The sequence below is a fragment of the Pectobacterium parmentieri genome (assembly GCF_001742145.1).
Classification (GTDB): Bacteria; Pseudomonadota; Gammaproteobacteria; order Enterobacterales; family Enterobacteriaceae; genus Pectobacterium; species Pectobacterium parmentieri.
This window is the reverse complement of record NZ_CP015749.1, coordinates 1,038,085-1,095,755: the sequence shown is the minus strand read 5'-3', so window position 1 is coordinate 1,095,755 and position 57,671 is coordinate 1,038,085. Positions and strand designations below refer to the sequence as shown.

Annotated in this window: 53 protein-coding genes, 1 other RNA gene and 1 pseudogene (2 of these 55 only partly in view); 18 read left to right on the top strand and 37 right to left on the bottom strand. The window is 52.3% G+C overall.

Annotated features, from left to right (window positions below):
- On the bottom strand, positions 1-198 hold the start of the coding sequence (ydiJ, locus tag A8F97_RS04860; RefSeq protein ID WP_033071662.1) for a D-2-hydroxyglutarate dehydrogenase YdiJ. 2,856 nt of this gene lie to the left of the window's left edge; 198 of the gene's 3,054 nt are visible here — the first part of the coding sequence; its start codon is at positions 196-198; its stop codon lies off the left edge, out of view.
- A 417-nt stretch (positions 199-615) separates the two neighbouring features.
- On the opposite strand from ydiJ, the gene ydiK reads away from it, so the two are divergent.
- The 3 genes from ydiK (at position 616) to apbE (ending at position 3,258) form a co-directional block, all read left to right on the top strand.
- A complete protein-coding gene (gene ydiK, locus A8F97_RS04855) occupies positions 616-1,725 on the top strand; it encodes an AI-2E family transporter YdiK (protein ID WP_015730711.1) in 1,110 nt (369 codons plus the stop codon).
- A gap of 283 nt (positions 1,726-2,008) precedes the next feature.
- An RNA gene (gene rprA, locus A8F97_RS04850) (antisense sRNA RprA) lies at positions 2,009-2,120 on the top strand.
- Between the two features lie 91 nt (positions 2,121-2,211).
- Positions 2,212-3,258 carry an FAD:protein FMN transferase ApbE gene (apbE, locus tag A8F97_RS04845; RefSeq protein ID WP_033071663.1) on the top strand — a complete coding sequence of 349 codons (1,047 nt, stop codon included), beginning with the start codon at positions 2,212-2,214 and terminating at the stop codon, positions 3,256-3,258.
- Between the two features lie 170 nt (positions 3,259-3,428).
- On the opposite strand, the gene ppsA is transcribed toward apbE, so the two are convergent.
- Positions 3,429-5,807 carry a phosphoenolpyruvate synthase gene (gene ppsA, locus A8F97_RS04840; protein ID WP_014700374.1) on the bottom strand — a complete coding sequence of 793 codons (2,379 nt, stop codon included), beginning with the start codon at positions 5,805-5,807 and terminating at the stop codon, positions 3,429-3,431.
- A gap of 300 nt (positions 5,808-6,107) precedes the next feature.
- Between ppsA and ppsR the strand changes: the two genes are divergently transcribed.
- From ppsR to A8F97_RS04810, 6 genes are all read left to right on the top strand, one after another.
- The gene (gene ppsR / locus A8F97_RS04835; protein WP_033071664.1) at positions 6,108-6,929 is read left to right on the top strand and encodes a posphoenolpyruvate synthetase regulatory kinase/phosphorylase PpsR; all 822 of its coding nucleotides are present in this window, start codon (positions 6,108-6,110) and stop codon (positions 6,927-6,929) included.
- A gap of 193 nt (positions 6,930-7,122) precedes the next feature.
- The gene (locus A8F97_RS04830; protein WP_033071665.1) at positions 7,123-8,169 is read left to right on the top strand and encodes a 3-deoxy-7-phosphoheptulonate synthase; all 1,047 of its coding nucleotides are present in this window, start codon (positions 7,123-7,125) and stop codon (positions 8,167-8,169) included.
- A gap of 209 nt (positions 8,170-8,378) precedes the next feature.
- Positions 8,379-9,428, top strand: coding sequence for a hemin-degrading factor (locus A8F97_RS04825; RefSeq protein ID WP_015730713.1), 1,050 nt, complete (start codon positions 8,379-8,381; stop codon positions 9,426-9,428).
- Positions 9,425-10,243, top strand: coding sequence for a heme/hemin ABC transporter substrate-binding protein (locus tag A8F97_RS04820; RefSeq protein ID WP_033071666.1), 819 nt, complete (start codon positions 9,425-9,427; stop codon positions 10,241-10,243). The genes A8F97_RS04825 and A8F97_RS04820 overlap by 4 nt, the downstream gene beginning before the upstream one ends.
- Positions 10,240-11,244 carry a FecCD family ABC transporter permease gene (locus A8F97_RS04815; protein ID WP_014700379.1) on the top strand — a complete coding sequence of 335 codons (1,005 nt, stop codon included), beginning with the start codon at positions 10,240-10,242 and terminating at the stop codon, positions 11,242-11,244. The genes A8F97_RS04820 and A8F97_RS04815 overlap by 4 nt, the downstream gene beginning before the upstream one ends.
- A complete protein-coding gene (locus A8F97_RS04810) occupies positions 11,237-12,034 on the top strand; it encodes a heme ABC transporter ATP-binding protein (RefSeq protein WP_014700380.1) in 798 nt (265 codons plus the stop codon). The genes A8F97_RS04815 and A8F97_RS04810 overlap by 8 nt, the downstream gene beginning before the upstream one ends.
- A 20-nt stretch (positions 12,035-12,054) precedes the next feature.
- Here the strand turns inward: A8F97_RS04810 and A8F97_RS04805 are convergent, their stop codons facing one another.
- The gene (locus A8F97_RS04805; protein WP_033071667.1) at positions 12,055-13,506 is read right to left on the bottom strand and encodes a protein adenylyltransferase SelO; all 1,452 of its coding nucleotides are present in this window, start codon (positions 13,504-13,506) and stop codon (positions 12,055-12,057) included.
- Between the two features lie 171 nt (positions 13,507-13,677).
- Entirely contained in the window at positions 13,678-14,403 is a 726-nt protein-coding gene (locus A8F97_RS04800; RefSeq protein WP_014700382.1) for an EAL domain-containing protein, read from the bottom strand.
- A gap of 183 nt (positions 14,404-14,586) precedes the next feature.
- Here A8F97_RS04800 and A8F97_RS22960 point away from each other — a divergent pair.
- Positions 14,587-14,715, top strand: a pseudogene (locus tag A8F97_RS22960) (IS3 family transposase); the annotation flags it as partial.
- 73 nt (positions 14,716-14,788) lie between these two features.
- On the opposite strand, the gene gntT reads toward A8F97_RS22960, so the two are convergent.
- Positions 14,789-16,123, bottom strand: coding sequence for a gluconate transporter (gene gntT, locus A8F97_RS04795; RefSeq protein WP_011093411.1), 1,335 nt, complete (start codon positions 16,121-16,123; stop codon positions 14,789-14,791).
- 296 nt (positions 16,124-16,419) lie between these two features.
- On the opposite strand from gntT, the gene A8F97_RS04790 reads away from it, so the two are divergent.
- A complete protein-coding gene (locus tag A8F97_RS04790) occupies positions 16,420-16,947 on the top strand; it encodes a gluconokinase (protein ID WP_014700383.1) in 528 nt (175 codons plus the stop codon).
- A gap of 3 nt (positions 16,948-16,950) precedes the next feature.
- Here the strand turns inward: A8F97_RS04790 and gntR are convergent, their stop codons facing one another.
- Entirely contained in the window at positions 16,951-17,946 is a 996-nt protein-coding gene (gene gntR / locus A8F97_RS04785) for a gluconate operon transcriptional repressor GntR (RefSeq protein WP_025918578.1), read from the bottom strand.
- Positions 17,947-18,974: 1,028 nt separating this feature from the next.
- On the opposite strand from gntR, the gene edd reads away from it, so the two are divergent.
- Positions 18,975-20,798 (top strand): phosphogluconate dehydratase, encoded by a 1,824-nt coding sequence (edd, locus tag A8F97_RS04780; RefSeq protein WP_033071668.1) that lies wholly within the window; start codon positions 18,975-18,977, stop codon positions 20,796-20,798.
- A 65-nt stretch (positions 20,799-20,863) separates the two neighbouring features.
- Here the strand turns inward: edd and A8F97_RS04775 are convergent, their stop codons facing one another.
- From A8F97_RS04775 to A8F97_RS04750, 6 genes are all read right to left on the bottom strand, one after another.
- The gene (locus A8F97_RS04775) at positions 20,864-21,376 is read right to left on the bottom strand and encodes a C40 family peptidase (RefSeq protein ID WP_082218632.1); all 513 of its coding nucleotides are present in this window, start codon (positions 21,374-21,376) and stop codon (positions 20,864-20,866) included.
- Between the two features lie 149 nt (positions 21,377-21,525).
- The gene (btuD, locus tag A8F97_RS04770) at positions 21,526-22,302 is read right to left on the bottom strand and encodes a vitamin B12 ABC transporter ATP-binding protein BtuD (RefSeq protein ID WP_033071669.1); all 777 of its coding nucleotides are present in this window, start codon (positions 22,300-22,302) and stop codon (positions 21,526-21,528) included.
- A complete protein-coding gene (locus A8F97_RS04765; protein ID WP_015730720.1) occupies positions 22,303-22,854 on the bottom strand; it encodes a glutathione peroxidase in 552 nt (183 codons plus the stop codon).
- A 66-nt stretch (positions 22,855-22,920) separates the two neighbouring features.
- On the bottom strand, positions 22,921-23,958 hold the full coding sequence (gene btuC, locus A8F97_RS04760; RefSeq protein WP_033071670.1) for a vitamin B12 ABC transporter permease BtuC: 1,038 nt from the start codon (positions 23,956-23,958) through the stop codon (positions 22,921-22,923).
- A gap of 174 nt (positions 23,959-24,132) precedes the next feature.
- Positions 24,133-24,897 (bottom strand): class I SAM-dependent methyltransferase, encoded by a 765-nt coding sequence (locus tag A8F97_RS04755; RefSeq protein WP_014700390.1) that lies wholly within the window; start codon positions 24,895-24,897, stop codon positions 24,133-24,135.
- Positions 24,898-24,935: 38 nt separating this feature from the next.
- The gene (locus tag A8F97_RS04750; RefSeq protein WP_015730722.1) at positions 24,936-25,277 is read right to left on the bottom strand and encodes a cupin domain-containing protein; all 342 of its coding nucleotides are present in this window, start codon (positions 25,275-25,277) and stop codon (positions 24,936-24,938) included.
- 116 nt (positions 25,278-25,393) lie between these two features.
- Here A8F97_RS04750 and A8F97_RS04745 point away from each other — a divergent pair, with 116 nt between their 5' ends.
- Positions 25,394-26,110 carry a Crp/Fnr family transcriptional regulator gene (locus A8F97_RS04745; RefSeq protein ID WP_014700392.1) on the top strand — a complete coding sequence of 239 codons (717 nt, stop codon included), beginning with the start codon at positions 25,394-25,396 and terminating at the stop codon, positions 26,108-26,110.
- Positions 26,111-26,433: 323 nt separating this feature from the next.
- A complete protein-coding gene (locus tag A8F97_RS22955; RefSeq protein WP_014700393.1) occupies positions 26,434-26,667 on the top strand; it encodes a hypothetical protein in 234 nt (77 codons plus the stop codon).
- Positions 26,668-26,689: 22 nt separating this feature from the next.
- Here A8F97_RS22955 and cobB read toward each other — a convergent pair whose 3' ends face one another.
- The 5 genes from cobB to lolC all read right to left on the bottom strand — a co-directional run bounded on the left by cobB (position 26,690) and on the right by lolC (position 31,674).
- Complete coding sequence (gene cobB, locus A8F97_RS04740; protein WP_015730724.1) at positions 26,690-27,520, bottom strand: Sir2 family NAD+-dependent deacetylase; 831 nt, start codon at positions 27,518-27,520, stop codon at positions 26,690-26,692.
- Between the two features lie 11 nt (positions 27,521-27,531).
- Entirely contained in the window at positions 27,532-28,443 is a 912-nt protein-coding gene (nagK, locus tag A8F97_RS04735) for an N-acetylglucosamine kinase (RefSeq protein WP_015730725.1), read from the bottom strand.
- 84 nt (positions 28,444-28,527) lie between these two features.
- Positions 28,528-29,775 carry a lipoprotein-releasing ABC transporter permease subunit LolE gene (gene lolE, locus A8F97_RS04730; protein WP_033071671.1) on the bottom strand — a complete coding sequence of 416 codons (1,248 nt, stop codon included), beginning with the start codon at positions 29,773-29,775 and terminating at the stop codon, positions 28,528-28,530.
- Positions 29,772-30,479, bottom strand: a complete 708-nt coding sequence (gene lolD / locus A8F97_RS04725) for a lipoprotein-releasing ABC transporter ATP-binding protein LolD (RefSeq protein ID WP_015730727.1) — start codon at positions 30,477-30,479, stop codon at positions 29,772-29,774. Before lolD ends, lolE begins: the two co-directional genes overlap by 4 nt.
- Complete coding sequence (gene lolC / locus A8F97_RS04720) at positions 30,472-31,674, bottom strand: lipoprotein-releasing ABC transporter permease subunit LolC (RefSeq protein ID WP_033071672.1); 1,203 nt, start codon at positions 31,672-31,674, stop codon at positions 30,472-30,474. Before lolC ends, lolD begins: the two co-directional genes overlap by 8 nt.
- A 136-nt stretch (positions 31,675-31,810) precedes the next feature.
- Between lolC and mfd the strand changes: the two genes are divergently transcribed.
- The gene (gene mfd, locus A8F97_RS04715; protein WP_014700398.1) at positions 31,811-35,263 is read left to right on the top strand and encodes a transcription-repair coupling factor; all 3,453 of its coding nucleotides are present in this window, start codon (positions 31,811-31,813) and stop codon (positions 35,261-35,263) included.
- Between the two features lie 278 nt (positions 35,264-35,541).
- A complete protein-coding gene (gene yegD, locus A8F97_RS04710; RefSeq protein WP_033071673.1) occupies positions 35,542-36,894 on the top strand; it encodes a molecular chaperone in 1,353 nt (450 codons plus the stop codon).
- A gap of 36 nt (positions 36,895-36,930) precedes the next feature.
- Here the strand turns inward: yegD and A8F97_RS04705 are convergent, their stop codons facing one another.
- The gene (locus A8F97_RS04705) at positions 36,931-37,536 is read right to left on the bottom strand and encodes a TetR/AcrR family transcriptional regulator (protein ID WP_033071674.1); all 606 of its coding nucleotides are present in this window, start codon (positions 37,534-37,536) and stop codon (positions 36,931-36,933) included.
- Between the two features lie 135 nt (positions 37,537-37,671).
- Here A8F97_RS04705 and A8F97_RS04700 point away from each other — a divergent pair, with 135 nt between their 5' ends.
- Positions 37,672-38,880 carry an MFS transporter gene (locus tag A8F97_RS04700; protein WP_014700401.1) on the top strand — a complete coding sequence of 403 codons (1,209 nt, stop codon included), beginning with the start codon at positions 37,672-37,674 and terminating at the stop codon, positions 38,878-38,880.
- A 37-nt stretch (positions 38,881-38,917) separates the two neighbouring features.
- Positions 38,918-40,114, top strand: coding sequence for an MFS transporter (locus tag A8F97_RS04695; protein WP_033071675.1), 1,197 nt, complete (start codon positions 38,918-38,920; stop codon positions 40,112-40,114).
- A gap of 81 nt (positions 40,115-40,195) precedes the next feature.
- Here the strand turns inward: A8F97_RS04695 and A8F97_RS04690 are convergent, their stop codons facing one another.
- The 19 genes from A8F97_RS04690 to fabD all read right to left on the bottom strand — a co-directional run.
- Positions 40,196-40,735 (bottom strand): glycine zipper 2TM domain-containing protein, encoded by a 540-nt coding sequence (locus tag A8F97_RS04690; protein WP_005970476.1) that lies wholly within the window; start codon positions 40,733-40,735, stop codon positions 40,196-40,198.
- 467 nt (positions 40,736-41,202) lie between these two features.
- On the bottom strand, positions 41,203-42,507 hold the full coding sequence (locus A8F97_RS04685; protein ID WP_014700403.1) for an NAD(P)/FAD-dependent oxidoreductase: 1,305 nt from the start codon (positions 42,505-42,507) through the stop codon (positions 41,203-41,205).
- Between the two features lie 364 nt (positions 42,508-42,871).
- Positions 42,872-43,414 (bottom strand): alpha/beta hydrolase YcfP, encoded by a 543-nt coding sequence (gene ycfP / locus A8F97_RS04680; RefSeq protein WP_014700404.1) that lies wholly within the window; start codon positions 43,412-43,414, stop codon positions 42,872-42,874.
- A 28-nt stretch (positions 43,415-43,442) separates the two neighbouring features.
- Positions 43,443-44,471 carry a beta-N-acetylhexosaminidase gene (nagZ, locus tag A8F97_RS04675; protein WP_015730733.1) on the bottom strand — a complete coding sequence of 343 codons (1,029 nt, stop codon included), beginning with the start codon at positions 44,469-44,471 and terminating at the stop codon, positions 43,443-43,445.
- A gap of 53 nt (positions 44,472-44,524) precedes the next feature.
- The gene (gene thiK / locus A8F97_RS04670; protein ID WP_015730734.1) at positions 44,525-45,418 is read right to left on the bottom strand and encodes a thiamine kinase; all 894 of its coding nucleotides are present in this window, start codon (positions 45,416-45,418) and stop codon (positions 44,525-44,527) included.
- Complete coding sequence (lpoB, locus tag A8F97_RS04665) at positions 45,399-45,980, bottom strand: penicillin-binding protein activator LpoB (protein ID WP_015730735.1); 582 nt, start codon at positions 45,978-45,980, stop codon at positions 45,399-45,401. Before lpoB ends, thiK begins: the two co-directional genes overlap by 20 nt.
- A 21-nt stretch (positions 45,981-46,001) precedes the next feature.
- A complete protein-coding gene (locus A8F97_RS04660) occupies positions 46,002-46,382 on the bottom strand; it encodes a YcfL family putative periplasmic lipoprotein (protein WP_025918593.1) in 381 nt (126 codons plus the stop codon).
- A 40-nt stretch (positions 46,383-46,422) separates the two neighbouring features.
- Positions 46,423-46,773 carry a purine nucleoside phosphoramidase gene (gene hinT / locus A8F97_RS04655; protein WP_014700409.1) on the bottom strand — a complete coding sequence of 117 codons (351 nt, stop codon included), beginning with the start codon at positions 46,771-46,773 and terminating at the stop codon, positions 46,423-46,425.
- A 223-nt stretch (positions 46,774-46,996) separates the two neighbouring features.
- The gene (gene ptsG, locus A8F97_RS04650; RefSeq protein ID WP_014700410.1) at positions 46,997-48,430 is read right to left on the bottom strand and encodes a PTS glucose transporter subunit IIBC; all 1,434 of its coding nucleotides are present in this window, start codon (positions 48,428-48,430) and stop codon (positions 46,997-46,999) included.
- Positions 48,431-48,748: 318 nt separating this feature from the next.
- Positions 48,749-49,543 carry a metal-dependent hydrolase gene (locus A8F97_RS04645; protein WP_014700411.1) on the bottom strand — a complete coding sequence of 265 codons (795 nt, stop codon included), beginning with the start codon at positions 49,541-49,543 and terminating at the stop codon, positions 48,749-48,751.
- A 23-nt stretch (positions 49,544-49,566) separates the two neighbouring features.
- On the bottom strand, positions 49,567-50,577 hold the full coding sequence (gene holB, locus A8F97_RS04640; RefSeq protein ID WP_033071677.1) for a DNA polymerase III subunit delta': 1,011 nt from the start codon (positions 50,575-50,577) through the stop codon (positions 49,567-49,569).
- Positions 50,577-51,236 carry a dTMP kinase gene (gene tmk, locus A8F97_RS04635; RefSeq protein WP_033071678.1) on the bottom strand — a complete coding sequence of 220 codons (660 nt, stop codon included), beginning with the start codon at positions 51,234-51,236 and terminating at the stop codon, positions 50,577-50,579. The genes holB and tmk overlap by 1 nt, the downstream gene beginning before the upstream one ends.
- Positions 51,226-52,245, bottom strand: a complete 1,020-nt coding sequence (gene mltG, locus A8F97_RS04630; protein ID WP_033071679.1) for an endolytic transglycosylase MltG — start codon at positions 52,243-52,245, stop codon at positions 51,226-51,228. The genes tmk and mltG overlap by 11 nt, the downstream gene beginning before the upstream one ends.
- 14 nt (positions 52,246-52,259) lie before the next feature.
- Positions 52,260-53,057, bottom strand: a complete 798-nt coding sequence (gene pabC / locus A8F97_RS04625) for an aminodeoxychorismate lyase (RefSeq protein WP_033071680.1) — start codon at positions 53,055-53,057, stop codon at positions 52,260-52,262.
- 485 nt (positions 53,058-53,542) lie between these two features.
- Entirely contained in the window at positions 53,543-54,577 is a 1,035-nt protein-coding gene (locus A8F97_RS04620) for an ABC transporter substrate-binding protein (RefSeq protein WP_033071681.1), read from the bottom strand.
- Between the two features lie 239 nt (positions 54,578-54,816).
- Complete coding sequence (gene fabF / locus A8F97_RS04615) at positions 54,817-56,058, bottom strand: beta-ketoacyl-ACP synthase II (RefSeq protein WP_014700417.1); 1,242 nt, start codon at positions 56,056-56,058, stop codon at positions 54,817-54,819.
- Between the two features lie 81 nt (positions 56,059-56,139).
- On the bottom strand, positions 56,140-56,376 hold the full coding sequence (gene acpP, locus A8F97_RS04610; protein WP_005970506.1) for an acyl carrier protein: 237 nt from the start codon (positions 56,374-56,376) through the stop codon (positions 56,140-56,142).
- Positions 56,377-56,529: 153 nt separating this feature from the next.
- Positions 56,530-57,264: a 3-oxoacyl-ACP reductase FabG gene (gene fabG, locus A8F97_RS04605; protein ID WP_010276180.1), complete on the bottom strand. Its 735-nt coding sequence runs from the start codon at positions 57,262-57,264 to the stop codon at positions 56,530-56,532.
- Between the two features lie 14 nt (positions 57,265-57,278).
- Positions 57,279-57,671, bottom strand: partial view of an ACP S-malonyltransferase gene (gene fabD / locus A8F97_RS04600; RefSeq protein ID WP_014700418.1) — the 3' portion only. Its footprint extends 537 nt past the window's final position; the window shows 393 of its 930 coding nt (coding positions 538-930); the start codon falls outside the window, past its right edge; the stop codon is at positions 57,279-57,281.

Genomic DNA, 57,671 nt, shown 5'->3' with positions numbered 1-57,671 from the left:
GATCGCTACATCGGCGGTTGAACGGGGGAAAACCACCGCATCCGGCAAGAGTTGATAGATACTGTTATCCGTCGCCATCGTCAGACGATCGGCATAATTGGTCGCCGTATCGCCCGTAAATCCGTTTTTCTTTAATGCTTCCAGAAAATTAAGCACCGGCTGGACCAGCCCGGGAGATTGCGTGATCTGTGGGATCATTATTTTTTGACCCTGTCCGTACATGATATGTTTGCCAATATGTCGTGATATGCCTGTGAAGAGTGGTATATAGCCTAATGTCGATCGGTTAAGAACCGAGTTACACGGAGCGACCACGGGGCGAGGCCTCCCTGCGGGAACCTCATCCCCGTGTTTCTCCTAAAATAGGACTTAAGTGACCCGCTATGCTATAGCCGCCCTTTCATCGGGGACATCACGTTTTATCACATTTCGCAATCGTGTGCGCTCCCAGAACGGCAAAAACATACAGCATGTTGGCGAACCGCTGTTTCACCAACAAAATGTTCAACAGGCTGTCAAAATACCCGGAAATATCTCATGATGACGTGTGATTAGATCACTTCACCCAAGCTACCGCGCCTTCAGCCTTTTCTTTTGCTATTGAGGAACGATTCGTTGAGCAAATACTCTCAACCACCACGATTTGACCTGGCCAGAAACCTGTTCAGTCTGGTGTTTATTACCATCATGATTATTGCCTGTTTTTGGGTGGTACAGCCTTTTATTTTGGGGTTCGCCTGGGCGTGTATGGTGGTGATTGCTACCTGGCCGCTGCTGATAAAATTTCAGGCGCTACTATGGGGACGGCGTTCTCTGGCGGTGCTCGTCATGACGTTTCTGCTCATCCTGCTATTTATTGTACCGATTGCCGTTCTCATCAGTAGCGTGGTGGATAACAGCTCGGCGCTAATGAGTTGGGGAGCCAGACAGGAAAACTTTTCGCCACCGACGCTGGAGTGGCTAACGTCGATCCCTTTAGTGGGAGAAAAATTGTTCAACAGTTGGCAGGCGCTGTTGCAAAGTGGCGGCAGCGGTCTGTTCGCCAAGGTGCAGCCCTATTTTGGTAAAACTGCGACCTGGCTGGTTGCACAGGCCGCCCATATTGGGCGCTTTCTGATGCACTGCACCCTAATGCTGATCTTCAGCGCCCTACTGTATTACAAAGGTGAAGCCGTTGCGAAAGCCGTGCGACATTTCGCTATCCGGTTGGGGCAGGAGCGCGGCGATGCGGCGGTGATTCTGGCAGCGCAGTCAATTCGTGCCGTTGCGCTGGGCGTGGTGGTAACGGCCATCGTGCAATCAGTGCTAGGCGGAATCGGTCTGGGGCTATCGGGCATTCCCTACACCACACTACTAACCGTTCTGATGTTTCTGTGCTGTCTGGCGCAGTTGGGGCCACTTCTGGTACTTATTCCGGCCATTATCTGGCTGTATTGGACGGGCGATAATACCTGGGGCACCATCCTGCTGGTCTGGAGTTGTGTCGTTGGAACGATCGATAACGTGATTCGTCCGATGCTGATCAGAATGGGTGCCGATCTTCCGATGCTGCTGATTCTTTCCGGTGTAATTGGTGGATTACTGGCATTTGGCATGATAGGGCTATTTATTGGCCCGGTCGTCCTCGCCGTTTCCTATCGTCTGCTGTTTGCCTGGATGCGCGAAATTCCCGAACCACAGAGCATCCTCTCCGTTAATACATCGAATAAAGAGTCATCGCAGTAAGCCCCTCCCTTTTCTTCTCGTGGGCGGTGCTGGCCGCCCATTCCTTCCTTGAACTCAACCCTGTTTCGTCGTTAGTACTCCTTTATCTATTTTTCAATAGGTAAAAATAGCTAATGATTAGCCCTCTATTCTTAGGGATTAGTCCTAAAAATTTTGATACCATTTCTCTAATGCATCAATATTATTGACAATATAAAAACTCCGAGGGGCCGATTCTTAAAAGATAATTAACTATTAGGATGATTCTTAATGACTGAATAAGGCATAATCCATAGGATAAATACCGGAGCTAGTATTAACCTACTGTTTGTCAATGAGGTTTCCTCCTCGTCAGAGTTAGTAACGAATTGCTGTGTGTAGTCTTTGCCCATCCCCTGAGATGGGCCTTTTTTTTTCTTTCATTTCCCTTCCATTGCATTACGCCTTATCCCTTTTTTGTTACTCTCCTGTCAGCCTACCTTCAGTTCAGCTTTTCAGGAGTTTTTCATGACGCCTCTCGCCGCGAAGAGATTACTACTCTGTGGCTTATTTAGCCTTCTGACAGCCTGCGATAACCCGACGCCTATAACACAGCGCCCTTTATTGACCATTGAAGGCAAAACCATGGGGACGTTCTATAGCGTAAAAATTAGCGGCAACGTCACCGAAGATAAGACAGAACTGCAACAGGAAATCGATGCGCTGCTGGAGCAGGTCAATAACGATATTTCCACCTACCGTGACGATTCCGTGCTATCGCGTTTTAATCAATATCGGGGAACCGAACCACAGCCCATCAGTAATGGCATGGCGGATATCATTCTGGCTGCGCTGCGCATCGGTAAAGCCACCCACGGTGCGATGGATATCACCGTTGGTCCGTTAGTTAACCTCTGGGGATTTGGCCCACAGAAGCAGCCGACACGCATTCCCAGTCAACAGCAGATCGATTTAGCACGACAAAACGTCGGATTGCGCCATCTGAAACTGATCGGCGATGAAAAAGGAGAGTGGATTCAGAAAGATCTCCCTGATTTATATGTCGACCTTTCCACGTTGGGTGAAGGTTACGGCGCAGACGTTCTCGCACAATTGATGACGCGTAAAGGGATCACCAATTATCTGGTTTCTGTCGGCGGCGCGATTTCCAGCCGTGGCGTTAATGCCGAAGGAACGCCGTGGCGCGTGGCGATCCAGAAGCCAACCGATCTGGAAAATGCGGCGCAGGCGGCGGTGAATTTGCAGGGTTATGCGATCAGTACCTCCGGTAGCTATCGGAATTACTTTGAGGAGGACAGCAAGCGCTATTCTCACGTTATCGATCCCGAAACCGGAAGGCCGATTACCCACCAGTTGGTTTCTGCCACCGTGATTGCGCCGAACGCGCTGGAAGCAGATGGCTGGGATACGGGCTTAATGGTGCTGGGAACGGAGAAAGCATTAAAGCTGGCGGAACAGCAAGGGCTGGCAGTTTATCTGATTACCAAAACGGATAAGGGCTTTAGCGCAGTAATGACGCCACAATTTAAGTCATTCCTGATTGCGGCACCGTAAAACACCAAGATTGATGACAACACCATCGCGACAAGAGCGAGATACACGGGGCGACCACGGAGTGAGGCATCCCTGCGGGAACCTCATCTCCGTGTTTCCCCTAAAATCTGACATCATCAACGACCATGACTCCCAGTAGCTACCGAGCGTCATGGTCTTCACCGTACTAATTATTTGTGCTCAGCCAGATTCAGCCAGGTTTGCACCACGGTGTCCGGGTTGAGCGACAGGCTATCGATACCCTGTTCCATCAGCCAGATCGCAAAATCTTCGTGGTCTGATGGGCCTTGCCCACAAATACCGACGTATTTACCCTGCTTCTTCGCCGCTTTAATCGCCATCGACAGTAGTGCTTTCACCGCATCGTTGCGTTCGTCAAACAGTGCCGATACCACACCGGAGTCGCGATCCAGCCCCAGCGCTAATTGCGTCATGTCGTTTGAACCGATGGAAAAACCATCAAAGTGTTGCAGGAATTCATCGGCCAATAACGCATTGGACGGAATTTCGCACATCATGATGATTTTCAAGCCGTCTTCACCACGGCGCAGTCCCTGATTCGCCAGTTCGGCAATCACCGCTTCCGCTTGCGCCACAGTACGAACGAACGGGATCATGATCTCTACATTCTTCAGGCCCATCACGTTGCGCACGCGTTTGACCGCTTCACACTCCAGCGCAAAACAGGCTTTGAAGTCCGGTGATACGTAGCGACCTGCACCACGGAAGCCCAGCATCGGGTTCTCTTCTTCCGGCTCATAGCGCTCACCACCGACCAGATTAGCGTACTCGTTCGATTTAAAATCGGACAGGCGGACGATGACGCGCTTCGGTGCAAATGCCGCTGCCAGCGTCGCGATCCCTTCCGTCAGACGACCAACGTAGAATTCCACCGGATCGTCGAAGCCCTGCATCAGCGCTTTGATCTCACGTTGCAGTTCTGGGGTCTGCTGATCGAATTCCAGCAGCGCACGCGGATGCACGCCAATCATGCGGTTGATGATGAATTCCAGACGAGCCAGACCGACGCCATCGTTTGGCAAACAGGCAAAATCAAACGCACGGTCAGGGTTACCCACGTTCATCATGATTTTCAGCGGCAATGCAGGCATTTCATCAATCTGTGAACTCTTCACGGAGAAGTCCAACAGGTCTTGGTACACATAGCCCGTGTCGCCTTCCGCACAGGAGACCGTCACTTTCTGCCCCTTGCGCAAACGTTCGGTCGCATCGCCACAGCCCACCACGGCAGGGATGCCCAACTCACGCGCGATAATTGCCGCGTGGCAGGTACGTCCGCCGCGATTGGTCACAATCGCCGCCGCTTTCTTCATGATCGGTTCCCAGTCAGGGTCGGTCATGTCGGTCACCAGCACATCGCCCGCATTGATCAGATGCATCTCGCTGATGTCCTGAATCACTTTGACTTCACCTGCACCGATACGGTGGCCGATCGCACGCCCTTCCACCAGCACAGTGCCGCTGGCTGGCAGGTGATAGCGCTCCATGACCTGACCGTTGGAACGTACCGTTTCCGGACGCGCCTGCACGATATAGAGTTTGCCTGTGTGGCCATCTTTCGCCCACTCGATGTCCATCGGGCGACCATAGTGTTTCTCAATCAGCAGTGCCTGACGCGCCAGCGCCTGAACTTCGTCATCCGTCAGGCTAAAACGCGCCGTTTGTTCTGTTGGCACATCTTCAATTCGCACCTGCTTGCCATGTTCCTGACTCGCGGCATAAACCATACGGATTTTTTTCGATCCCATGTTACGGCGCACGATCGCAGGCTTGTTGTTTTGCAAGGTCGGCTTGTGAACATAGAATTCGTCTGGGTTCACCGCCCCTTGCACCACCATTTCACCCAAACCGTAAGCCGAGGTGATGAACACCACCTGATCAAAACCGGATTCGGTATCAATGGTAAACATCACCCCCGCAGAAGCCAGATCGGATCGCACCATACGCTGTACGCCCGCCGACAGCGCCACGCCACGGTGGTCATACCCCTGATGTACGCGATAGGAGATCGCGCGATCGTTAAACAACGACGCAAATACGTGCTTCACGGCGACCATCACCGCATCAATGCCCTGCACGTTCAGGAAGGTTTCCTGTTGGCCGGCAAAGGACGCATCCGGCATATCTTCCGCCGTGGCGGAAGAACGCACCGCAAATGAAGCCTCTTTTTCGCCATCGGCCAGTTGCTGATAGGCATCACTGATTGCCTTCTCCAGTTCCGGCTGGAACGGCGTATCAATAATCCACTGGCGAATTTGCGCACCGGCGCTGGCCAGTTGGCTCAGATCGTCAATATCAGTGCGATCGAGCAGCGCATAAATACGTTGGTTGATCCCGCTTTGATTAAGAAAATCATTAAACGCCTGCGCCGTTGTCGCAAAACCGTTGGGAACGGCTACGCCCAAATCTGAAAGGTTGGTGATCATTTCACCCAGAGAGGCATTTTTGCCTCCTACCCTTTCAACGTCGTGCATACCGAGCTGGTTATACCAAAGGACATTACGCAAATCAGGGCCGTTATTGGACATCGAAAATAATCCTTTCTGCATACAATTAGGGTATGGAAGAGTTCGGTTGAGAATCGCCTCAACGCAATCAGGTTAGCATAGCGTTTTGATGAACATGGACAGGTGAATCGATCAACCTATGAAAAAAAACTGATTTCACGGCGAATGATTGCCTAACACAGTAAAAATCCAATATCGTAGAAGATTAGCATTCTTTATCATGAAGATAATGAAATAGTGTTTTAATAAAAGTATTACCAAAACGCAATTTTTGACGAGATTAAGGTGTTTGAGCTGTCGGAAATATCATCAGGAGGTTATGTGGAAAGAAGCGTATTTTATGTCTCGGACGGTACGGCAATTACGGCTGAAGTATTGGGTCATGCGGTGCTATCCCAATTCCCCGTGAACACGGTTAGCTATACCTTACCCTTCGTTGAAAGTGAAGCCCGCGCTAAAGCCGTGTGTGAACAGATCAACACGTTGTATCAGCAAACCGGCGTGCGCCCGCTGGTGTTTTACTCCATCGTTACCCCCACTGTTCGTAACATTATTACCAGCAGTGACGGGTTTTGCCAGGATATTGTACAGGCGCTGGTTGCCCCCTTGCAGGAAGAATTGAATATCCCGCCGACGCCGGTTGCCAACCGCACTCACGGTTTGACAGCCAACAACCTGGGCAAATACGACGCGCGTATCGCGGCTATCGACTACACACTGGCACATGATGACGGCATTTCGCTGCGTAATCTCGATCAGGCTCAGGTTATTCTGCTCGGTGTGTCACGCTGTGGCAAAACGCCGACCAGCCTGTATCTGGCAATGCAGTTTGGTATCCGCGCTGCCAACTATCCTTTTATTGCCGATGATATGGACAACCTGCGCCTGCCGGATGCGCTAAGACCCTTTCAGCACAAGCTATTTGGGCTCACCATTGATGCCGAACGCCTAGCGGCAATTCGAGAAGAACGCCGGGGTAACAGTCGCTATGCTTCGCTGCGCCAGTGCCGTATGGAACTCAGCGAAGTTGAGGCGCTGTTTCGCAAACATCAGATTAAATATCTCAATACCACCAATTATTCCGTCGAGGAAATCTCCGCCAAAATCATCGACATCCTCGGCATGAGCCGAAGAATGTACTAGTACATGATGGATTTTTTTGCCCTGATACGGTTGTAATGTGTGTCATTTCGTTTATTGTGTGCTCCATCACTTCCCGGCATTTCGCCGCTGCGAAGCAACCCATTTGGCTGAAAACATTGTCTGAAAATGCTGCCATATCCACGTTTTTTCGATGACAACACGTTTTCAGCTTGACCGTATTTAGAGATAAAACATGCTACAAACCGATGAACTGCGGAGCGCGCGCATCGAGAGTCTGGTTCCCCCCCAAACGCTACTCGCCAGGCTCCCGATTACCCCAGCCGTTGCCGAAAATGTCACCTCATCACGCAAGAAAATTGAAGCCATTCTCACCGGCCACGATCCCCGTTTACTCGTCGTGATTGGCCCGTGTTCCATCCATGATACCGACAGCGCCTTGGATTATGCGCGCCGTCTGGTTGCGCTACGCACGCAGTATCAGGACCGGCTGGAAATCGTCATGCGCACTTACTTTGAAAAACCGCGCACGGTAGTGGGCTGGAAGGGGTTGATTTCCGATCCCGGGCTCAATGGCACATTCCGGGTGAATGAAGGATTAGAGATTGCTCGCCGCCTACTGCTGGACGTCAATCAGCTTGGATTACCGACCGCGACAGAATTCCTCGATATGGTCACTGGCCAATATATCGCCGATCTGATTAGTTGGGGGGCGATTGGTGCGAGAACCACCGAAAGCCAAATCCACCGTGAAATGGCCTCTGCGCTGTCTTGTCCTGTTGGCTTCAAAAACGGGACGGATGGCAATACGCGTATCGCCGTCGATGCGATCCGCGCCGCACGCGCCCAGCACATGTTCCTCTCACCGGACAAACAGGGCTTCATGTCGGTCTACAAAACGCAGGGTAACCCGTTTGGCCACATTATTATGCGCGGCGGGAAAAAGCCGAATTACCATGCAGAAGATATCGCCGCCGCCTGTGCACATCTCAGCGAATTTTCTCTGCCCAAGCAGTTGGTGATCGATTTCAGCCATGCCAACTGCCAGAAACAACACCGCCGCCAGCTTGATGTTGCCGATGATATTTGCCAGCAAATTCGCGACGGTTCACGCGCTATTGCTGGCATCATGGCGGAAAGTTTCTTAGTTGAAGGCAACCAACCCGCGATCAACCCTCTGGCGTTGACGTATGGGCAATCCATTACCGATCCTTGCCTAAGCTGGCAGGATACCGAAACGCTGCTGGCACGTTTGGCAAACGCCGTCGACAGCCGTTTTTAACCCGATACGCGCTGGCACATTCCTCCCTCCCGGTTCTGTGCCAGCCGTCTTTCTGATTTCCTGTCACCTCTCTCTCAGCACATAAATTCCGCTCTCGATTCCGCTTATTCCACTTATTAAGAAAACTTCACTTGAGGTTGCGTTTTTGTTACATGAAAATGATTCTCATTCATTGCTATAATCTTTACGACAACGATTAAGGGAATCCGATGCAGACGTCCATTTACCAACAATACCTCCAGGCTAAAGTTGAACACCCGCGCAAATACGCACGCGATTTGGCGGCTCAGCTCGGCATCAGCGAAGCGGAGTTGACTCACGCCCGTGTTGGACACGATGCGCAGCGCCTGCAGGGTGACGCCAAAGTGTGGCTCAGTGCGCTGGAGCAGGTTGGTAATACCAAGTCGATCACACGCAACGAGTATGCCGTGCATGAACATACCGGCTACTATCAAAACCAGACGCTTGACGGGCATGCCGGTCTTATCCTCAACCCGCGCGAGTTGGATCTGCGTTTGTTCCTTTCTCAATGGGCTTCCGCTTTTGAACTGCGTGAAAACACCGCGCGCGGTGAGCGCCAGAGCATTCAATTCTTCGATCATCAGGGTGATGCCATTCTGAAGGTCTACACGACCGACACCACGGACATGGCCGCCTGGCAGCTATTCGTTGAGAAATTTACCAGCAGCGAAAACCCGGCGTTGGCACTTCGTCCAGCAAGTAACACTGCCGCTGAGCAGGCCGTCGCCCACAATCCTCAGTTTGAAGCAGACTGGCGTGCGATGACGGACGTGCATGATTTCTTCATCCTGCTCAAGCGTTATAATCTAACGCGTCAGCAGGCGTTTAATTCGGTCGCTGACGATTTGGCCTACCGTGTAGAAAATGATGCACTGTCACAGATTCTGTTTGCCGCACGTGAAGATCAGAACGAGATCATGGTATTTGTCGGTAACCGTGGCTGTGTGCAAATCTTCACGGGGACACTTGAGCGTGTAGAGCGCATGGAACAACACGCGGAATGGATTAATATCTTTAATAAAGATTTCACGCTGCATTTGATCGAAGGCGCGATCGCTGAAAGTTGGATCACACGTAAACCGACCACCGACGGCATCGTGACCAGCCTCGAACTCTATGCCGCAGACGGCTCTCAAATTGCACAACTCTTTGGGCAACGTACTGAAGGTACGCCGGAGCAACAGCAGTGGCGCGACCAGATCGATACCCTGAAACCGCATAAGGATCTTGCCGCATGAAAAACTGGCTATTCCCCCTGTTATTGACACTCCCTCTCGGGGTGTCTGCTGCCGAGCGAATTGTGTCTATTGGCGGCGACGTCACGGAAATCATCTATGCGCTAGGCGCAGAGAAAGATCTGGTTGCGCGCGACAGTACCAGTCTGCACCCGGAAGCCGTGAAAACGTTGCCTGACGTAGGCTATATGCGCCAACTCAACACCGAAGGCATTCTGGCAATGAAACCCTCTCTGGTCGTTGCCAGCGATCTGTCTCAGCCATCGCTCATCTTGCAGCAGGTTGCGGACAGCGGCACCAAAGTAGTTCATGTGACCGCCGAGCCATCGCTGGATGCCGTACCGAAGAAGATCGAGACCATCGCGCAGACGCTCGGAAAAGACGCAGAAGGTAAAAAACTGACAGAAACCTATCAGCAGCAGTTGGCGGCAGTAAAAACGTCACCGCTGCCGGTTAACGTGCTGTTCGTTCTCAGCCACGGCGGCATGACCGCGATGGCAGCAGGCAAAAATACCCCAGCGGACACGATTATTCGCCACGCTGGGTTGAAGAATGCCATGCAGAACGTTGAACGTTATCAGCCTCTGTCGCAGGAAGGCGTAATTGCCAGCGCACCGGATCTGATTCTGATTTCTAGTCAGGGCCTGAAAATGCTGGGCGGTGACGCACAAGTCTGGAAATTACCCGGTCTGGAACTGACGCCTGCCGGTAAGCACAAGCGTCTGTTGGTCGTCGATGACATGGCGATGCTCGGCTTTACGCTCGAAACCCCGGCGCTGATGGCAACGCTGCGTCAGACAGCCGAAGCGATAAAATGACGTTACGGTTTCATCCGCGCTCTTGGTTGATCGCGCTGCTGTTGCTGATGGTGGCACTGATGGTTGGTGCCGCTAACATGGGTGCGCTGAGCCTATCGCTAAAAATGTTATGGCAAACGCCGTTTGACGATCCTATCTGGCATATTTGGCTGAATATCCGCGTTCCCCGTGTGCTGCTGGCGATACTCGTCGGCGGCGCGCTGGCCTGTTCTGGCGCGATTATGCAAGGGCTGTTTCGTAATCCGCTCGCCGACCCCGGCCTGCTGGGTATCAGCAGCGGTGCCGCCCTCTGCGTAGCGCTGACTATCGTGCTACCGCTCGGCCTGCCTCCTCTGTTAGCGCTTTACAGCCCGATGTTCGCTGCTTTTGCGGGTAGCTTGGCGATTACCGCCATCATCTTCATCCTCAGCCGTTCTGAACAAGGTGGGTTAACCCGGCTATTGCTGGCAGGTATCGCGCTCAATGCGCTGTGTATTGCCTTCATCGGCGTCTTGACCTACCTCAGTACCGACCAGCAGTTGCGCCAGTTTTCACTGTGGGGCATGGGGAGTCTCGGACAAGCGCAGTGGCCCATGCTGCTTGTTGCCAGCACGCTGACAATTCCTGCGATGATCGCCACGTTGTACTATGCACGCCGCCTGAATCTGTTGCAGTTAGGGGATGAAGAAGCGCACTACCTCGGCGTTAACGTGAAGCACACCAAATACACGCTACTGTTGCTGAGTTCACTGCTGGTTGGCGTAGCGGTAGCGGTCAGCGGCGTGATCGGGTTTATCGGGCTTATCATCCCACACCTGATGCGTATGCACCTGGGTGCCGATCATCGCTGGCTTCTCCCAGGATCTATCCTCGGCGGTGCCTGTCTGCTGCTGTTTGCCGATACGTTGGCACGCACGTTACTTTCTCCGGCAGAAATGCCCGTTGGGTTATTAAGCAGCCTGATTGGCGGCCCCTATTTCTTATGGCTGATCGTTCAGCATAAAGGACGCGGCAATGACTGACTCAGCGCTTGACCGAACGTTAGTCGCCCACCATTTGCGTTTTCAGACCAACGGACGCTATCTGACCGATGATGTTTCTCTGGAACTGAATTGCGGGGAAATCGTGGCGATTATCGGTCCTAACGGCGCAGGGAAATCCACTCTGCTCCGATTACTGACCGGTTATTTAACACCCGATGAGGGCGAATGCCTGTTAGCCGGACACCCCTTTTCGCACTGGCAACCCGGCGCACTGGCAAAAACGCGGGCGGTGATGCGCCAGCATAGCGGCATGGCGTTTGCGTTTAGCGTGCAGGATGTCGTCACGATGGGACGATCTCCCCACGGGCGTTACTCAAAAAATGATGACGTTGTTCAACAGGTTATGGCGCAAACGGGCTGTCTGGAGCTGGCGGCGCGCGACTATCGCCATCTTTCCGGCGGAGAGCAACAGCGGGTACAATTGGCTCGTGTGCTGGCACAACTGTGGCATCCAGAACCGACGCCAGGCTGGTTATTCCTCGATGAACCGACCTCGGCGCTGGATCTGTATCATCAGCAGCACCTCTTGCGACTGCTCAAGCAACTCACGCGTGAACAACCGCTAGCCGTGTGCTGTGTCCTGCACGACCTGAATCTGGCGGCGCTGTATGCCGACCGCATTCTGCTGCTGCACGAAGGTAAGCTGGTTGCACAAGGTTCGCCTGCAGACGTGCTACAGGCAGAAACCTTGGCCCACTGGTATCGCGCCGATCTTAGCGTGGGTTCGCACCCTGACTACGCCATCCCACAGGTTTATCTGCGGCAATAGTCTGTCATCCCTGCTCCGGCTTAGCTGGAGCAGGATATCTCCAGATGCTTACCCCAGTCTGGCGGTAATGCCGCCAAATCGTTGTTATCCGGCTGTTCGTCAAACGGCCGACACAGCGCCTGATGCAGACGTGCAAGCACGCTGATGTCATCATTTTCCGCCCGTTCAATCGCCATTTGCGCCAGATAATTACGCAGAATATATTTTGGATTCGTCGCATTCATCAGCCGACGACGTTCTTCATCACCCTGATCTTCCTGCATCAGCCTCTGGCGGTAGGTAGCAAACCAGTTATCAAATGCTGCCCTGTCGATGAATTCATCACGGAGCGACGCACGCGATGCCTGCTTTTCGCTGTCCGCTAACAGCCGGAACGTGCGTGTGTAATCGCTGCCCTCTTTCTGCATCAGGCGCAATAGTCCGGCCAGCACATCATTATCGTCGGGACTCGCGGTAAATAGACCCAGCTTGGCACGCATCAGCGTGCCGTAGTGCTGCATCAGTGCTGGTTCATAGCGAGCAAGCGCACGCTCCAGCGTATCGGTATCCATCAGTCCCGACAGCGCCTGTGCCAGACGATGCAGATTCCACAGCCCAACCGCTGGCTGATTGTCAAACGCGTAACGCCCGCGATGGTCAGAATGATTGCAAATGAAGTCCGGCTGATAGGCATCTAAAAAGCCATAAGGGCCGTAGTCGATGGTCAGCCCCAGAATCGACATATTGTCCGTGTTCATGACACCGTGTGAGAACCCAACCGCCTGCCAGTGTGTAATCAGCCGGGCGGTACGTTCTACCACATCGCCAAACCACAGTTCATAACGGCGTTCGTCGTTTTCCCACTGCGGCCAATGACGGGCAATCACATACTCCACCAACTGACGCACTTTTTCCGGTTCACGACGGTAGTAGAAGTGTTCAAAATGACCGAAGCGTACATGGCTCTCTGCCACGCGCAGCAGCATAGCGCCCTTTTCTTCCTGCTCTCGCTGCACCAGATGTGTGCTGGTGACAATCGTCAACGCCCGTGTGGTGGGGATCCCCAGATAGTGCATTGCTTCCGAGGCGAGAAATTCACGTATCACCGAACGCAGCACGGCACGACCGTCACCCATGCGCGAATACGGCGTTAGCCCCGCGCCTTTCAGGTGCCAGTCCACACTACGTCCATCCGCCAACTGCTGCTCCCCCAGCAAGATGCCGCGCCCGTCACCCAATTGGCCCGCCCACATACCAAACTGATGGCCGCTATACACCTGTGCCAGCGGCTCCATTCCCGGCAGCAAACGTTCACCGCTCCAGACATTATCCTGTGCTGGCGTAAACCAGTCGGAAGATAAGCCGAGCTCCGCGGCCAAGCCTTCGCTGTGATAAAGCAGGCGAGCGCCATGCAACGGCGTCGGCGGTAGCGCGGTGTAAAAACCCGGCAGTTGATGAAAGTAGTGATTTTTGAATAACGGTGTTTGCTGCATCCTATCTCCCTAATGCCACCCTGTTCAGGTGAAGAGAGCCACACGCTCACGACACAACGACTAACGGGTATAGAGAAAGTGTAGAGGGATGGCAATGAAATTAACACGGAGGAAACACAGGGGTATTATTTCACGCCCCTATTCAGACAGCATCCTCCCTGGTCAGTTATATCAGCCGAGCGGTGCCATGCGCTGTTTAAGCCCATCAAAATGTACGGCTGGCCACATCTGTCCTTGAACAGCATCAATATTCAGTTGCCCAATTTTATTCAGGATTGCCATATTATTAATTTCCTTGGCGACGATACTGATGCCCGAATAACTGTTTTTAATCGTTCGTAGTAACGGCTCTATCATCAGCGTATTGGCTGGCCGCGATAAAAGCTGCCCAATAAACTGGCGATCCAGCTTCACACCACGCACTAACCCATCGTGTAAAGGTTTAAGCGTAGTCTTTCCAGAACCAAAATTATCCAGCCACAAAGGAAAGGATTGACTCAAATTCAGCAGTGCTGCGTTTTCTTTTCCCTGCGATAGCTGTGGAAAAAATTCATTAATTTCCAACAAGACAAAATCGAGACGCTTGATTTCACCGCGCAGTACGTCAGATTTAATTAAAATTTCTGTTATTTCACGACCTACCTTCAACACCAGTTGAACGTGGTTATCAATAAACCATGCGGATTTTTCTTTAATAAAAAGCAATTGTTCATGAACAAAATCATGCTTCTGGCTCGAATTTAACTGCGTGAGGAGAATATCGGCAGGCATGCTCAACTTGCCCGAAAGTCCATTAAAATGACTTATCATTTCAACAGCCAGTAATGTTCCATCCAACCTGAATATCGGCCAAAAAACATAGTCACTAATGTAATCAACAGCCAGATGGATGCGCATGATCCTGTACTACAGGGATGAAATAATAATCACATTACGTTATTATTATAAGTGAATCTACAGCATTCTCTCGCATACCGCACGGAAAGTACTTTTCTGCCATGCCGCCAGTCTATTCAGAGTCCGACCTTGCGAATGACTTTAATGGTGTGTGTTGTGCAATGACTTCCTGAAAGATCAGGTTTTGCCAACCGGGAAGCGATGAGGACGACGGTGTTTAATTATCATGAGTGTGATTATAACCGCGGGCGTCGGCATAGTACCTATGGCGGCCTGAGCCAGGAGCAATTTGCAAACCAGAACCTCGCTTAAGGCGGCGTCCACTTTACGCAGGTAAGATCATGATTCGGTTGCCCTAAGAACGAGGGCAACCGAAAAGCAGGACTTAAATCACCATATTCAGCAGCAGACAGCCAATCAGGCCACACACCGCAATAATGGTTTCCAACGCAGACCAGGACTTCATCGTTTCGACAATCGTCAGGTTGAAATACTCTTTAAACAGCCAGAAGCCTGGATCGTTCACGTGAGAGAAAATCACGCTGCCGGAACCCACTGCCAGCACCATCAATTCAGGGCTCACCCCAGTGATGGTCAGCAACGGCGCAACAATCCCGCCTGCGGTCATGGCCGCAACGGTCGCTGAACCCAGAGCCAGACGCAATGCCGCAGCAATCGCCCATCCCATCAGCAACGGCGACAGCGTACTGCCCGCCATCAGCGTTTCGATATACTTCGCAACGCCACCGTCCACCAAAATTTGCTTGAACGCACCACCACCACCAATAACCATCAACATCATGGCGATGATCTTGATGGAATCACTAACGGTATCCATGACCTGATCCATGCTACGACCGCGATTAAGCCCGAAGGTAAAAATCGCCACGATAACGGAAATCAGGGTCGCCATAACCGGATCGCCCAAAAACTCCGCGTAACCCAGTACCGGGTGGCCTTTTTGCAGCGTCATTTCTGCCACTGCACGACCCGTCATCAGAATAACAGGGATCAGGGTAGTGAATACGCTGATACCAAAGCTCGGCATCTCGTGGTCGGCAAACACTTTCGGATTGTGCAATCCGGCAGGAATGGGTTTATCGATACTTTTCAGGAAACGCGCATAAACCGGCCCTGCCAAAATCACAGTAGGGATAGCAATCAGGGTGCCGTAAAGCAGGGTCTTACCCATATCAGCTTTGAACAGAATAGCGATAGCGGTCGGGCCCGGATGCGGAGGCAACAGCGCGTGGGTTACTGATAACGCGGCAGCCATCGGTACACCGATAAACAGCAATGGAATTTGCGCCGCGGCCGCAATGGTAAACACCAGCGGCAACAACAACACAAAGCCAACTTCATAAAACAGCGCAAAGCCGACAGTAAAACCGGTTAAGACCACTGCCCACTGGATGCGATCCTTACCGAATTTATCGATAAGCGTCGTCGCAATACGCTGCGCACCGCCGCAATCTGCCAGCAGTTTGCCCAACATGGCGCCAAACCCCATGATCAGGGCCAGGCTGCCCAGCGTGCCGCCAACCCCATTTTTGATAGAGGTAATCACACCATTGACGTTAAATCCCCCCTGAGTGGTGTAGCCCAACGCCAAGCCGACGGCCAGCGACACCAGAATCAATGAAATGAACCCGTTCAATTTACAACGGATCATCAGCAGCAGCAGTAGGGCAACCCCAATTGCTACAATGATTAATGGCATAATAATTCTCCGATATAGGAATCGTACAGATGCTGTCGCTATTACAGTCAGATCTATAAAAGCTACGTTGACTTCAAGATAGCGTTCTTTTTATTACCTGGTAGCGCTTGCTACCGAGCTTTAGGAGCCAAAGCCTGGCATGCTGGAGTTGTACTTCACGCCCTCTATTATGCCATCGGTAATTTGTGATTTTTGTCACACCCCTACTTGTTACCGGTATCATGATACCGGTAACGTGATAAAATGCGAAACTACCAAGCAAGCTTAAATATTCATTTTGAGATAGAGATCAAACTATGGCAGGACAAAGCATCATCATCATGGGCGTATCTGGGTGTGGTAAATCCAGTGTGGGGGCTGCCATCGCGAGTTCGCTGGGCGCTAAATTCATCGACGGCGACGATCTACACCCGCGCGCCAACATTCAAAAAATGGCCAGCGGCCAGCCATTAGATGATAACGATCGTGCGCCGTGGCTTGAGCGTCTCAATGATGCCGCCTACAGCCTGCGCCATAAGAACGAAGTGGGCCTGATCGTCTGCTCTTCCTTAAAACGCCGCTATCGCGATCGTCTGCGTGAAGACAACCCAGAAATGCTGTTCCTTTATATGAAAGGTAGCTTTGACGTCATTCTGGAACGTCTCAAGGCGCGCGCTGGGCATTTCATGCCAACCGACCTGCTCAAAAGCCAATTCGACGCGCTGGAAGAACCGGCCGCTGATGAAACTGACGTGGTCAGCATCGACATCGATGGCGACTTTAATGAAGTAGTTGCGCGTGGCCTGGCAGCATTGCGCAATGCGGGCGTTGTCTCTCGCCGCTAGGGTTCAAATACTGCCGCCGTGCAGGATGGTGAAGCCCAAGTCCAATCGTTGCGGGGTAACAATTTCCCCGCGCAACCGGGACAACAGTCGCTCTGCCGCCACCTGCCCCATTCTTTCACGCGGCGTCAACACGCTGGCCAGCTTAGGTTCCATCGACTGGCCAATATCGTGTCCGTGAAAGCCCGCGATCGCCATTTGATCGGGGATGTGTAACCCTTGCCGTTGGCACTCGAAGGCGGCACCAATGGCGATATCATCGTTGGTGCAAAACAGGCTGTCGGTTTCCGGATAACGCTCGAGCGCTTCTTTCATCAGTTCGCCACCCAGACTGTAAGACGAGGGGCGATCGGTGCTGACATCACGCGGCACCAGCCCGGCCTCACGCATCGCCTGTTCATACCCTTGCATTTTAATCAGGGTACGTTCATCCAGACGCGAGCCGAGATAAACCGGAAAACGGTGCCCACGCGCCAGCAGTACCTGCGTCATCTGGTAGGCGGCTTCAAAATTGTTAAAACCCACGGCCAGATCGATACAGGGGGACTCGCTGTCCATGATTTCAATCACCGGAATGCCGGCCACTTCAATCATCTTGCGCGTGCGTTCCGTGTGAGAACGCTCAGAAAGGATCAGTCCATCAATGTTGTAGGAAAGCAGTGACGTCAAGCGCATCTCTTCACGCTCGGCATGGTAGCCATAGTGCGCCAGCATCGTCTGGTAGCCATGCGCATCCGTCACGCGCTCAATGCCGCGCAATACTTCAGCAAACACCTGATTGGTCAATGAAGGAAGCAGAACGCCAATCGCTCGGCTAGTGGCATTCGATAAAATCTCCGGTGCCCGGTTGGGTATGTACCCCAATTCATCCAGCGCAGCGGCAATTCTGTCGCGTAGCGTCGCCGATACCTTCTGCGGATCGCGTAAATAGCGGCTAATCGTCATTTTAGTGACGCCTACACAGTTGGCCACATCTTGTAAGCCTGGTCTTTTCTTCTTCATTTTCAATCAATTGAAATATTGTTGGCCGGTACTCTAGTGTAACAAAGAAAACCAACGCTGTCTGTGTACGGAGGTGACACGATGGCAACCCGTTCACAACCCGACCCTACATAACAATTAAATGATTAATAATGACAAACCCCCCCTTCCCCCTAGAACCTATCTCAGTAGGCGTTATTGGTGCAGCCAGTTTGGACTCGGACAGCGCGCAGACAACATGTAACGCATGTTGAACGGACGCTAGTCCGGCCCAACGGGGTTCAAACGCAATGGCGTTTGTGCGATCGCTGCCCAGGTTCAAAATGGCAAATGAAGTAGCCCTAATGAGATAGATTCTTATTGTTCATTTAAAAAATGTCATTATTCCAGGCACATTAACATCCATAAAAAATATTCAACGCAGCGCTTTGTAAAAAAACATTCCGCTACACATTAGTTAACTTCTATTTTTCATTCTTTAACCTTAAATAATACCTAGCCATAAAATGGCATTAAAAAAACAAACTATTTTTTATTTTTTCCATTATTATTTTAAATATTACCCCCCATCGCGATGATATCCTGATGTAGCACATTTTGCGTCTTTCTCACTAGCACACATCACAACGTGATCTTTATCACAAAATAATTTCCACCTTGGCTGAATCGAGTAAAGCGCCATCATAAAACTCATTGTTACCGGTATCATTTGAGTATATAGTGGTCTTAGCACCGTCAGGACGTCCTGATGAATGGCCTATTGGAGAGAACGATTAGCGGCAAAGATGAAAGTCTGAATCAAGTAAGGTTGCGATAACCCTATTCGCCGCCCTGAATACGCCCACGCTGTTTTACGGTATACACCGTATTAGAGGGCACTTTATTTATTGACGATCTCGTATCGTGCGTTTATTTGCACGAGGGTATTTATCATCTTAAAAAATAATAAAAACGCCCGATAGCCGCAGTAGCCACATTATTTCTTTCGACGTCATTGGCGTCCAATTTTAATTAAGCAAAGCATCAATGTTAAACACATGGGGCATAGCATGAATCCTATTGTTGCACGCGTCACCCAGAATATCCTGTCTCGTTCTCAGGCTGAACGTAGCCGTTATCTGGCACGGATTGCATTAGCCAAAAATAAAACCGTACACCGCTCCGAGCTTGCCTGCGGCAATCTGGCGCACGGCTTCGCCGCTTGCTCGCCAGAAGATAAAGCCGATCTAAAGAACATGATCAAAAGCAACATCGGCATTATTACGTCCTATAACGACATGCTCTCTGCCCATCAACCTTACGAACGTTACCCAGAACTGATCAAAAAGGCGTTGCACGCCATCGGTGCTGTCGGCCAGGTAGCAGGCGGTGTACCGGCCATGTGCGACGGCGTGACACAGGGGCAAGATGGCATGGAACTTTCACTGTTCAGCCGCGATCTGATCGCGATGTCAGCAGCGATCGGGTTGTCACACAATATGTTTGATGGCGCACTCTTTTTAGGCGTATGCGACAAGATTGTCCCTGGGTTGTTTATTGCCGCACTCTCTTTTGGCCACTTGCCTGCGGTTTTTGTGCCCGCAGGTCCGATGCGCACAGGCATTTCCAATAAAGAGAAAGTGCGTATCCGCCAACTGTATGCCGAAGGGAAAGTGGGCCGTGATGCGCTGCTGGAATCGGAAGCCAGCGCTTACCACGGTGCCGGCACTTGTACCTTTTACGGTACGGCCAATTCGAACCAGATGGTCATGGAGATCATGGGGCTGCATCTGCCCGGTTCCTCTTTTATCTACCCGGATATTCCGTTGCGCGATGTGTTAACTGAAGCCGCTGCACGTCAGGTCACACGAATGACAGAAAGTGCGGGAGATTACCTACCTGTAGGCAAATTGGTGGACGAAAAAGTGATCGTCAACGGTATCGTCGCTCTGCTGGCAACCGGTGGCTCCACTAACCACACCATGCATCTGGTGGCAATGGCGAAAGCGGCCGGTTTTACTGTCACTTGGGATGATTTCTCTGAACTATCCGAAGTCGTGCCACTGCTGTGTCGCATTTACCCTAACGGCCCTGGCGACATCAACTATTTTCAGGCCGCAGGCGGCGTATCACTGTTGGTGCGGGAATTACTGCGCGGTGGCTTGCTGCACGAAGACGTTCACACCGTAGCAGGTTTTGGCCTGCACCGTTACACCCAGGAACCGTTTCTGGAAGAGGGTAAACTGGTCTATCGCGAGGGGCCACAGATATCGCTGGATGCCGATGTGATTGCCACGCTGGAAGCCCCGTTCGCCAAACACGGCGGCACCAAGGTGCTTTCCGGCAATCTGGGCCGCGCGGTGATGAAAACCTCTGCTGTGCCGAGTGAAAGACAAACTATCGTCGCACCTGCCGTGGTCTTCAACGATCAAAATGATGTCGATGCCGCCTTTAAAGCCGGTCGGCTGGACAACGATTGTGTCGTTGTCGTGCGTTATCAGGGGCCGAGAGCGATAGGCATGCCGGAACTGCACAAACTGATGCCACCGCTCGGCGTCTTGATGGATAAAGGCATCAACATCGCGCTGGTGACGGATGGCCGCTTATCAGGCGCATCTGGCAAGGTGCCTGCTGCTATCCATGTCACACCGGAGGCCTACGTCGGGGGGTTGCTGGCAAAAGTCCAGGATGGCGATATGATCCGCGTTGACGGTATCAGCGGCGAAATCAGCCTGTTGGTCGATGAAGCCGAACTGGCACAGCGCCATCCCGAACAACCGGATTTATCCGCATCCCACGTAGGTATGGGGCGAGAGTTGTTTACCGCCTTGCGTGAGAACATTACCGGTGCAGAACAGGGAGCCAGTGCGATCCCCGACCGTTACGCGCACTGACTCAACAGGGAGCTACACAGTAGCGTTTTACGTACAAATTTCAGGCATGTAAACAAAGTAAGGAATTAGATGCGGCGGGCCTGCCAGTATGCTCGTTTCCAATATACGTTATCCAGCGACGAGCGGATGACGCCTTGGCTGGTGGAAGCGTGAATAAACTGGTCGTCTTTATCATAAATACCAACATGCAGCCCGCTGCTGCCGCTGCCCGTTTTGAAAAAAACCAAATCGCCCGGCAGCAAATTATCACGATCAATACGCTCACCCAGCTCAGTTTGTCCTTCCGTGGTGCGCGGTAGCTGCATGCCAAACTTATCACGAAACGTCAGGTAGACGAAACCGGAGCAATCGACGCCATTACGATCCAGACCGCCATAACGATAAGGCGTTCGGTACCATTGTCCCAGTTGATCGTTTAGCTGCACCATCACCATGATCGAATCGCTCAGACGCGCATTCGGCGGCGGATTATTATGCCGGCTGCTGCTACAGCCGACCAAAATCAGGCTGGCGAGGAGTAAACTGTATCGTAGGATCAAACCCTGTCGTAGAGAAAAACCAAGTCGTAAACGTATCATGCGCGATTACCATAAAACCGCCGGGGCCATAAACCTCTGGCGTTTGAAAATGCTAGGTATTGGATTAATTTAGCGTTTAATCAGGGTAACTGGCAAGTAAAGGTGATTTTTCCTATTTTCTGGAGACGCCTATTTTCTAACGATAAAGGTTAGGCGCTACGGGTGATAATCCAATTTCTGCCATCGACCACGTGCCGCTGAAACGCGACACCGAACACAGGAGACAGCACCTCAGGCAGCATGACATCCGCCGTCTCACCCTGCGCCACCAGCGAACCCGACGACAACAGCCACACGCGATCCGCATGGTGAGCGCTGTGATTGAGATCGTGTGCGCAAACCACGACAGCAATCCCCAAGCGACAGAGTTCGCTCAGTAACGAATCCAGCGCTACCTGCTGAGCCACATCCAGACTGTTGGTGGGTTCGTCCAGCAGCAGCAGACGCGCGTGCGGGTTAATCGTCGGCCAAATCTGTAACAGCGCCGCCGCCAGCCGAACGCGCTGCCACTCACCGCCCGATAGCTGCGTGAGCGGGCGCGCTAGCTTGTCGGTTAACATCAGGCGTTCCGCCAGAGAGTGCACCACCTTTTCAACCGCGTATTCTTGTGCCAGCGCCGGCTGGTGCCGTTGCCAATACTGAAACACTGGCATCAGCGCCAATGGCGGTTGCTGCTGCGCCAGATAGGCACGCCGCACGGCTAAATCCGCTGCCGTATACTGCGACAACGCTGTACCAGCCAGCAACACTTCACCTTCTCCCGTAAGTAGGCCCGCCGCTCTTGCCAGCAACGTGCTCTTTCCTGCGCCATTCGGGCCAATGATATGCAACAGTTCACCGCGATAAAATTCCGCAGTCGTTGGCGACAAACGCGGCAAGGCGCTAGCCTGCCGCAGTTGCAATACCGGGGAAGTCTGCTGAGTCAATTATTTTGCCAACGCCGCTTCTATCGCTTTGACGATGGTGTCATGGTCAGGCGACATATCCGGCGCAAAACGCTCAATCACGCGTCCGTCGCGATCGACCAGAAACTTCTCGAAATTCCACAGGATGTCTTCTGGATCCTTGGGTTTACGGCCTTTATTCACCAGTCGCGCGAAAAAGTCACTCTTCCAGGTACCGTTGGCTTCTGGTTGCTGACGAATCAGCAACTGATATAGCGGATGGCGGTTCTCACCGTTCACTTCAATTTTGCTGAACATCGGAAACTGAACGCCAAACGTCCCACGGCAGAATTCCTGAATCTCTGCTTCTGAACCCGGTTCCTGCCCCGCAAATTCATTGGAGGGAAAACCCAGCACGACCAAGCCTTGGTCGCGATAGGTTTCGTAGAGTTTTTCCAACGCATCGTATTGCTTAGTCAGGCCGCATTGAGAGGCGACATTGACAACTAAAGCAACCTGCCCTTTAAACGCTTCGAACGTTGTCGCTTTCCCATCGATGGTGGTCAGCGGAATAGCATAGATTTCAGTGCTCATCGTTTTGCTCCCTTTAGTGATAAAACCAGCGTTGATAAAACAAGAGTGGTAAAACAAAACGTATCGCTACAGCCGATTACGTAATAACAGCCAGATAAACCATGGCGATCCCAGCGTAGCGGTAACCACGCCTATCGGCAACTCGGCTGAACTCAGCGCAACGCGCGCGACCGTATCTGCCAGCAGCAGAACACCTCCACCAGCTAGCGCACATCCGGTCAATAAATAACGCTGATCGGTCAGTCCACACAGTCGCAACATGTGAGGGATCACCAATCCAATAAACGCAATAATACCAGCCAGTGCCACACTCAGCCCGACCTGTACGCCCATAACCAGCACGAAAATGGTACGCCAACGGTAGACTGGAATACCCAATTGGCGCGCCTGAATCTCGCCCAGCGTCAACCCGTTCAACACCGTGCCCTGACGACTTAGCCACAGCAACAGCGGCAATAGCGTCAACATCAACCAACCGTGCCGCCAGTCAATGCCGCTGAAACCGCCCATCATCCAGTACATCAATTGGCGTAAATCGAGGCTGGTACTGAAATAGACCGCCCAGGTCATCACCGCGCTACAAATAATTCCCAGCGCAATGCCAATGAGTAACAAACGGGTATTGGAAATATGACGACGGGCAAAATGGAGTAATAGAAAGGTAATCAGCAGCGCACCGGCAATGGCGCTCAGGCTTAACATCCAGACAGGCAACAGTCCCTGCCCCAGCAGCACCGTCAACACTAAGGCGACGCCTGCGCCGTTCGCAACACCCAACAGCCCCGGTTCAGCCAACGGATTATCAAAGACGGCCTGCATGACCGTACCTGACATGGCCAGACTGGCACCCACCAGCATGACGGCCAGCGTTCTGGGTAATCGCAGTTGCCAGACAAAGAGTTGCTGAGCGTCATCCAGCCAGGCTGTCGGCCAAATCCAGCGTTCTCCGGCGCACAGACTGACAACCAGCGTGAGCACGAGAAACGCCGACAGCAGTGCCAGACTCCGACGATCGCGCCTGCACTGCTGTTGTTTTAGCTGGCTGTAATGGGGCAACTGCGCCGCGTGTTTCAGCGTGACATCACCCGGCGAAAATGGCTGCATTGTTCACCGTAACAAGGAGTCCAGCGCAATGAAAAGAGCGCAATAAAGAGAGTCCACCGTAACAATAGCAACTGCACGGAGCATCTCTACACATTGTCACGTATGTTAAACGATTTCGCCTGCCTTACACGCTTTTTCCTTGTTACCGCGACGCGTTCAAAAGGAATATGGCCATTACTTGGTACTGCACACCGCAATATAGTTAAGCTGGTTTCGATTACGGCGGAAGGTATGAAACATGTTGAAGAACATGCTGCGATTCTCTTTTTTCAGCGCATTTTTTACGATACGCGCCGCACCAACCACACCTTCATCATAAATCAGCCCTTGTGGCGTCAGCAGCGTCATCGCACCGTTATCATAGTTGACCTTGCTAAAACCACACTCCTGAAACAGCGTAACCCAGCGTTCACGCAGCATAGGCTGAGCGTGTACGTTGATCGCTTTATGCATCTGCTCCACCGCCTGCAATGCCCCGGTATCTTTCTCGGAAAGCAGCATGATATCGTGGGTGATCAGACGGCCGCCCGGCTTTAGCACGCGATAATATTCAGCAATAATGCGGCTCTTGGCCTTGTCGGCATACATCGTCAGCATGGCTTCATTAATCACTACGTCAAAGTGATTATCGGGAAACGGCAGTTCCAGCGCATTTGCCTGCATAATCGTGACCTGCGAGGCCAAACCGTTCGCTGCCACATTTTCCTGCGCCTTCTGTAGCGCCACTTTATCCATATCAGCACCAATGACCTGACAGCCAAAACGGCGTGCGATCTCCATCGCCGTGGTGCCCATATTGCAGGCAACTTCCAGTACTACGCTGTCTTCCCTGAACCCAGCCTGACTGAGCAACCATTCGGTTGCCTTTCTGCCGCCGGGGCGCAAACGCTTTTTCCCCAAGCGGGCTAAAAATTTATGTCCTGCCTCATGATCGCTCATACTGTCACTCCTTAATTCTGTGTTATCGCATTCGCTATTTACTGCGTTTTCAGCGTCTTCAACATGGTCAACAACATACGTGACGACTGCTGTGCATCAACGGCATGAGGGATATTGGCAGGCATACGTACCAGCGTGCCGGGCTGTGCGACGACAGGCTCACCCCCGATCGTCAGCAATAATTCACCTTCAAGTACCATAACCAGTGCATCATAAGGTGCGCTGTGTTCGCTCAACCCCTGCCCTTGGTCGAAGGCAAACAGCGTAACATTGCCGCCGTCGGTACGGGCCAACACGCGACTGGCGATACCGTGTTCTGTTGGGGTAATCAATTCATGGAGAACCAGCGCCTGTGCTGCCGGAAGAGTATTGTCTTTCATGGAAACGCTCCGCTATTTTCGATTCAGCGCGCCGTGATTTTGCTTGCTGAATTCATGCAAGTGATTATTATTTTCATTTACCAGCTTAATGGTAATACCAGCCTCTGGGAGGGCAAATGACATTTGTCAAAAAGGCGCTATCGCCCGATGAATACGGCGACGTGCTGTTTCAGCATGACTGGATGCGCGGTGAATCCAGCGACGTAGTGTGCGAGCTACTGGCCAAAAGCGAGCGCCTGTTTTTCCAGCAGGATGATGTTCTGTTTCGCGAAGGTGACAAAATGCAGCACTGTTTGCTAGTTGAAACGGGAAAATTACAGGCTTTTCGCCATACCTATGGCGGAGATGAGAAAATTTTCGGGCAGTTTGAACGCGGTGAATTTGTCGCTATTGCTGCCGTCTTTATGGATCACGGCCGCTTCCCGATGAACATCCGCGCGCTGAGCGACGGCCACACGCTGATGATCCCACGGCAGGATATTCACCAGTTTTGTTTGCAACGTCCCGAACTGGCGCTGCGTTTGCTGAATTATCTAGGCAAAAAGCTCTACTCGACGATCAACCAAATCGACTGGCTGACCTCCAGCTCCGCACCACAGCGTCTGGCAGATTATCTGCTGCGGCAGCATCACATTCAGCAAACTCAACACCTGACATTGCCAGTGAGCCGGGGTCAGCTCGCCACATCATTGGGGATGCGCAGTGAAACATTGAGTCGATTGATGTCTGACTGGAAGCGGCAAGGCCACATTACCTATCGAGGCCATCAGGTGGAATTGTGCGATCTGATTTATCTGAAAGCGTTGGCAGCCGAAGCCAGACGAACATTCTGACAGGAATAATCTGTGGTGCTAAGGCTTTGTAAGATGAAGCATAAAGGGCGAATAGAACAACGGTCGTTATACTCTAAATAATTCAAGTTTCAGGAAGGCGGCAAGGGAAGGAATCCCGATGAGCTTACTAAAGTAAGTGATTCGGGTGAGTGAACGCAGCCAACGCACATGCAACTTGAAGTATGACGAGTATATACATTTTGACAATTGTCATTCCCGTATTACCGGATTATCGACTACGCTTAGCTTACATTAATGAGAATAACTCTCATTAACATAATTATCTCATTAACATCGTAATGAGATATCGTGAGGGTAACGCTATGCTGGGCTTTTTCCGACGAGCACTGTCACATCATGGAATATTGTCACGCGACAACAGTCAGCCGCCGCATCCGCAGACGGCCTCGCCGACAGAAACCGCTGCGTATGCTCGCTGTAGCGAGAGTGAATATTGTTTCTTTAACCACGCTGCCATGTTGCCTTTCGATCAGCTTGACGAATGTTGCTGTGGCAACGATCGGCATGAGAAAACGCCATCGTCATACGATTCATGACGTTTTCACGTTTTGCTGACGCTTAAAATTTGATGCTTTTGCCACGCGTCAGCCAGGCACCGACAAACTCGGGTACCACGGCACTCGCAGGACCGTAGATTTTTTCATCAAACTGGCTTTCTACCTGACTGGGTTCTAAATTCAGCTCCAGCGTGTAGGCACCGTGCGAGTGGGCTTCATGGACAAAGCCAGCGGCGGGATAGACATGCCCCGACGTGCCAATCGCAATAAAGTAATCCGCCTGCGACAGTGCGTGGTAAATTTTGTCCATGTGCAACGGCATTTCACCAAACCACACCACATGCGGGCGTAACGGCGCGGGAAATTGACAGCAGTGGCAGCGTTCACCGGCAGCGAGATCGTCCGTCCACTCAAAAATCTGCCCACTTTGGCTACAGCGTATTTTCAGTAGCTCACCGTGCATATGAATGACGCGCCGGCTGCCAGCACGTTCATGCAGATTATCGATGTTCTGTGTGATCAGTTGGAAGTTATCTTCTAGCATCGCTTCCAGATTGGCCAACGCCAGATGTGCGGCATTCGGCACAATTTCCGGCTGCTGTAGTTGACGGCGACGGGCGTTATAAAATTCCTGCACCAGTTCAGGGTCACGCTGAAAACCTTCTGGCGTTGCGACATCCTCAACGCGATGTTCTTCCCACAGGCCATCGGCCGCACGGAAGGTACGAATGCCCGATTCTGCTGAAATGCCAGCGCCCGTCAGTACCACAACACGCGGCTTTTTCATTTCGCTTGCAGCCAGATAATCACGATGGAAAATACGCGCCCGAAGACGCTGTTGCCGCATACGCTTTCCCTTGTGAAAACGTCCTAATCGTTGACGCGTATACATACTTACTCCAGCTAGTTATCCATTATGTGTAGCAATGCTGCGCCACGTACACCACCCGCATCGCCATGACGCGCTTTCTCTATACGTGGCAGTTGCGCAATCGGTAAAAGTCGTGCAGGAAGACGCGTCGGTAAAATTTGATAAATTTCGTCAAAATTCGACAAGCCGCCGCCCAATACCAACAAATGTGGATCGAACAAGGTCAGCAGATTGCCCAGACAGGCCGCCAGCAAATCCATAAAACGGTCGACAAACTCCCGCGCTTTTTCTTCTCCGCCACGATAGTGCCGGATGATAGTGACAGCAGGTAGGGTTTCACCATACAAATGTTCGTATAGCCATTCAAAACCGCGACCGGAAATATAATTTTCGATACAGCCTGATTGCCCGCAGCCGCACTTCACGCGCGGAATATCCACGCCGATAATATCCAACGCGTCTGACGGCAAGCGGAGATGGCCGAACTCACCCGCGATGCCGTTACGCCCGTCCACCGGACGCCCGTTAATCACCAGCCCGCCGCCCAACCCTGTGCCCAAAATTACCCCTAATACGACAGGATAGGAACGGAACTCCGCATCCCAAGCTTCAGACAGCACAAAACAGTTGGCATCGTTGCTGATACGAACGTCACGCTGTAAGCGCTGCGACAAGTCAACGCGCAGCGGTTTTCCCATCGTCGCAGGTAGGTTGGCGGTGAATAGCGCCCCGCTCTCATTCTGGATACCCGGTACGCCGATACCCACGCTCCCCTGCATGCCAACCTGAGCATCGGCCTCACGCACCAGATCGACCAGCGTAGTGAGCAGATCATCATAATTATTGCGCGGGGTCGGCACCCGCTTTTGCCACACTTTATTCAACGTAGCGTCGAACACGCCTAACTCAATTTTCGTGCCGCCCATGTCAAAACCGTAGTACATGACCGCTCCTTAGGGTGTGATCGCAGTGCCACACGATAGGGAATATCCCCGTCATATCTCAAGCCGCATGTGCGTTGGCTTGGCTTACTGTCCGCTCAACACGCGGGCTGGGTCAATCCGACTGGCGCGCCGTGCCGGATACCAACTGGCAATCAGGCTCAGCACTAGCGATGTACCCAATACGATAAACACATCCATCAGATGTAATTCCGACGGCAGGAAATCAATAAAGTAGATGTCACCAGACAGCAGCTTATGGCCGATGAGGGCTTCAACACCGCGAATAATCGGCGTCAGTTGCCAGGTGGCGATCACGCCGACCACTGCGCCTATCACACTGCCCAACAACCCGGCCAATAGTCCGTACCAAATAAAGATAGCCCGAATCAGCCCATCTGACGCACCCAGCGTGCGCAAGACAGCGATATCGCTACTTTTATCTTTCACCGCCATCACCAGCGTTGAAACAATATTAAAACAGGCCACGCCGATCACCAGGATCATCGCCAGATACATGATGGTTCTCACCATCTGGATGTCCCGATACATATAACCATAGGTGCCAATCCAACTGCGAATATAGACATAGGCATTCGTGACGTTGCCCGCATCGCGCACCAGTTTATTGGCGGAGAACACATCGTTGGCTTTGATGGCGATCCCCGTCACGCTCGGCCCCATGTCCAGATACTGCTGGGCATCCGCCAGCGGGATCAGCGCTAAACCGTGATCGAGCTGGCCGCTCAGTTGTAAAATACCGCTAATGTGCAACCGGATGCGTTTAGGCTGCATCAACTTCATTTCAGGGTCGCTGTTCGGGATCATCACAGTGACCCAATCACCCTGCGCAACGTTCAGCGTTTTCGCCACACCTTGACCGATAATGACCTGCTGCTCACCCGGACGAAACTGCTGCCAGGCATCATTGAGAACATAGTTGGGCAAGGCACTGAGATGTGTTTCCTGCTGCGGATCGACACCTTTTACCTGAATCGCCTGAAGTTTAGCGCCATTCTCCAGCAGCCCGGTGAAATTGATATAAGGCGCAGCAGCGGCAACGCCGGGCACTTGCTCGATTTTAGGCAGGATGTCCTGCCAGTCATCAAAAGGCTGGTTAACCGGCTCGATCTCGCCATGCGGCACCACCGCAAGAATGCGATTATTCAGTTCACGCTCAAACCCATTCATCGCGCTCAGGCCGAGAATCAATACCGCCACGCCGAGAGCGATACCCAACGTTGAAATGACTGAAATCAGCGAAACCATGCCACCGCGCCGACGGCCACGGCTAAATCGCAGGCCAATCTGCAACGAGAGCGGAGGAAAGGTCATTGCCGCGCTCCCATTAGGGTCAGTTCCTGCTGCAGTTGACCGTCACGCATTTCCAGTTGGCGGTTCAGTCGGCCAGCCAGTTGCAGGTCATGCGTCACCACCAGAAAGGCGGTACCCTGCCGAACATTCAGTTCTCCCAGCAGTTCAAAAATAGTATCTGCTGTGCGCTGATCGAGGTTACCGGTCGGTTCATCCGCCAGCACCAACGACGGGCTGTTGACCAATGCTCTGGCAATAGCGACACGCTGCCGCTCACCGCCAGACAGTTCGGACGAACGGTGGTGGCTGCGCGCATCCAGCCCGACGGCGGCCAGCATTTCGCGCGCTTTATCTTGTGCCTGTGACGTGGGTACTTTGCCAATCAGCAGCGGCATTGCCACGTTTTCCAGCGCGGTGAAATCCGGCAGCAGGTGATGGAATTGATAAATAAAGCCCAGCTCGCGATTGCGCAAATCTGCTTTTGCCGCCGCCGAAAGCGTGCTCAACGGTTGGCCTTTGAAGATAACCTCGCCTGACGTTGGCGTATCTAATCCCCCCAGCACATGCAGCAACGTACTTTTGCCCGAGCCAGAGCTTCCGACTATCGCCATCATCTCGCCGCTGCTCATCTCAAAAGAGACATCGCGCAGCACGTCGGTAGACAACTTGCCGTCCTGATAACGCTTGGACAGGTTAGTACACTGCAATAATGATAAATCACTCATAACGTAAAGCCTCAGCGGGTTGAACGGTGGCAGCACGCCATGATGGGTAAAGTGTCGATAAGAGGGCAATGACCATCGCGGAAATAGCGATCGTCACCACCTGCATGGGATCAATATCCACCGGCAACGCAGCACCATCCAGTAATACACCCAGCACGGGCATCAGCGTATTCAGTTGGCTGGCCAGTAGCGCTCCCAGCAATGCTCCTAACAACGCGCCAACCACACCAGCGCTTCCCCCCTGCACCATAAATACCGCCATCACCTGACGTTGAGTCAGCCCCTGCGTCTGCAGAATGGCGACTTCTCCCTGTTTTTCCATCACCAGCAAACCCAGTGAGGTAATAATATTGAACGCTGCCACGGCCACGATCAGGCTGAGTAACAACCCCATCATGTTTTTTTCCATGCGCACGGCCTGAAACAGCTCACCTTTGCGCTCGCGCCAGTCTTTCCAGACCGTGCCTTCCGGCAGCGTTTGCGTACTCAGCGTATCGACTGACAGCGGCTTTTCCAGCCACAAACGCCAACCGGTAATCTGGTTCACCGGATAACGCATCAGCCGTGAGGCATCCTGCTGGTTCACCAATAGCTGGTAGCTGTCCACCTCGCTGTTAGCGGCAAAGGTTCCTGCAACGGTGAAGATACGCTGGCTAGGAATACGCCCCATCGGCGTCAGTTGGCTGGCACTCGTCACCATCATACGCACCTGATCGCCCATTTTAACGCCCAGTTGCTCGGCCAGTTTCTCACCCAAAATGGCTTGATACTGACCGGGTTGAAGCTGCTGCTGTTTGACGTTGACCAGATAGCGCGATAGCGGCTCTTTTTCGTCAGGATCAATCCCTAGCATCACGCCGACTGCGACGCTGCGGGCGCTTTGCAGCACCACATCGCCCGTGGTCAGCGGCGCGATCCGCGTCACACCGTCCAGCGAGTTTAAGGAGGAAGCAGGGATCAACGCGGGGTTCAGCGAACCTTGCGGCGTAGAGATCACGGCTTGAGGCATCACGCCAAGAATATTGCCTTCCAATTCGCGCTCGAAGCCATTCATGACGGAAAGCACGGTGACCAGCGCCATCACGCCCAGCGTGATGCCAATAGCGGATAACCAAGAGACAAACCGCCCGAAGCGGTCTGATGCACGCCCGCGCATATAGCGCAGACCGATAAATAAAGCGACAGGTTGATACATGAAATCCGTCTGGATAAGGTTGCCAAAGCAAAGTGATCAAGGATAATAAAGGGTAGTACTGCTTTATGGAACCCTAACACCCTCACTCAACGGCTTTTTCTTGGTCGAATGCAGGGAGGCGAGACCCGATAATCAGATGATGCCTGAAAATTACCGTTATTCGTTGCCACCCAAAGCGGGCGAACAGCGCCTGTTGGGCGAGTTAACCGGCGCGGCCTGCGCCGTTGAATGTGCAGAGATCGTTGAACGCCACGCCGGGCTGGTGGTGCTTATCGCGCCCGATATGCAAAACGCCCTGCGATTGCGTGATGAAATTCAGCAATTTACCGACCAGCACGTCACCACGCTGCCTGACTGGGAAACGCTGCCCTACGATAGCTTTTCTCCGCATCAGGAAATTATTTCAACTCGCCTTTCCACGCTCTATCAATTGCCCAACATGACACGCGGCGTTCTGATTCTGCCGGTCAACACGCTGATGCAACGCGTTTGTCCGCACAGTTTCCTGCACGGCCACGCGCTGGTGTTGAAAAAAAGCCAGCGCCTCTCGCGCGATAAGCTGCGTTCGCAGTTGGAACAAGCGGGCTACCGTAGTGTCGATCAGGTGATGGAGCACGGCGAATATGCGACGCGCGGCGCGCTGCTGGATCTATTCCCAATGGGGAGTGAAGAGCCCTATCGCATCGATTTCTTTGATGACGAGATCGACAGCCTGCGCTTGTTTGATGTGGACACGCAGCGAACGCTGAATGAAGTACCACACATCAATCTGCTGCCCGCGCATGAATTCCCGACCGACAAAACTGCAATCGAGCTTTTCCGCAGCCAGTGGCGTGAACAGTTCGAGGTACGACGCGATGCCGAGCACATTTATCAACAGGTCAGCAAAGGCGTCTGGCCCGCAGGGATCGAATACTGGCAGCCACTATTCTTCAGTGAGCCGCTGCCGTCGCTATTCAGTTACTTCCCGAACAACACGCTGATCGTCAACACGGGTAATATTGAACAGAGCGCTGAGCGCTTCTGGCAGGATATTCAGCAGCGCTTTGAAAGTCGCCGTGTCGACCCCATGCGCCCGCTGTTGTCGTCGGATTCCCTCTGGCTACGCGTCGATGGGTTGTTCACCGAGCTGAAAGCGTGGCCACGTGTACAGTTAAGAACCGATACGTTGCCGGAAAAAGCCGCCAACGTAAATCTGGCCTATCTGCCGCTGCCGGATCTGGCGGTTCAACACCAGCAGAAATCGCCGCTGGATGCACTACGCCGTTTTATCGAACAGTTCGACGGCCAGATCGTTTTCTCTGTTGAGAGCGAAGGTCGCCGCGAAACGCTACAAGAGCTGCTGGCTCGCATCAAGCTGAACCCTAAGCTCATCAACACGCTAGAGCAGGCACAGGGACGTGGCACTTATCTGATCATTGGTGCCAGCGAACACGGCTTTATCGACACCCTGCGTCAGCGCGCCTTAATCTGCGAAAGCGATCTGCTGGGTGAACGCGTCAGCCGTCGCCGTCAGGATAGTCGCCGCACGATTAATACCGATACGCTGATCCGCAATCTGGCAGAACTGCGTCCGGGGCAGCCCGTCGTTCACCTCGAACACGGCGTTGGCCGCTATGTGGGGCTAACCACGCTGGAAGCCGGTGGCATCAAAGCCGAGTACCTGATTTTGACCTATGCGGGTGAAGACAAGCTGTACGTCCCGGTTTCTTCGCTGCACTTGATTAGCCGCTACGCGGGCGGTGCCGATGAGAATGCACCGCTGCACAAATTGGGTGGCGAGGCGTGGTCGCGTGCGCGGCAAAAAGCGGCGGAAAGAGTGCGTGATGTCGCCGCCGAGCTACTGGATATTTATGCCCAGCGCGCGGCGAAGAGCGGCTTTGCCTTTAAGCATGACAAAACGCAGTACCAGCTTTTCTGCGAAAGTTTCCCTTTCGAAACTACGCCCGATCAGGCCCAGGCCATCAACGCCGTGCTGAGCGACATGTGCCAGCCGCTGGCGATGGATCGTTTGGTGTGTGGCGATGTCGGCTTTGGTAAAACCGAAGTGGCAATGCGCGCCGCGTTTTTAGCGGTTGAAAACCATAAGCAGGTTGCCGTTCTGGTGCCGACGACGCTGTTAGCGCAGCAGCATTTTGACAACTTCCGCGATCGCTTTGCCAACTGGCCGGTGAAGATTGAGATGATCTCCCGCTTCCGCAGCGCGCGTGAACAAACCCAGATTCTTGAGGAAACGCAGGAAGGCAAAGTCGATATTCTGATCGGCACCCACAAATTGTTACAGAGCGACGTGCGCTGGCGCGATTTAGGGCTACTGATTGTCGACGAAGAACACCGCTTCGGCGTGCGTCACAAAGAGCGCATCAAAGCGATGCGAGCGGATGTAGATATCCTGACGCTGACCGCTACACCGATTCCACGAACGCTCAACATGGCAATGAGCGGCATGCGCGATCTGTCGATTATTGCCACGCCCCCCGCCCGTCGTCTGGCGGTGAAAACGTTCGTGCGAGAATATGACAATCTGATGGTGCGTGAAGCCATTCTGCGTGAAACGCTGCGCGGTGGGCAGGTGTACTACCTCTATAACGACGTCGAAAATATCGAGAAAGCCACTCAACGGTTGGCGGAACTGGTGCCAGAAGCACGCATTACTATCGGCCACGGCCAGATGCGTGAACGTGAGTTAGAACGGGTGATGAACGACTTCCATCACCAGCGTTTTAACGTGCTGGTATGTACTACCATCATCGAAACCGGGATCGACATACCGAGCGCCAACACCATCATCATTGAGCGCGCCGATCACTTCGGTCTGGCACAGTTGCACCAACTGCGTGGTCGCGTGGGGCGTTCTCACCATCAGGCTTATGCCTATCTGCTGACGCCGCCTCCTAAAGCGATGAGCACCGACGCACAGAAACGTCTGGAAGCGATCGCCTCATTGGAAGACCTCGGTGCAGGCTTTGCGCTGGCAACGCACGATCTGGAAATTCGCGGCGCGGGCGAACTGCTCGGGGACGATCAGAGCGGACAGATGACCAGCGTCGGTTTCTCACTGTACATGGAACTGTTGGAAAGCGCCGTAGACGCTCTGAAAGCCGGTCGGGAGCCGTCACTGGAAGATCTGATCAATAGCCAGACCGACGTCGAACTACGGTTGCCCGCCCTGCTGCCCGACGATTTCATCCCCGACGTCAATACGCGCCTGTCGCTATACAAACGAATTGCCAGTGCGAAAAATACTGTCGAACTGGATGAGCTGAAAGTAGAGCTGATCGATCGCTTCGGCCTCCTTCCTGATGCAAGCCGACATCTGTTGCAGATCGCCGCCTTGCGCCAGCAGGCGCAAGCGTTGGGTATCCGCCGTATTGAAGGCAATGAGAAAGGCGGTTTCATCGAATTCGGCGAGCAAAATCGCGTCGATCCGTCTCATCTCATCGGCCTGTTGCAGCGCGATCCGGGCACCTATCGTCTGGATGGTCCGACTCGCCTGAAATTTATGAAGGATTTAAGTGACCGTCCACAGCGCATCGAGTTTGTCGGTACACTGCTGGGGAACATGGCACAGCATACGCTAGCAGCCTAATTCGTCCTTTCACCATAAAAACGGGAACCTTCGGGTTCCCGTAAGGTTGCTGAGCAAGGCCGCAATGCGGAAAATAGGTTTGTCATTAGTCTGATGGGAACCTTCCCATAAGCAAACATTTCCCTTCCGTTACATCCACCTTTACAACTACCTCAGTAACGCAGTAAAGTCGCCAACCTTTTTTATGGCCCGCTATCTCTGGCGGCACCTTTCCGGGCAGTCGCTAGTGCGACGTTAAAAGTTTCTCCCGGAAATTTTTCATGGCATGGGGCCTCACTATGTTTATCGGTTTTGACTACGGCACCGCCAACTGCTCCGTGGCGGTGATGGATGCAGGGACACCACGGCTCCTGTCGCTGGAAAATGGCTCACCTTATCTTTCTTCCCTGCTGTGTGCGCCCGTGCGTGAAGCGGTTAGCGAGTGGTTATGGCGACACCATCAGGTCAATGCCGAGGGCGAGAACGCACTGCTGCTGAAGCGTGCCATCAGCTACAACCGCGAAGAAGATATTCGCGTGCAGCCCGATAGCGTGAAATTCGGGCGTGAGGCGTTACGCCACTATATGGATGACCCGGAAGAGACGTGGTTCGTCAAATCGCCGAAGTCCTTCCTCGGTGCCGTCGGGTTGAAAGCGCAGCAGATCGCGCTGTTTGAAGATCTGGTCTGCTCCATGATGCTGCATATCCGCACACAGGCAGAAAGCCAGCTTGACCAGCCTATTCATCAGGCCGTCATCGGTCGTCCGATTAACTTTCAAAGTATCGGCGGCGAAGAAGCCAACCAGCAGGCGCAAGGAATTTTAGATCGTGCCGCACACCGTGCAGGGTTTAAAGACGTCGTCTTCCAGTTTGAGCCCGTGGCTGCCGGACTGGACTTCGAATCCACACTGACGAAAGAAACGCGCGTGCTGGTCGTAGATATCGGCGGCGGCACCACCGACTGCTCCATGTTGCTGATGGGGCCGGAGTGGCATAAGCAACACGAACGTTCGCAAAGCCTGTTAGGACACAGCGGCTGCCGTGTTGGCGGTAACGATTTGGACATCATGCTCGCGTTCAAACAGCTCATGCCGCTGCTTGGCATGAATAGCGAGTCGGAAAAAGGCATCGCCCTACCGATCATGACCTGGTGGAATGCGGTCGCGATTAACGATATTCCGGCACAAAAAGAGTTTCATAGTACCGCCAGCAGCGCGTTAATCAACGAAATGATCCGCGATGCCCGCCAGCCTGAACTGGTGAAAAGATTGCTGACCGTGTGGCAACAGCGCCTGAGCTACCGTCTGATTCAACTGGCGGAAGAGAGCAAAATCGCGCTTTCCAACCAATCGGAAACGGCAGCCGATTTGCACTTTATCGAATCAGGTCTGGCAACGCGCATTCATGCTGATGAACTTAACGCCGCGATCGATAATCCGCTCACGCGCATTCAGCAACAGGTTACACTGGCGTTAGAAACCAGCCAGACCCGACCAGAAGTGATCTACCTGACTGGCGGTAGCGCAAAATCTCCTCTGCTGCGTCAGGCCATTCAGCAGTTGCTGCCTGATATCCCTATCGCCAGCGGTAACGATTTTGGCTCCGTTACCGCCGGTCTGGCACGCTGGGCAGAGGTCGTCTTTCGCCGTTAAGTCAAATACGAGACGTAAGCCATGTGTCCCGTAAGGTTATGATTTTATTATTGGTTGTGGTTTGACTAACAGCCCACGCAGCAGTAATTCCAGCGCGGCAGTGCCTTGTGCCAGCCGCGCATTACCATCCTCTCCCTCCGCGATCCAAAACGCCGCTTCGGCCAAACTGCCGTAGATCAACGATGCCAGCGCCTGTGGGTCAGCTTCAGCCACTACGCCTTGGCGTATGAGATTGTCGATCAGCCGCTGCATCGACTCCACGCAATGCCGTTGTGAATCCGGCGATCCCCCCCCCAATACAGCCCGCGCATCGCGCAGCACGATACGCTGAATTTCCGGTTCCAGTGCCATTTCCAGATAGGCACGGCAGCGACCACAGAAACCTTTCCAGTCATCTTCGGCAGTATCGGAGATCGCTTGCAGTCTCTCATCCATCTCAGCATCAATCTGTTCCACCACCGCCGCCAACAATCCTTTCTTGTCACCAAAGTGATGATAAAGCGCCCCACGGGTCAGGCTCGCCTGCGCAGTGAGATCGTCCATTGAGGTATCTGCATAGCCGCATTCGCTGAAGACCTTACGAGCGGTCGCCAACAGTGTAGCGCGTGTTTCTTCCATTTCAGCACGGGTACGACGAACCATGAGAACACCCTTACATACACACCGTATGATTATTTACATTCATTCCGTATGAATATATGCTTTTATTCATACGCTCTGTATGTATTGTCGCCATATCGTGAGGTGGTGGCAAGTGGATTCACTTTGGAGAACAAGATGCTCAATCCTTATCGAGAACTTTTCGCCGCTCCTGGCACCAGAGGTTTTGCGCTGGCTGGCCTGTTGGCGCGAATCTCGCTGCCCATGACAGGCATCGGCATTATCACCATGCTGTCGCAACTGCGCGGCAGTTATGCGCTAGCAGGAGCGGTATCTGCCACTTTTGTACTGACCTACGCCCTGCTATCACCGCAGATTTCTCGTCTGGTGGATCAACATGGACAAGGTCGCGTACTGCCATTGGCAACGATAATCAGCGCGATCGGCATGCTGCTTCTGCTCGCCAGTTCCCGATGGCAAGCACCAGACTGGACCTTATTCATCGGCGCATTATTGGCCGGTTTCATGCCCAGCATGTCAGCGATGGTAAGAGCACGCTGGACGGCCATCTATCGCGGGCATCCTCATTTGCAAACCGCTTACTCGCTGGAGACGGTATTCGATGAAGTTACCTTTATCGCCGGACCTCCGCTGGCTGTCGGGCTATCAGTAGCGATGTTTCCTCAGGCGGGCCCGCTGGCAGCGGTGCTATTACTGGTTGTTGGCGTATTTGCTCTGGTTACACAACGCGGCACCGAACCACCAGTAGAAAAACGGGATGTCAGCACGGCTCGTTCAGGAATGGTGATCAAACAGGCGAACGTGCGTTTGCTGACGCTGTTGATGGCGGCGATGGGCATCATCGTTGGCACCGTGGATATCGTCAGCGTGGCCTTCGCCGAACAACGTGGCCAACCGGCGGCGGCCAGTCTGGTTTTGTCAGCTTATGCGTTCGGTTCTTGTCTGGCCGGGCTGCTGTTCGGTGCCCTCAAGCTACGGACTCCACTGCATCGCCTGCTATTACTCGGCGGTGTGGCAACGACAGCAACCACGCTACCTCTGCTACTGGCTGGCAGCATTCCTGCATTAGCTGCGGCCGTACTGATCGCCGGGCTGTTCTTCGCCCCCACCATGATCGTGGCGATGTCGCTGGTCGAACGTCTGGTGCCCGAACATCGTCTGACCGAAGGCATGACCTGGCTGCTGGCGGGGCTGAATGTCGGCGTAGCGCTGGGCGCAGCCGTGTCAGGCTACGTCGTGGATGAGGGTGGCGCGCGCGCTGGATTCGCCGTTGCACTGTGCGCTGGCGTTTTGGTGCTACTGGTCACGATCTGGGGGTATCAGCGTTTGCGAACACATGCTTCCTCCTTTCCCCATACCGTCTGACGGTTACCAAACCTTTTCCCATGTTAAGGATTGAACCATGAATACATCTTCATCTATTCCTATAAGCGCTGTTGCACAGCATCCCTGGCTGGCCGTCGCCGCTGTCGGTCTTGCGACTTTCTCTGTGGTCACGACGGAAATGCTTCCGGTCGGTCTACTGACCCCTATTGCCGACACATTGAATACCTCGACCGGAACCGCAGGGCTGATGATTTCACTGCCTGCACTCTTAGCCGCGTTATTCGCCCCACTGGTGGTGATCGCATCCGGCGGCATGGATAGACGCATGATTTTATGCGGTCTGCTAACGTTGCTGATTATCGCCAATATTGCCTCGGCACTGGCACCAGACATCGGCTGGATGCTGGGTGCACGCGTGCTTGTCGGCTTCTGTATGGGTGGTATCTGGGCGATTGCCGGAGGTCTGGCTGCACGCCTCGTTCCCGAGCCATCCATCGGTCTGGCGACATCTATTATCTTCGGCGGCGTCGCAGCAGCGTCCGTGCTGGGTGTACCGTTCGGTGCCCTGATCGGCGACATCGTAGGATGGCGCTGGGCATTTGGCTGCATGGCAGTGTTTAGCGGATTGGTACTGATACTTCTCCTCGCAGTGATTCCGGCGCTGCCCGTTGCCCGCTCAACCACCGTACACCAGTTCGGTGAGCAACTGACCAACAATAAGCTGCAAGTCGGACTAATCCTGACACTATTACTGGTAGCCGGACACTTCACAGCCTTTACCTTCGTGCGACCGCTGCTGCTCTCGGTATCGGGATTCGACACACAGTGGATTAGCGCATTGTTGTTTTCCTATGGTCTTGCAGGCATCGTTGGCAATTTTCTGGCAGGTATCATTGCGGCGCAGCGCACGGTGTTAACCTTGACGATAATCGCTTTCGGGCTGCTGTTGACCTCGATATTATTCCTGACCCTCGGGGACTCGCCTGTCGGTGGCGGCGTGGCGCTGCTGGTCTGGGGACTGGCCTATGGCGGTGTATCCGTTGGTTTGATGACATGGATGATGAAGGTTGCACCACGCGCTGTAGAGGTTGCTTCCGCGCTGTATGTTGGCGTTTTCAATATTGGCATCGCGTTTGGGTCATGGGTCGGCGGTCAGATCGTAGATAGCTCAGGTCTTATCACTACGCTTTGGCTGGCAGGTGGATTTACGGCTACCGCCTTACTGTTATTGGTAAGTATTAGGTTGGCTGAACAGTGGAAGGTCGTCGAATGAAAAAAACCGCGAGCACCTTCTTCAGGTGTCTCGCGGTTTTTAGAGATGGTGTCAGCGCAAAAACGTAGACGTTGAGGTAAATCAGCTCTGTTGATTCAGGACTAACTGACCATTTCTATCCACTGGAATTTGTGTGCCTGGATCGCGATCCATGCGGATTTTACCCTGCTGGTCGCCGATTTTATAGGTGACATCATAACCTAAAACTTTTTGTGATTTGTCGTACACCGTCTGACAACGCTGCTGTTGTGTCGTGTACGTATCATTTTCCTGCATGCCGCTTTGTACACGGTTACCCGCGTAACCGCCTGCCAGCGCACCAGCTACCGTCGCAACATCTTTACCGCGCCCGCCACCGAACTGATGTCCCAGAACGCCACCGGCCACTGCACCCAGTACCGATCCGGCAATCTGGTTTTCATCCTGCACCGGACGACGATGAGTCACGTTTACGTTACGACACTCTTGGCGAGGCGTTTTGACCGTTTCTTTAATAGGTGTTGCCGTTAACACCTGTGCATACTGAGGTTTAGACGAAAAGACGTCCATACTCGCCACCGCCGCCACACCCAATGCCGCAGCTACACCAATACCTACACCCGCTAACATTGATTTGTTCACAGGATACCTCCCAAATCTATTCTCACGCATTCCCCATCTGCAATCCCGCCGTAATCTTGTCTTACGCCAGCTCGCGTTTAACGCGATGAATCCGATGGTTCCTCCTGAATAACAACATTCAGAATTTTCGGCGTGCGTGCTACGCCATCTGTAAACAGTGGAAAGTCTGCACAATGTTTCACATTCTCGCAATAAGACTAACTCACCAAAAGTGTCAGATTCGTAACATAAAACTGTCATTTGGGAATTATCTTAACTGGAATTGCTAATAGGACGATATTTTATACTGTTAATTCAGAAAGGTGCTTAATGGCATGGCGAACAGAGGAACGTCTCAGGGGCGGCACTGGTTAATACGTTGACGAAAAGACAGCTATTTTCCAAGAGCCAAAGCAGGCCGATGATAAAAAAATACGGGCGTGAAATCGCGTTCACGCCCGTAGCAGAAGGATGTCACTCGTTGCAGATTAATGCAATTTGAGCCGCGGGCGTATCACCCGGTTGATACCCCCCACCAGCATCATCAAACCCGTCTTCACATAGCCATGCAGGGCGACCTGGTGCATACGATAGAGTGAGATGTAAACGAAGCGAGCAATCCGGCCTTCGACCATCACGGAACCCCGCATCAGGTTCCCCATCAGGCTACCCACCGTACTAAATTTAGACAGTGAGACCAGCGAACCGTGATCTTTATAGACGTAAGATTTCAGCGTTTGTCCGTTCAGCAGCGCGATGATGTTGCTGTGGCAGCGTGATGCCATCTGATGAGCCGCTTGCGCGCGCGGTGGCACGAAGCCGCCGCCTTCCTGCGGGCAGGATGCACAGTCGCCGATAGCGAAAATGTTAGGATCGCGTGTCGTCTGCAACGTGGGTTCAACGACAAGCTGATTAATCCGGTTGGTTTCCAGGCCAGCAATGTCTTTCATTGCATCTGGTGCTTTGATCCCTGCCGCCCAAACCATCAGATCGGCGTCGATAAATTCACCATCCTTCGTATTCAGACCACCGCTTTCCGCGCTGGTTACCATGGTTTTCGTCAGCACGCGCACGCCAATGTTGTTCAGCTCCTGATGCGCTGCCGCTGAAATACGCGGCGGCAGTGCAGGCAAAATACGTTCGCCCGCTTCCACCAGCGTCACATTCAACGTTTGGTTATCCAGTCCGTCAAAACCATAGCTGTGCAATTGTTTCACCGCGTTATGCAATTCCGCAGACAGCTCGACTCCCGTCGCGCCACCGCCCACAATCGCAATATTTACGCGCTCTTTTTCGTCCTGATTTGCAGTGAATTTGAGGAACAAATTCAGCATTTCATTATGGAAGCGACGGGCTTGCTTTGGGTTATCCAGGAAAATACAGTGATCTTTCACGCCCGGTGTGCCGAAATCATTTGAAGCACTGCCTAACGCCACCACCAGAATGTCATACGGTATGCGACGCGCCGCGACCAATACATCGCCTTGCTCATCACACACTTCAGCCAGTTGAATCTGCTGCTGCCCGCGATCGATATCCGTCAGCATTCCCAGTTGGAACTGGAAACCGTGATTGCGTGCGTGCGCCAGATAGCTCAGCGCATCCATATCATCGTCCAGAGAGCCGGTCGCCACTTCGTGCAGCAACGGTTTCCACAGGTGGCTATGGTTACGATCCACCAGCGTAATCTCCGCTTTCTTCTTGCGTCCTAACTTGTGGCCTAAACTTGTGGCAAGTTCAAGTCCGCCAGCTCCCCCGCCGACAATGACAATTTTTTTGGTTGGTGATGTCAAAATGACCCCCTAAAATGTGAACCAATCGTTAATAAAGAGTAAAAAATAATATCCTTATATAACATAGGGTTCGCGTAAATTAAGCCTGATATCTGCTGCAAGAATAGCACGCTGGGTTATTTGGTCATACCAAAATTGATATATATCAATTTATTTTGCTTTGCAGGTTTTTACCGAGAAAATTTCATCTTTATTTCAGTGGATTAGCGGAAGTCTGTCTGAAGAGAAAATGCAGAATAGTATGCACATGCGCTGGCATACGAACTAAGGAAAGTAAATAAACTGCGCCATTCCCCTGATCCCCTCAAACAAGGGCATCAGAAGGAAAGCCAGTAGCGATTAACAAGCCACCACGAGCACAGTCTCAACCCAACGTTTTGAAGGCTTTTATACGCTGTAAATGGGGAGAGATGCTTTTGAATTTATGCGTCTGGATATCGTCCCAAACAATCTCATAATATTCTCCCAACACCTGTGCACTGCGCTGGCTGTCGAGCATCTCATCCTGACGGGAAAGCATTACCATGCAGCGATCGCGGTTCTTTTCACGAAAGTTCGCGACACACTTCGTGGCGATATCCAGATACTCTTCGGGCCGATCAATTTTACCGCTCATGTTTTCCTGAGGGAAAAGGTTTGGATTGACGATGACTTGTCGTATATCACACAGGAAACCGACCCGTTCAGCCCAAAACCCCCCCAACCCCACGCCACAGATTAGTGAACGATCGTCATCAGAATGCTGGATCATCTTATCCACCTGCTTTAGCAGATGTTGCATGTCATGACGCGGGTGCAGCGTGCTGTAGCTAATCAACCGTACATCTTCATCGATAAACTGAAGCTGCAAGACTTTTTCATGGTTACCGGGGCTGGTCGAGTCAAAACCGTGTAAATAGATAATCATTTTTTATCCTCACCACTGACTAGGTTGCCTATTTCTCACCATTTTTATGCGCCTGCCAGCGCTCACTGAGTGAGGTGAGCGCCCGATTTGCCTGCTTCCAGCGCGACGAATCCAGCAGTTCTCGGCGAGAAAACGAGCCCTGATGATATAAGCGCATCAGTTGATCTGCTTTGACCGGGGACAGGTTATCCAGCACGCTGATGGCTCCTTCACGATGATTACAGACCAGAATCATGTCACAGCCTGCCTGCAACGCGGCTTGCGCCCGTTCAGGGTAGCTCCCCATCACGGCGGCGCCTTCCATCGAAAGATCGTCAGAGAAAATGATGCCCTCAAAACCCAGTTCTTCGCGCAGTACTGTTTTAAGCCAGTAGGGAGAACCACTGGCGGGACGCGGATCGGCTTCTGTATAAATAACATGAGCAGGCATGATCGCATCCAACTGCTGACGCTGGATCAGTTCTTTAAAAATCAGCATATCGTGTGCGCGAATCTCCGCAAGCGGACGCGGATCGCGCGGCGTTTCTTTATGTGAATCGGCACTGACCGCACCGTGACCAGGAAAGTGCTTACCCGTCACCTTCATACCTGCACTGTGCATACCGCGAATAAAACTCTGCGCTACAGCTAACGCCGTTTCTGGCTGTTCGTGAAACGAACGCTCGCCAATCGCCGCGCTCTGGTGACCAATATCCAACACGGGTGCAAAGCTGATGTCGATATCCATCGCGATCATTTCTGCCGCCATCAGCCAGCCACCCTCTTCCGCCAACCGTTGAGCCTCCGACAGACTATTTAATGCAGCAAATGCCTGCGCGGCAGGCAAACGGGTAAACCCATCACGAAAACGCTGAACGCGTCCACCTTCCTGATCCACAGAAACCACGAGACGCTCGCGCGATGCCGCGCGGATTTGGCGTACAAGTTCACGTAACTGCGCCGCATCATGAAAATTACGGGTAAACAGAATAACGCCGCCAACCAGCGGATGTTCCAATACATCACGATCTTCTGCGTCCAGCTCATAGCTGGCGACATCTAACATTACCGGACCCACAAAAACCTCATTCTTTAGAGTGTACTGCTGAGTAAAACGGTCACAACATGCCTTCAGCTTGTCTGTAGCCGATGGCCCAGTTGTAGGCGCTGATAGAGTGCGGGGATTGCCGCTAAAAATTCGGGATTCTTCGTTTGCTGCCAGCGAATTTCAAACCACATCAATACCAGATAATCGACCCAGGGAAACCACCGTATCATCTGTTGCTGAAGGCGGCTCACGGAAAACTCTCGCCGATGCTGCTGATAGCTCTGTAGAAAATGCGTTTGCGCTACGCTTTCCATCTGACTGGCTCGCACAATGAATGCCAGCTCAAAGGCAATGTCGCCATCTGAGGCGTATTCCCAGTCAATGAGCATGGTGCCTTGCTGCGTAATCAACAGATTTTCCGCATGCACATCCAGATGGAGGGGAGCCAACGCCAAAGGCGTGGGTAACGCGGTACGTTGAAAATAATGGTGAGCACGCAACAACGCGGGCGAACGACGGCGTGGATCCATCAACTGCCAGTGTTGAGCAAACAACGTCTTGAGATCGATAAAATAACCACAGCATGGCAGGCGATGAAGCTGCGACAACATACCCGCCACTTCGCCATTAACCAGCATCATCAGGAACTCATCAGGTGTAGCAACGCGCCCCGGCACCCATTCGACAATCAACCAGTCATCGCGCCATAGCAGTGGCCGTGGCGCAAGCCCTATCGCTGACATCTGCCGCAGCAGGGCGAACTCTCGCTGGCGATCGACGCCCATTTTCCGCTCAGTTGCCGACTGTCGGCGTGCAAGCCACTCGATGCCAGGCCCACGGATACGCCAACTTTTACTACTCAGCCCGCCCACCAGTTCAAAGCGAATATCGTCCATCGCCACTGCCGGGAAATGTTTCTGGATCGCCGCCGTCAACTGTTGCTGGATGCCCGCCTGCTTAATTCTGGACAGCGCCATTGCCTGACCACACAATTTCACCGGTCTGCACCAGCATCAACTGCATGTCGAGCTGCGGCGATTTCACATCACCACTGACATCGCTGTACAGCACATACTGTGCGCTGACATAACGCGCCAGACCAATCGCCTTGCTGCGCGAACCTAAGCTGTCATCAACCGACAGGCCCAGCGTTTGCTTCGCGGCGGCTAGCTGCTCACGCGGTACCAGCGTAAATGCCTTGCCGGAGGATAATGCGCTATACAACGCTCCTGTTGCTTTCGCTATCGGCAGCGAGCCATTGGTGCTGTTTTTCACACTATCCACCAACAGTATGCTACCCGGCGTGACGCCATCGGCTTTCAACATCTGCGCCACCAGCGGGTTAATGCTGGCTTCCCAGTTCAACGTCTGGATTTTAGGCGGTTGTGGTACAGATTCCCCCGGTGGCGGCGTTGTCGTACTCGGCACTTGCGGCTCAACCGGTTCAATAGTCGCAGGCGGTTCGGTGGGCTCTGGCGGACGACTCGGGCACCCAGTCAGTACCAATGCCGCCAGTATCACCCCTAGATACTTTTTCATATTTTATCTCTCAGCACACCATTACAAAAACAGATGAAGACGAACCTGACGCGCATTGGGACTACTGCGCGTTGAAAAAACCGTCATTTCCGTCTGTGGCGGGATTTCAAGGGACTGCACCTCTTCAAAAGGCAGTACATCCAGCCCGTTCTCATCATACCAATAGAAACGATAATGCACGGTTACCGCGTTTGAGGCGTCGTTGCTAACGACAGAAGACGCACGCAACCGACCATTTTCTGAATCCAGCGATGGATTACCCGCCGTAATACCGGCCGATAGCACGGGTGCATCCAATACCAGCGTTTGCCGCTCATTGATGGTCAGCACCTTTGGCGCACTACAGCCCGCCAACAGCCCTACCATCAGGCATGCGGACAGAAAAAACATCGGATTACGCATGATTTTCTCGCATGAGGATTTTCTCACCTGATTGTCTAACTTAATCCGCCAGCAAAGGCCCCAACGCACGACCGCCAACCAAATGCATGTGAATGTGATAAACCTCCTGCCCGCCGTGTCGGTTGCAGTTAATAATCAGGCGATAGCCGTCCTCTGCAATCCCTTCCTGCTGCGCAATCTTACCCGCTACCGTTATCATGCGTCCCAGTGCCGCTTCATGCTGCGGCGCCGTGTCGTTAACGGTTGGAATTAATACATTCGGGATAATCAGAATATGCGTTGGCGTGCGAGGTGCGATATCACGGAAGGCGGTAACCAGTTCATCCTGATACACGATATCGGCAGGAATTTCCCGGCGAATGATTTTACTAAAAATGGTTTCTTCAGCCATGATTGATTTCCTTGTTAAAGCTGGCGTTTAACGACGTCATGTAGGCAGTATGAGTGACATATTCTATTTCTTTCAACCTTCTTTATCTATTTCCGGCGCAGATGGTCAAAATACGACTCTCAGGAAAATAAGAAACACGTCAGCCTTATAGCGAAAACCGCGCGTTCGCGGCGACCATAAAAAAAGGGGCTTTCGCCCCTTTCTACAACTCCCCAACAACGCATCAGTGGTTACGGATGTAGTCGTCCATATCGGTTTTCAGGTTATCTGATTTCGTACCGAAAATTGCCTGAACGCCGGAACCGGCCACAACCACACCTGCTGCGCCCAGTTTTTTCAGGCCAGCCTGATCAACTTTAGCCACATCGCCTACGCTAACGCGCAGACGGGTGATGCATGCATCCAGGTTAGTGATGTTTTCTTTACCACCAAACGCGCTAACCAGAGCAGCCGCCATTTCGGTGCTGTCCTGTGACGTTTGCTCAGATGAACTGTCTTCACGACCTGGCGTTTTCAGGTTCAGTTTGGCAATCAGAACGCGGAAGATGGTGTAGTAAATCAGCGCATAGCACAGACCTACAATCGGGAACAGCCACAGGTTGCTACCGTTGCCACTCAGTACCACGAAGTCGATCAGACCATGAGAGAAGCTGGTACCATCACGCATACCCAACAAGATACAGATTGGGAACGCCAGACCCGCCAGAATCGCATGGATTACGTACAGGATCGGCGCAACAAACATGAATGAGAACTCAATCGGCTCAGTGATACCCGTCAGGAACGAGGTCAGCGCCGCAGAGACCATGATACCGCCCACTTTCGCGCGGTTTTCTGGTTTAGCAGAATGCCAGATAGCAATGGCCGCCGCTGGCAGACCGTACATTTTAAACAGGAAGCCACCAGACAATTTACCCGCAGTCGGGTCACCGGCGATGTAACGTGGGATATCACCGTGGAAAACCTGACCCGCAGCATTAGTGAACTCACCCACTTGCATTTGGAAAGGTACGTTCCAGATATGGTGCAAACCAAATGGCACCAGAGAACGTTCAACGACCCCGTAGATACCAAATGCCAACATCGGGTTCTCATTCGCTGCCCAATGTGAAAACGTTTGGATCGCGCTACCGACTGGTGGCCAAATGAAAGACAGCACCGCACCGGTAATGATCGCTGTCAGGCCGGAAATAATCGGCACAAAGCGTTTACCAGCAAAGAAGCCCAGATACTCAGGCAGTTGAATGCGGTAGAAGCGATTAAACATATACGCGGCAATCGCACCGGCAATGATCCCGCCCAGAACACCGGTATCCGCCAGATGCTTCGCGGTAATCTCGGCAGCCGGTAGATTAAGAACCAGCGGCGCAATCGCAGCCATGGTTTTCACCATGATGCCATAAGCCACCACCGCCGCCAGTGCGGAAACACCGTCGTTATTGGTGAAGCCCAGGGCAACACCAATAGCAAAAATCAGCGGCATGTTAGCAAATACCGAATCACCGGCCTGTGCCATGACGCTGGAGACAATTGTAGGCAACCAGCTAAAATTGGCCGAACCGACACCCAGCAGAATACCTGCGATAGGGAGTACGGATACGGGCAGCATTAGCGACTTACCTACTTTTTGCAGGTTTGCGAATGCATTCTTGAACATAATTGAGTGTGCTCCTGAGTAATAGTGCTTTTACTTCTGATACTTCATCTATAAGCAAAGGCGGGGAGGATGGCCCTTGCGAGTTGGGGTGTCTTAGCCCCCTTTAATTTTTACGCAGAGTAAAATAAATAGCGTTCACAATGTTTGATTGCTATCACGTTTCCACAAGCAAACAGGCTGAGAACGAACAGATATCGCACTTTTTTGTGATATATCGCTAAAAAAGATGCCCCCCTGAAGAAGAAAAGCCTGATCAAGGGGATTATGAAGCGCTATTAATTACACGGGTAAAAAAAACTCGACTATTCTCAGCCACTATTACGCAGCGGTCAACCGAGCCGGATCGATGTGAAACAGGCGGGAGAAGTTTTCTGTCGTGGCAGCGGCGAGAGTTTCCAGCGATGTGCCTTTCACTACGGCAAGGTATTCCGCGACATCACGCACATACGCAGGCTGATTTTCCTGGCCTCGGAATGGGACAGGCGCTAGCCAGGGAGAATCCGTCTCAATCAGCATCCGATCCAGCGGTACATAACGTGCTACGTCACGCAATTCCTCGGCATTACGAAATGTCACGATGCCAGAAAACGAGATGTAGAATCCCATATCCAACAAGGCTTTTGCCGTAATCAAATCTTCCGTAAAACAGTGCAGAACGCCGCTGCATTTCTCCGCATGCTCGTCACGCAGAATTGCCAGCGTATCTTCACGGGCAGAACGCGTATGCACGATGACTGGCTTGTTCAGGTCATTGCCAATACGAATATGTTCGCGAAACGATTCCTGTTGCTGGGTTTTCGTCTCCTGCTGATAGAAGTAGTCGAGCCCCGTTTCGCCCATCGCCACCACACGACTAGCGCTGGCTAATTCACGCAGTTCGGCATAATCATAGGGGGCTTCCTGATTGAGCGGATGAACACCGCAGGAAAAGGCTACGTTATCGCGCTCGCCGATTAATTCTACCATCGCACGATAGCCGGGCAGCGTTGTCGCCACCGCCAAAAGGAAACCGACATCACGGCGCTTCGCTTTATCCAGCACGTCAGAGACGTCTTTATGCAATGACTGATAATCCAGACCGTCAAGATGACAGTGGGAATCCACTAACAACATAATATTTACTCGATAGTAAGTAATTAAACAGAAAAAGGATGGCTATCACGCTTAAGCGACGAGGTAAACGTGCGTTCGCTATCAAGCAGGCGTTCCGTCAGCAATAGCTCACGATTCACGCCTGTGACGGTCAGCAATTTTTGTCGGCAAGCCAGCCACTGTTGAAGCTCATACTGTAAATGCGCAGACGGTTCACGTGCCAGATGCTCAACCAGTTCGAGCTGATCCTGATTCACCAAATGCTCACTAGCACTCTGTTGCCATTTCATGGCATCCAGCAGTAGCGCGGCCAGCCAGTGAATACGAGCATCCGCATCGTCATGATTCAGTTGCGGTATCAATGAAAAAAGATCCCGTGAAGTCAGCGCAGCAGAAAATGCCTGGCACAGCCCGCTACGCTGTTTCCAGCGCTCTGGCTGCAATAACGCTTCGGCAGCGAGCGGCGCGCCCGATTGCAATCTCAATGCGGTACGCAATGCTTTGCTATCATGACGATGGCGCGCATTCAGCCATAGCACACTCTGCGTCTCATTCGGGACATCCAGGTAGTGATACAGGCAGCGACTGCGTAAGGTTGCTAACAACCGAACAGGCTCACGACAGCCCAATAAAAAGAAGGTGTTTTTTGGCGGTTCTTCCAGCGTTTTCAGCAGAGCGTTCGCTGCTGCTTCGGTCAGTTGCTCAGCGGAAGCCAGCCAGATCACTTTTGCTCCGCCCTGTCGAGAGTGTTGGTACACTTTTTCTACGACGTCACGCACTGGATCGACGCCCAGACTATGCTTGCCCTTCTCCGGGCTCAGCACATGCCAATCTGGGTGTGTTCCCGCCGTCATCAAATTACAAGAGTGGCACTGACCGCAGCTTTTCATGCCGTCAGGTCGCTGACAGATCAGCCAGCGACTCAGCGCATAAATAAGCGATTCATCGCCCATGCCCGGCAACGCGTGCAGCAACACCGCATGGTGGCCTCTGCCTGTCTGATATTGACCAATAAGCTGCCGATAGGATGCGTTCAGCCACGGATACCAATCCATCAGTGCGGCCCCTGCGCAACAGGCCGTAATCCTTGTCGCTGTAACCACTGCTGTAACGCAGCCTGAATATCCGCACTGACGGCATCAATAGATTGTGCAGCATCGATCGTCAGGATGCTGTCATCCTCCGCCGCCAGTTCCTGATAGCGGAAGCGGGTACGATCAAAGAAAGCCAGCGACTCCTGCTCTATTCTGTCCAGCTCGCCGCGCTGACGCGCGCGCTGCAAGCCGATGGCTGGTGGTAAATCAAGATAGAGCGTCAGATCGGGACGAAAATCGCCCAGCACAGTGTCACGCAACGAGCGCAGCAGTTGCTGATCGATCCCACGTCCACCGCCTTGGTAAGCCTGTGAAGAGAGATCGTGACGATCGCCGATAACCCATTTCCCATCTGCCAGTGCAGGTTTAATGACGTTATCCACCAGTTGCACTCTGGCCGCGTAGAGCATCAAAACTTCCGCTTTGTCAGTCACCTTCTCATCGGCCATACCTTGCTTGATGAGCTCTCTCAGCTTCTCAGCCAGCGGCGTGCCGCCGGGTTCTCGTGTGAACATGACTTCTTTCACACCATGTGACCGCAACGTTTCCACAACAATATTGCGTGCAGTGGTCTTCCCTGCCCCTTCCAATCCTTCAATGACGATAAATTTACTGTTCATCCCGTTCCTTTAACGCTGAGCGGTATACCCTCACAGCACGATTATGGTCTGCAAGGTTAGTGGTAAAACTGTGTCCGCCTTTTCCATCCGCCACGAAATACAGATACGGCGTTTTAGCTGGATGCGCAGCCGCATCTAATGACGCTTTCCCCGGCATCGCGATCGGCGTCGGCGGCAAGCCGGCGATGACATATGTATTGTAAGGCGTCGACGTATCTAATGCTTTACGGGTTATCACGCCTTTATAGTCATCCCCCATGCCATAAATCACCGTAGGATCGGTTTGCAACCGCATACCAAGCCGTAAGCGATTAATAAAAACGGAAGCGACCTGCGTGCGTTCTTCATTGATTGCCGTTTCTTTTTCAATGATTGACGCCATCGTCAGCAACTCGTCTGGTGTCTTGTACGGTAAGCCCTCTTCACGTCCTTTCCATACCTCATCCACCGTTTTTTTCATGCGCTGATGCGCACGCTGTAACAGGGCGCTATCACTTGTACCAGCCGTGTATGAATAGGTGTCCGGATAAAACCAACCTTCCGGGTTAGTCTTATCTTTGATGTCTAGCTGAGCGGCAATGTCCTGTTCAGTTTTATCGGCCAGTGCATGCTTGATATAAGGTGCCTGCTGCAACGTGACAAGCCACTCTTTCAGTCGTGAACCTTCGACAAAACGGATGGTGAACTGTGCTTCCTTTCCGCTGGACAGTAAGGACAACATTTCGCGTACCGTCATTCCCGTTGTAAAGCGATACGTACCCGCCTTGAATTTTGCCAATTCAGGTTCGATACGCAGCAACCAAGGGAAAAACGCACCATCGGTAATAATGTTCTGATCGAGAAGCAGCGTTTCCAGCCCTTCTCTTCCCGTACCAGCAGGAAGCGTGAAAATAGTTTCTTTTTCGATAGCCAGTGGAGAACCAGCAAAACGCTGCATTTTCTGCCACGCTACCAATAACATCAGCACAACAGCAGCAATAATCAGCAAACCAATTTTCTTTTTCTTCATAAATCAACCATCTACTAGCAGTTAGGACTCAGGAATTGATAAAGCTCTCGGGAGTGGTAACGCCAGACGTGCGCCTGATTCACGGGGACTAGAGGCATTAATGCGTTACAAATCAGCACTTCATCCGCATCAGCCAATACGCCAATCGGTTCACTGACGATCTGTAACTCAAAGTCAGAACCCACCAGCAAGGCGATGATATGCTGCCGGGCAACGCCATCCACACCTGACTGAGATAAATCCGGCGTATAGACTCTATGCCCTTTGCGCCAGAATAAATTAGCGGCACAGCATTCCACTAGCGCACCGGAGGTGTCAAGCACGAGAGCCTCATCGGCCGAGGTCTGGTCAAGATATGCACGAATCAACACTTGTTCGAGCCGATTCAGATGCTTTATGCCCGCCAGTAGCGGATTTTTAGCTAATGCCACAGGACTTAAGTTCAGGCTAATCCCCTGTCCACGCCAGTCGGTATAATGCACAGGGTAGTCTACCTGCATAACGATTCGGCTTGGCTGCGCACAGCCTTGTGTACTGTAACCACGTCCGCCGACGCCGCGCGTTAGCATGACTTTCACTACACCGTTTGCACGGCCCAGTGCAGCCTGTTTCATTTCCGAGATCAGGCTTTCCCAGTCAACAAGCGGGAATAGCAAGCGCTCGGTGGCCTGCTGCAGCCGCACAATATGTCGATCTAGCCAAACAATCTCACCATCGCATACTCTGGCAGTCGTAAAGCAGCCGTCACCATACTGCGTTCCCCGATCGAGTACCAAGAGCTGTTCCTGTAACTGACCATTAACCCATAACATAATAGGCTCCGTCTCATTCATCGCCGCCAGCTTGCCAGTAAAGCAACATCGCACACAAGCAGGTGTATCTGATTTTATTCAAAATAGAATAAGGGTAATACTGATTGTTTACAGATCGGCCTGATAGAGCAATGAGTCACCATCATAAAAAATAAATGCAGGTGCAGAGGTACGCCTACGAGTGTGCCATAAGTAGCATCCGCCAGTGTGACATCGTTTTTCGGTAGATCTGCCGGGTGGCGAAGCGAAAATGCGGGGATCATCAGAAAAGAAGGCGTTGAATATAGCGTGAGAGATCGTGGCGGTAGATCTGAAAAATATCCGCCGACGTTACCCTCATTGTGTGGTCAGATTTATGCGGAGGGATAGCAACGATGCAACGCTACTATCCCATTGATATATTTATTAATGATAACCATCATCGCCAAAACACTTCGGTATTTCAGCGTATTACGCCTAAGCCACGGCTGGCAATGCGCAAAAACTCATTCATTACCCGATGGTGGCAATGCGGCCAAAATACGTTTTGCATCTTCCGTACTCAAGGCATAGTTAAAAAAACGCGAGTAAAAGTCCTGCGTCACATTGGTCATATCGATATCAGCAAATAAGTCAGGGTGGAGGCGCGATGCTGCCCACTTCAATTGCAAGGCTGTTTCAACACCGTACCGATCCCACGGGAAAACGCCAACTGGATTTTTCCAAACACGCTGATGGCGTACTGCATCAAGTCCCTTGAATAGGTCAGCATAAGGTGATTGTGAGATTTCACCGGCATTACCGCCGATAATGATGATGTCAGGTTGCCACGCCAGCACCTCTTCCGGCGATACCTCATGCAAATTGCCTTTCACGCTGGCAGCCGCATTCCTACCGCCTGCTAATGTGATCCAAGTATCGACCAATGTACCATTCCCGTCGATCTTGAGCGGCTCTAATGAAGCAATGTGCAAAACGCGAGGGCGCTGCTTTTCAGATAGTGCGTTCGTCTTTTGCGAAACGGCGGCGACAGTCTCTTCCAGATACTGGTTATAGTGCTCCGCACGCTGTAGCGCTTCTGGCGTACCAATGGCTTGCGCAGTATTCAGCATTGAGCGTTTCATAGACGGATAATCGTTAAAAAACATTTCCAAAACCGGCAGTTTCGCTTGTCGATACACTTCTGCATCACTATTACCTCGTGACACAAAAACGGCATCGATACCCGCTGACAGCAAAGATTCACTATTAAATGTCAGGCCATTAGCGCGCAGCGCCGAATTCAAAGACGGTTGTACCTTAAACATCCACGGACGATCTTCAGGATGATTAACAGTAGCCACGATACGGTCACCGACCCCCAACGCCATCAATAAAGAATGATGCGCGTACCAGGCATCAGCAATACGCAATACGGGTCCCTTAAGAACAACAGAGTGACCCACATCATCAGTAACCTGACGTGATACAACGTCTGCATAAATCGCGGGACTGGTGAAGAGAGATAGTAAAAATAAAAACGAAGGGGTAGAAATTTTCATGGGATGCCAGCGCTCCTGCTGACCTTGATAGTGGGATTATACTATCATCGCTATATTTAAATGTATACAGCGAAAGCCACTGCCTCACCCATAGCCAATTCCAGGGCGCAACCAGAAATGCGATCCCGATAAGATCGTAAAGTGGGAAAACCTGTCAACAGAGCGATTAAAAAAAAATGCCGGTCACTTTATGTGACTGGCATTTTTTAATGCACAATTTAATTGCGGCATAGCCATAATTAAATCTTACGGAAGATCAGAGAACCGTTGGTTCCACCAAAACCGAAAGAGTTGCAGAGTACATATTCCAGATTGCTAACCTGACGCGCCTCATGAGGTACGAAATCCAGATCGCAGCCTTCATCTGGGTTATCCAGATTGAGCGTTGGCGGAACAGCCTGATCACGTAGAGCAAGAATACTGAAGATTGACTCCACTGCGCCTGCCGCACCGAGCAAGTGACCCGTCATGGATTTTGTCGAACTAACCAGTACACGACTGGCGTCCGCGCCAAATACGGATTTCACTGCCTGTGTTTCAGCTTTATCACCCGCTGGCGTAGAGGTGCCATGCGCGTTGATATAACCGATCTGGCTCGTTGACACACCCGCATCACGCAATGCATTTTCCATCGCCAGTGCTGCGCCCGAGCCGTTTTCTGGCGGAGACGTCATATGATACGCATCGCTGCTCATGCCAAATCCAACAATTTCTGCATAGATTTTTGCACCGCGCTTTTTCGCGTGTTCATACTCTTCCAGCACCATGAGGCCTGCACCGTCACCCAGTACAAAACCATCACGATCTTTATCCCACGGACGGCTTGCCGCCTGAGGATCGTCGTTGCGCGTAGATAACGCACGAGCGGCACCGAATCCACCGACACCTAATGGCGTGCTGGCCTTTTCTGCACCACCGGCCAACATCACATCCGCATCATTGTAGGCAATGATACGTGCTGCCTGACCAATATTATGCACGCCAGACGTGCAGGCCGTAGCAATAGAGATACTCGGGCCACGCAGTCCGAACATGATAGTGAGATGCCCGGCCACCATATTGACGATGGTTGATGGCACGAAGAACGGACTGATTTTACGTGGGCCACCGTTCACCAGCGCAGTGTGGTTCTCTTCAATAAGACCCAGACCGCCGATGCCGGAACCAATCGCCGCACCGATACGCGGGGCGTTCTCTTCCGTTACTTCCAGACCGGAGTCCTGCATAGCCTGAACGCCAGCAGCAACACCGTATTGAATAAAGGCATCCATTTTGCGAGCTTCTTTACGCGAAATGAATTCCTCAGAATTAAAATTCTTTACTAAGCCAGCAAAACGCGTTGCATAGGCACTAGTATCGAAATGGTCGATCAGGCTGATACCACTCTGACCGGCAAGAAGAGCACTCCAGGTAGACTCAACTGTATTGCCGACAGGAGATAACATGCCCAGTCCGGTCACAACTACTCGACGCTTAGACACGCTTATCCTCCAGGGAGGGAAAAAAAGACACTGCGGGACAAAAAAACTTAGGCGGTCGAATGACCGCCTAGATATGTTCGCTTACTGCTGGTTAGCCTGAATGAAATCAATGGCTGCCTGAACAGTCGTGATTTTTTCAGCTTCTTCGTCTGGAATCTCAGTATCAAATTCTTCTTCCAGAGCCATTACCAGCTCAACAGTGTCAAGAGAATCAGCGCCGAGGTCATCAACGAAAGAAGCATTGTTTACGACTTCTTCCTGCTTAACACCAAGCTGTTCAACGATGATTTTCTTAACGCGTTCTTCGATAGTGCTCATACTCTTAAATTTCCTATCAAAACTCGCTTTCGCGATGGTTTTCGTAGTGTATAAAATGTTTGAAAAGATGCAACAAAATCTCGGCTGGTCGAACCACGATTTTGTGCTATTTTGCGGTTATCACCGCAAATAAAGCAAATAGTTTCGAGCTTTTTAGATCATATACATGCCGCCGTTGACATGCAATGTTTCGCCAGTAATGTAAGCAGCCTCATCAGAGGCTAAAAATACAACAGCACTGGCGATTTCTTTAGCATCACCGAGTCGGTTAGCTGGAACCGACGTCAAAATGCCTGCTCGCTGTTCTTCTGTCAATGCCTGAGTCATATCGGTTTCGATAAAACCAGGTGCAACCACGTTGACCGTAATACCACGAGAAGCCACTTCACGCGCGAGGGATTTGCTGAACCCAATCAGCCCCGCCTTCGCAGCAGCGTAGTTAGCTTGCCCTGCATTGCCCATCGTTCCCACAACGGAACCGATAGTAATGATACGGCCAAAACGTTTCTTCATCATGGCACGCATAACCGCTTTAGACATACGGAATACCGAGGTCAAATTAGTATCCAGAATATCGTGCCATTCATCATCTTTCATACGCATCAGCAGGTTATCACGGGTAATACCAGCGTTATTGATAAGAATATCAATTTCTCCGAATTCCGCGCGAATTTCGGCTAACACGCTTTCTACTGATGCTGCATCAGCAACATTCAGCATATAACCTTTACCGTTCTCACCCAGCCAGCCGCTAATCGCTTCAGCCCCTTTTTCGCTGGTTGCAGTACCAATGACTTTTGCCCCGCGAGCAACCAACGTCTCGGCGATGGCACGCCCTATACCACGGCTTGCACCGGTAACCAGCGCAATTTTCCCCTCAAAACTCATTGTATTCTCCGCTCTTATTTCTCAATCGCCGCTGATAGAGAAGCAGGATCGTTCACCGCAACTGCTGTCAAGGTATCGACGATTCGTTTGGTTAAGCCAGTCAATACTTTACCCGGCCCGACTTCTAACAGTGACTCAACCCCTTGAGAGGCCATGAATTCAACACAGTCAGTCCAGCGCACTGGACAATGAAGTTGACGCACCAGCGCATCACGAATCGCTTCTGGTGTGGTTTCGATACGCGCATCCACATTATTGACAACTGGGATGACCGGAGAATTAAAGGCCACGGATTCTAGCGCCACAGCCAATTTCTTCGCCGCGGGTTCCATCAACGCACAGTGTGATGGCACGCTGACAGGTAACGGCAACGCACGCTTCGCACCGGCCGCTTTACACGCGGCACC

Coding starts and splice junctions, on each gene's coding strand:
- mfd (WP_014700398.1), top strand. CDS start 31,811: ATGATGCCTGAAAATTACCGTTATTCGTTGCCACCCAAAGCGGGCGAA.
- mltG (WP_033071679.1), bottom strand. CDS start 52,245: ATGAAGAAAAAGAAAATTGGTTTGCTGATTATTGCTGCTGTTGTGCTG.
- A8F97_RS04745 (WP_014700392.1), top strand. CDS start 25,394: ATGACATTTGTCAAAAAGGCGCTATCGCCCGATGAATACGGCGACGTG.
- A8F97_RS04765 (WP_015730720.1), bottom strand. CDS start 22,854: ATGAGCACTGAAATCTATGCTATTCCGCTGACCACCATCGATGGGAAA.
- thiK (WP_015730734.1), bottom strand. CDS start 45,418: ATGGCGCTGTCCAGAATTAAGCAGGCGGGCATCCAGCAACAGTTGACG.
- ptsG (WP_014700410.1), bottom strand. CDS start 48,430: ATGTTCAAGAATGCATTCGCAAACCTGCAAAAAGTAGGTAAGTCGCTA.
- gntT (WP_011093411.1), bottom strand. CDS start 16,123: ATGCCATTAATCATTGTAGCAATTGGGGTTGCCCTACTGCTGCTGCTG.
- A8F97_RS04815 (WP_014700379.1), top strand. CDS start 10,240: ATGACGTTACGGTTTCATCCGCGCTCTTGGTTGATCGCGCTGCTGTTG.
- A8F97_RS04805 (WP_033071667.1), bottom strand. CDS start 13,506: ATGCAGCAAACACCGTTATTCAAAAATCACTACTTTCATCAACTGCCG.
- ppsA (WP_014700374.1), bottom strand. CDS start 5,807: ATGTCCAATAACGGCCCTGATTTGCGTAATGTCCTTTGGTATAACCAG.
- A8F97_RS04790 (WP_014700383.1), top strand. CDS start 16,420: ATGGCAGGACAAAGCATCATCATCATGGGCGTATCTGGGTGTGGTAAA.
- A8F97_RS04660 (WP_025918593.1), bottom strand. CDS start 46,382: ATGCGTAATCCGATGTTTTTTCTGTCCGCATGCCTGATGGTAGGGCTG.
- A8F97_RS04695 (WP_033071675.1), top strand. CDS start 38,918: ATGAATACATCTTCATCTATTCCTATAAGCGCTGTTGCACAGCATCCC.
- A8F97_RS04825 (WP_015730713.1), top strand. CDS start 8,379: ATGCAGACGTCCATTTACCAACAATACCTCCAGGCTAAAGTTGAACAC.
- acpP (WP_005970506.1), bottom strand. CDS start 56,376: ATGAGCACTATCGAAGAACGCGTTAAGAAAATCATCGTTGAACAGCTT.
- A8F97_RS04775 (WP_082218632.1), bottom strand. CDS start 21,376: ATGATACGTTTACGACTTGGTTTTTCTCTACGACAGGGTTTGATCCTA.
- A8F97_RS04820 (WP_033071666.1), top strand. CDS start 9,425: ATGAAAAACTGGCTATTCCCCCTGTTATTGACACTCCCTCTCGGGGTG.
- lolC (WP_033071672.1), bottom strand. CDS start 31,674: ATGTATCAACCTGTCGCTTTATTTATCGGTCTGCGCTATATGCGCGGG.
- A8F97_RS04800 (WP_014700382.1), bottom strand. CDS start 14,403: ATGCGCATCCATCTGGCTGTTGATTACATTAGTGACTATGTTTTTTGG.
- A8F97_RS04705 (WP_033071674.1), bottom strand. CDS start 37,536: ATGGTTCGTCGTACCCGTGCTGAAATGGAAGAAACACGCGCTACACTG.
- A8F97_RS04830 (WP_033071665.1), top strand. CDS start 7,123: ATGCTACAAACCGATGAACTGCGGAGCGCGCGCATCGAGAGTCTGGTT.
- hinT (WP_014700409.1), bottom strand. CDS start 46,773: ATGGCTGAAGAAACCATTTTTAGTAAAATCATTCGCCGGGAAATTCCT.
- fabG (WP_010276180.1), bottom strand. CDS start 57,264: ATGAGTTTTGAGGGGAAAATTGCGCTGGTTACCGGTGCAAGCCGTGGT.
- cobB (WP_015730724.1), bottom strand. CDS start 27,520: ATGTATACGCGTCAACGATTAGGACGTTTTCACAAGGGAAAGCGTATG.
- holB (WP_033071677.1), bottom strand. CDS start 50,577: ATGGATTGGTATCCGTGGCTGAACGCATCCTATCGGCAGCTTATTGGT.
- A8F97_RS04620 (WP_033071681.1), bottom strand. CDS start 54,577: ATGAAAATTTCTACCCCTTCGTTTTTATTTTTACTATCTCTCTTCACC.
- A8F97_RS04645 (WP_014700411.1), bottom strand. CDS start 49,543: ATGTTGTTAGTGGATTCCCACTGTCATCTTGACGGTCTGGATTATCAG.
- tmk (WP_033071678.1), bottom strand. CDS start 51,236: ATGAACAGTAAATTTATCGTCATTGAAGGATTGGAAGGGGCAGGGAAG.
- gntR (WP_025918578.1), bottom strand. CDS start 17,946: ATGAAGAAGAAAAGACCAGGCTTACAAGATGTGGCCAACTGTGTAGGC.
- nagK (WP_015730725.1), bottom strand. CDS start 28,443: ATGTACTACGGTTTTGACATGGGCGGCACGAAAATTGAGTTAGGCGTG.
- apbE (WP_033071663.1), top strand. CDS start 2,212: ATGACGCCTCTCGCCGCGAAGAGATTACTACTCTGTGGCTTATTTAGC.
- lolE (WP_033071671.1), bottom strand. CDS start 29,775: ATGACCTTTCCTCCGCTCTCGTTGCAGATTGGCCTGCGATTTAGCCGT.
- A8F97_RS04700 (WP_014700401.1), top strand. CDS start 37,672: ATGCTCAATCCTTATCGAGAACTTTTCGCCGCTCCTGGCACCAGAGGT.
- A8F97_RS04810 (WP_014700380.1), top strand. CDS start 11,237: ATGACTGACTCAGCGCTTGACCGAACGTTAGTCGCCCACCATTTGCGT.
- A8F97_RS04755 (WP_014700390.1), bottom strand. CDS start 24,897: ATGAGCGATCATGAGGCAGGACATAAATTTTTAGCCCGCTTGGGGAAA.
- edd (WP_033071668.1), top strand. CDS start 18,975: ATGAATCCTATTGTTGCACGCGTCACCCAGAATATCCTGTCTCGTTCT.
- yegD (WP_033071673.1), top strand. CDS start 35,542: ATGTTTATCGGTTTTGACTACGGCACCGCCAACTGCTCCGTGGCGGTG.
- btuC (WP_033071670.1), bottom strand. CDS start 23,958: ATGCAGCCATTTTCGCCGGGTGATGTCACGCTGAAACACGCGGCGCAG.
- ycfP (WP_014700404.1), bottom strand. CDS start 43,414: ATGATTATCTATTTACACGGTTTTGACTCGACCAGCCCCGGTAACCAT.
- pabC (WP_033071680.1), bottom strand. CDS start 53,057: ATGTTATGGGTTAATGGTCAGTTACAGGAACAGCTCTTGGTACTCGAT.
- A8F97_RS22955 (WP_014700393.1), top strand. CDS start 26,434: ATGCTGGGCTTTTTCCGACGAGCACTGTCACATCATGGAATATTGTCA.
- lpoB (WP_015730735.1), bottom strand. CDS start 45,980: ATGAAAAAGTATCTAGGGGTGATACTGGCGGCATTGGTACTGACTGGG.
- lolD (WP_015730727.1), bottom strand. CDS start 30,479: ATGAGTGATTTATCATTATTGCAGTGTACTAACCTGTCCAAGCGTTAT.
- A8F97_RS04750 (WP_015730722.1), bottom strand. CDS start 25,277: ATGAAAGACAATACTCTTCCGGCAGCACAGGCGCTGGTTCTCCATGAA.